Annotated in this window: 56 protein-coding genes and 1 pseudogene; 21 read left to right on the plus strand and 36 right to left on the minus strand. The window is 64.6% G+C overall.

Annotated features, from left to right (window positions below; genetic code table 11):
- Window positions 1–107 precede the first annotated feature (107 nt).
- From HD842_RS00425 to flgB, 12 genes are all read right to left on the minus strand, one after another.
- Window positions 108–1,130, minus strand: coding sequence for a hypothetical protein (locus tag HD842_RS00425; RefSeq protein WP_229424531.1), 1,023 nt, complete (start codon window positions 1,128–1,130; stop codon window positions 108–110).
- A 5-nt stretch (window positions 1,131–1,135) separates the two neighbouring features.
- On the minus strand, window positions 1,136–2,047 hold the full coding sequence (flgL, locus tag HD842_RS00430) for a flagellar hook-associated protein FlgL (RefSeq protein WP_183549487.1): 912 nt from the start codon (window positions 2,045–2,047) through the stop codon (window positions 1,136–1,138).
- A gap of 10 nt (window positions 2,048–2,057) precedes the next feature.
- Window positions 2,058–3,443 (minus strand): flagellar hook-associated protein FlgK, encoded by a 1,386-nt coding sequence (flgK, locus tag HD842_RS00435; RefSeq protein ID WP_183549491.1) that lies wholly within the window; start codon window positions 3,441–3,443, stop codon window positions 2,058–2,060.
- A 98-nt stretch (window positions 3,444–3,541) separates the two neighbouring features.
- Entirely contained in the window at window positions 3,542–3,880 is a 339-nt protein-coding gene (locus HD842_RS00440; protein ID WP_183549494.1) for a rod-binding protein, read from the minus strand.
- Complete coding sequence (locus HD842_RS00445) at window positions 3,880–4,998, minus strand: flagellar basal body P-ring protein FlgI (RefSeq protein WP_229424532.1); 1,119 nt, start codon at window positions 4,996–4,998, stop codon at window positions 3,880–3,882. The genes HD842_RS00440 and HD842_RS00445 overlap by 1 nt, the downstream gene beginning before the upstream one ends.
- A gap of 8 nt (window positions 4,999–5,006) precedes the next feature.
- Entirely contained in the window at window positions 5,007–5,666 is a 660-nt protein-coding gene (gene flgH / locus HD842_RS00450) for a flagellar basal body L-ring protein FlgH (protein WP_183549497.1), read from the minus strand.
- Window positions 5,666–6,451, minus strand: a complete 786-nt coding sequence (gene flgG, locus HD842_RS00455) for a flagellar basal-body rod protein FlgG (protein ID WP_183549500.1) — start codon at window positions 6,449–6,451, stop codon at window positions 5,666–5,668. The genes flgH and flgG overlap by 1 nt, the downstream gene beginning before the upstream one ends.
- A gap of 28 nt (window positions 6,452–6,479) precedes the next feature.
- On the minus strand, window positions 6,480–7,205 hold the full coding sequence (locus HD842_RS00460; RefSeq protein ID WP_183549503.1) for a flagellar basal body rod protein FlgF: 726 nt from the start codon (window positions 7,203–7,205) through the stop codon (window positions 6,480–6,482).
- Between the two features lie 10 nt (window positions 7,206–7,215).
- Entirely contained in the window at window positions 7,216–8,397 is a 1,182-nt protein-coding gene (locus HD842_RS00465; RefSeq protein WP_183549506.1) for a flagellar hook protein FlgE, read from the minus strand.
- A gap of 10 nt (window positions 8,398–8,407) precedes the next feature.
- On the minus strand, window positions 8,408–9,109 hold the full coding sequence (locus tag HD842_RS00470) for a flagellar hook capping FlgD N-terminal domain-containing protein (protein WP_183549510.1): 702 nt from the start codon (window positions 9,107–9,109) through the stop codon (window positions 8,408–8,410).
- Between the two features lie 2 nt (window positions 9,110–9,111).
- Entirely contained in the window at window positions 9,112–9,516 is a 405-nt protein-coding gene (gene flgC / locus HD842_RS00475; protein WP_183549513.1) for a flagellar basal body rod protein FlgC, read from the minus strand.
- A gap of 19 nt (window positions 9,517–9,535) precedes the next feature.
- Window positions 9,536–9,895: a flagellar basal body rod protein FlgB gene (flgB, locus tag HD842_RS00480; RefSeq protein ID WP_183549515.1), complete on the minus strand. Its 360-nt coding sequence runs from the start codon at window positions 9,893–9,895 to the stop codon at window positions 9,536–9,538.
- 206 nt (window positions 9,896–10,101) lie between these two features.
- Between flgB and flgA the strand changes: the two genes are divergently transcribed.
- On the plus strand, window positions 10,102–10,671 hold the full coding sequence (gene flgA / locus HD842_RS00485; RefSeq protein WP_229424533.1) for a flagellar basal body P-ring formation chaperone FlgA: 570 nt from the start codon (window positions 10,102–10,104) through the stop codon (window positions 10,669–10,671).
- A gap of 16 nt (window positions 10,672–10,687) precedes the next feature.
- Here the strand turns inward: flgA and HD842_RS00490 are convergent, their stop codons facing one another.
- From HD842_RS00490 to HD842_RS00570, 17 genes are read right to left on the minus strand one after another with little or no spacing between them, the layout of a single operon-like run.
- Window positions 10,688–11,443, minus strand: a complete 756-nt coding sequence (locus tag HD842_RS00490) for a glycoside hydrolase family 73 protein (protein ID WP_183549521.1) — start codon at window positions 11,441–11,443, stop codon at window positions 10,688–10,690.
- Window positions 11,430–11,858, minus strand: coding sequence for a flagellar export chaperone FlgN (flgN, locus tag HD842_RS00495; protein WP_183549525.1), 429 nt, complete (start codon window positions 11,856–11,858; stop codon window positions 11,430–11,432). The genes HD842_RS00490 and flgN overlap by 14 nt, the downstream gene beginning before the upstream one ends.
- A gap of 2 nt (window positions 11,859–11,860) precedes the next feature.
- Complete coding sequence (flgM, locus tag HD842_RS00500; RefSeq protein WP_183549528.1) at window positions 11,861–12,130, minus strand: flagellar biosynthesis anti-sigma factor FlgM; 270 nt, start codon at window positions 12,128–12,130, stop codon at window positions 11,861–11,863.
- Window positions 12,131–12,159: 29 nt separating this feature from the next.
- A complete protein-coding gene (locus HD842_RS24330; protein WP_183549531.1) occupies window positions 12,160–13,137 on the minus strand; it encodes a flagellar motor protein MotB in 978 nt (325 codons plus the stop codon).
- 3 nt (window positions 13,138–13,140) lie between these two features.
- A complete protein-coding gene (gene motA / locus HD842_RS00510; RefSeq protein ID WP_183549534.1) occupies window positions 13,141–14,052 on the minus strand; it encodes a flagellar motor stator protein MotA in 912 nt (303 codons plus the stop codon).
- Between the two features lie 35 nt (window positions 14,053–14,087).
- Window positions 14,088–14,816, minus strand: a complete 729-nt coding sequence (locus HD842_RS00515) for a FliA/WhiG family RNA polymerase sigma factor (protein ID WP_183553433.1) — start codon at window positions 14,814–14,816, stop codon at window positions 14,088–14,090.
- 34 nt (window positions 14,817–14,850) lie between these two features.
- Entirely contained in the window at window positions 14,851–15,300 is a 450-nt protein-coding gene (locus tag HD842_RS00520) for a flagellar basal body-associated FliL family protein (protein ID WP_183549538.1), read from the minus strand.
- A gap of 10 nt (window positions 15,301–15,310) precedes the next feature.
- Entirely contained in the window at window positions 15,311–16,555 is a 1,245-nt protein-coding gene (locus HD842_RS00525; protein WP_183549542.1) for a flagellar hook-length control protein FliK, read from the minus strand.
- A complete protein-coding gene (locus HD842_RS00530) occupies window positions 16,552–16,869 on the minus strand; it encodes a hypothetical protein (protein WP_183549545.1) in 318 nt (105 codons plus the stop codon). Before HD842_RS00530 ends, HD842_RS00525 begins: the two co-directional genes overlap by 4 nt.
- Window positions 16,862–17,251 (minus strand): flagellar export chaperone FliS, encoded by a 390-nt coding sequence (gene fliS, locus HD842_RS00535; RefSeq protein WP_183549548.1) that lies wholly within the window; start codon window positions 17,249–17,251, stop codon window positions 16,862–16,864. Before fliS ends, HD842_RS00530 begins: the two co-directional genes overlap by 8 nt.
- 31 nt (window positions 17,252–17,282) lie before the next feature.
- Complete coding sequence (gene fliD, locus HD842_RS00540) at window positions 17,283–18,671, minus strand: flagellar filament capping protein FliD (RefSeq protein ID WP_183549551.1); 1,389 nt, start codon at window positions 18,669–18,671, stop codon at window positions 17,283–17,285.
- 28 nt (window positions 18,672–18,699) lie between these two features.
- A complete protein-coding gene (locus HD842_RS00545; RefSeq protein WP_183549554.1) occupies window positions 18,700–19,143 on the minus strand; it encodes a flagellar export protein FliJ in 444 nt (147 codons plus the stop codon).
- Window positions 19,140–20,471: a flagellar protein export ATPase FliI gene (gene fliI / locus HD842_RS00550; protein ID WP_183549557.1), complete on the minus strand. Its 1,332-nt coding sequence runs from the start codon at window positions 20,469–20,471 to the stop codon at window positions 19,140–19,142. Before fliI ends, HD842_RS00545 begins: the two co-directional genes overlap by 4 nt.
- A 5-nt stretch (window positions 20,472–20,476) precedes the next feature.
- Entirely contained in the window at window positions 20,477–21,163 is a 687-nt protein-coding gene (gene fliH / locus HD842_RS00555) for a flagellar assembly protein FliH (RefSeq protein WP_183549560.1), read from the minus strand.
- Entirely contained in the window at window positions 21,160–22,188 is a 1,029-nt protein-coding gene (locus tag HD842_RS00560; protein WP_183549563.1) for a FliG C-terminal domain-containing protein, read from the minus strand. The genes fliH and HD842_RS00560 overlap by 4 nt, the downstream gene beginning before the upstream one ends.
- Complete coding sequence (gene fliF, locus HD842_RS00565; protein WP_370660765.1) at window positions 22,172–23,854, minus strand: flagellar basal-body MS-ring/collar protein FliF; 1,683 nt, start codon at window positions 23,852–23,854, stop codon at window positions 22,172–22,174. The genes HD842_RS00560 and fliF overlap by 17 nt, the downstream gene beginning before the upstream one ends.
- Window positions 23,855–23,877: 23 nt before the next feature.
- On the minus strand, window positions 23,878–24,228 hold the full coding sequence (locus tag HD842_RS00570) for a flagellar hook-basal body complex protein FliE (protein WP_183549566.1): 351 nt from the start codon (window positions 24,226–24,228) through the stop codon (window positions 23,878–23,880).
- Between the two features lie 315 nt (window positions 24,229–24,543).
- Here HD842_RS00570 and HD842_RS00575 point away from each other — a divergent pair, with 315 nt between their 5' ends.
- From HD842_RS00575 to HD842_RS00605, 7 genes are read left to right on the plus strand one after another with little or no spacing between them, the layout of a single operon-like run.
- Entirely contained in the window at window positions 24,544–25,464 is a 921-nt protein-coding gene (locus HD842_RS00575; RefSeq protein WP_183549568.1) for a FliM/FliN family flagellar motor switch protein, read from the plus strand.
- Window positions 25,464–25,820, plus strand: coding sequence for a FliM/FliN family flagellar motor switch protein (locus tag HD842_RS00580; RefSeq protein ID WP_183549571.1), 357 nt, complete (start codon window positions 25,464–25,466; stop codon window positions 25,818–25,820). The genes HD842_RS00575 and HD842_RS00580 overlap by 1 nt, the downstream gene beginning before the upstream one ends.
- Window positions 25,820–26,596, plus strand: coding sequence for a flagellar type III secretion system pore protein FliP (fliP, locus tag HD842_RS00585; RefSeq protein ID WP_183553437.1), 777 nt, complete (start codon window positions 25,820–25,822; stop codon window positions 26,594–26,596). Before HD842_RS00580 ends, fliP begins: the two co-directional genes overlap by 1 nt.
- A gap of 33 nt (window positions 26,597–26,629) precedes the next feature.
- A complete protein-coding gene (fliQ, locus tag HD842_RS00590; RefSeq protein WP_183549574.1) occupies window positions 26,630–26,899 on the plus strand; it encodes a flagellar biosynthesis protein FliQ in 270 nt (89 codons plus the stop codon).
- Window positions 26,900–26,915: 16 nt separating this feature from the next.
- A complete protein-coding gene (gene fliR, locus HD842_RS00595) occupies window positions 26,916–27,695 on the plus strand; it encodes a flagellar biosynthetic protein FliR (RefSeq protein ID WP_183549577.1) in 780 nt (259 codons plus the stop codon).
- A complete protein-coding gene (flhB, locus tag HD842_RS00600; RefSeq protein ID WP_183549580.1) occupies window positions 27,685–28,821 on the plus strand; it encodes a flagellar type III secretion system protein FlhB in 1,137 nt (378 codons plus the stop codon). Before fliR ends, flhB begins: the two co-directional genes overlap by 11 nt.
- Window positions 28,818–30,920, plus strand: coding sequence for a flagellar biosynthesis protein FlhA (locus HD842_RS00605; RefSeq protein ID WP_221290037.1), 2,103 nt, complete (start codon window positions 28,818–28,820; stop codon window positions 30,918–30,920). The genes flhB and HD842_RS00605 overlap by 4 nt, the downstream gene beginning before the upstream one ends.
- Here the strand turns inward: HD842_RS00605 and HD842_RS00610 are convergent, their stop codons facing one another.
- From HD842_RS00610 to HD842_RS24420, 4 genes and pseudogenes are all read right to left on the minus strand, one after another.
- A complete protein-coding gene (locus HD842_RS00610) occupies window positions 30,921–32,546 on the minus strand; it encodes an MFS transporter (RefSeq protein ID WP_183549583.1) in 1,626 nt (541 codons plus the stop codon).
- 135 nt (window positions 32,547–32,681) lie between these two features.
- A complete protein-coding gene (locus HD842_RS00615) occupies window positions 32,682–33,530 on the minus strand; it encodes a hypothetical protein (protein WP_183549586.1) in 849 nt (282 codons plus the stop codon).
- 86 nt (window positions 33,531–33,616) lie between these two features.
- Window positions 33,617–34,252 (minus strand): flagellin, encoded by a 636-nt coding sequence (locus tag HD842_RS24415; protein ID WP_370660810.1) that lies wholly within the window; start codon window positions 34,250–34,252, stop codon window positions 33,617–33,619.
- Between the two features lie 152 nt (window positions 34,253–34,404).
- Window positions 34,405–34,819: pseudogene (locus HD842_RS24420) on the minus strand (flagellin N-terminal helical domain-containing protein); the annotation flags it as partial.
- A 208-nt stretch (window positions 34,820–35,027) separates the two neighbouring features.
- On the opposite strand from HD842_RS24420, the gene HD842_RS00625 reads away from it, so the two are divergent.
- Together HD842_RS00625 and HD842_RS00630 are read left to right on the plus strand one after the other, a co-directional pair.
- Window positions 35,028–37,235, plus strand: coding sequence for a TonB-dependent receptor (locus tag HD842_RS00625; protein ID WP_183549590.1), 2,208 nt, complete (start codon window positions 35,028–35,030; stop codon window positions 37,233–37,235).
- 188 nt (window positions 37,236–37,423) lie between these two features.
- Window positions 37,424–37,651 (plus strand): hypothetical protein, encoded by a 228-nt coding sequence (locus tag HD842_RS00630; RefSeq protein ID WP_183549592.1) that lies wholly within the window; start codon window positions 37,424–37,426, stop codon window positions 37,649–37,651.
- A gap of 457 nt (window positions 37,652–38,108) precedes the next feature.
- Here HD842_RS00630 and HD842_RS00635 read toward each other — a convergent pair whose 3' ends face one another.
- The gene (locus tag HD842_RS00635) at window positions 38,109–38,831 is read right to left on the minus strand and encodes a hypothetical protein (RefSeq protein ID WP_183549594.1); all 723 of its coding nucleotides are present in this window, start codon (window positions 38,829–38,831) and stop codon (window positions 38,109–38,111) included.
- A gap of 230 nt (window positions 38,832–39,061) precedes the next feature.
- Here HD842_RS00635 and dusA point away from each other — a divergent pair, with 230 nt between their 5' ends.
- The 4 genes from dusA to HD842_RS00655 all read left to right on the plus strand — a co-directional run bounded on the left by dusA (window position 39,062) and on the right by HD842_RS00655 (window position 43,340).
- Window positions 39,062–40,087, plus strand: coding sequence for a tRNA dihydrouridine(20/20a) synthase DusA (gene dusA / locus HD842_RS00640; RefSeq protein WP_183549596.1), 1,026 nt, complete (start codon window positions 39,062–39,064; stop codon window positions 40,085–40,087).
- A gap of 356 nt (window positions 40,088–40,443) precedes the next feature.
- The gene (locus HD842_RS00645) at window positions 40,444–42,246 is read left to right on the plus strand and encodes a methyl-accepting chemotaxis protein (RefSeq protein ID WP_229424535.1); all 1,803 of its coding nucleotides are present in this window, start codon (window positions 40,444–40,446) and stop codon (window positions 42,244–42,246) included.
- Between the two features lie 89 nt (window positions 42,247–42,335).
- A complete protein-coding gene (locus HD842_RS00650; RefSeq protein WP_183549598.1) occupies window positions 42,336–42,680 on the plus strand; it encodes an energy transducer TonB in 345 nt (114 codons plus the stop codon).
- A 234-nt stretch (window positions 42,681–42,914) separates the two neighbouring features.
- Window positions 42,915–43,340, plus strand: a complete 426-nt coding sequence (locus HD842_RS00655) for a YXWGXW repeat-containing protein (protein ID WP_183549600.1) — start codon at window positions 42,915–42,917, stop codon at window positions 43,338–43,340.
- A 31-nt stretch (window positions 43,341–43,371) separates the two neighbouring features.
- On the opposite strand, the gene HD842_RS00660 is transcribed toward HD842_RS00655, so the two are convergent.
- Together HD842_RS00660 and HD842_RS00665 are read right to left on the minus strand one after the other, a co-directional pair.
- Complete coding sequence (locus HD842_RS00660; RefSeq protein WP_183549602.1) at window positions 43,372–44,952, minus strand: sensor domain-containing diguanylate cyclase; 1,581 nt, start codon at window positions 44,950–44,952, stop codon at window positions 43,372–43,374.
- Between the two features lie 139 nt (window positions 44,953–45,091).
- A complete protein-coding gene (locus tag HD842_RS00665; RefSeq protein ID WP_183549605.1) occupies window positions 45,092–45,760 on the minus strand; it encodes a pentapeptide repeat-containing protein in 669 nt (222 codons plus the stop codon).
- On the opposite strand from HD842_RS00665, the gene HD842_RS00670 reads away from it, so the two are divergent.
- From HD842_RS00670 to HD842_RS00700, 7 genes are all read left to right on the plus strand, one after another.
- Complete coding sequence (locus HD842_RS00670; RefSeq protein WP_183549608.1) at window positions 45,751–45,942, plus strand: hypothetical protein; 192 nt, start codon at window positions 45,751–45,753, stop codon at window positions 45,940–45,942. The genes HD842_RS00665 and HD842_RS00670 overlap by 10 nt on opposite strands.
- Window positions 45,943–46,091: 149 nt before the next feature.
- Entirely contained in the window at window positions 46,092–47,564 is a 1,473-nt protein-coding gene (locus tag HD842_RS00675) for a hypothetical protein (protein WP_183549610.1), read from the plus strand.
- Window positions 47,561–49,039, plus strand: a complete 1,479-nt coding sequence (locus tag HD842_RS00680) for a hypothetical protein (protein ID WP_229424536.1) — start codon at window positions 47,561–47,563, stop codon at window positions 49,037–49,039. The genes HD842_RS00675 and HD842_RS00680 overlap by 4 nt, the downstream gene beginning before the upstream one ends.
- Before the next feature lie 40 nt (window positions 49,040–49,079).
- The gene (locus HD842_RS00685) at window positions 49,080–49,517 is read left to right on the plus strand and encodes a hypothetical protein (protein ID WP_183549612.1); all 438 of its coding nucleotides are present in this window, start codon (window positions 49,080–49,082) and stop codon (window positions 49,515–49,517) included.
- A 24-nt stretch (window positions 49,518–49,541) separates the two neighbouring features.
- The gene (locus tag HD842_RS00690) at window positions 49,542–53,264 is read left to right on the plus strand and encodes a tubulin-like doman-containing protein (RefSeq protein WP_183549615.1); all 3,723 of its coding nucleotides are present in this window, start codon (window positions 49,542–49,544) and stop codon (window positions 53,262–53,264) included.
- Between the two features lie 169 nt (window positions 53,265–53,433).
- Window positions 53,434–54,495: a hypothetical protein gene (locus HD842_RS00695; protein WP_183549618.1), complete on the plus strand. Its 1,062-nt coding sequence runs from the start codon at window positions 53,434–53,436 to the stop codon at window positions 54,493–54,495.
- Window positions 54,496–54,529: 34 nt separating this feature from the next.
- Complete coding sequence (locus HD842_RS00700; protein WP_183549621.1) at window positions 54,530–55,234, plus strand: hypothetical protein; 705 nt, start codon at window positions 54,530–54,532, stop codon at window positions 55,232–55,234.
- The last annotated feature ends 312 nt before the right edge of the window (window positions 55,235–55,546 follow it).

A 55,546-nucleotide genomic window follows, 5' to 3' on the forward strand; every position in this document is an offset into this window, starting at 1 on the left:
GATTGCCGGTGAATAAAAAAACCCCGCTGCATGCAGCGGGGTTTTTTTATTCATCAACGCGATGCGCTGAATGAGCGCGATGTCAGGCGTCCAACTGGTGGCAAGTGTCAGCGCAACCCGAGTAGCGCCTGTACCCGCTCGCGGCTGACACCGACCAGCGCCGACGTGATGGCCAGCAGCGACTGGTAATCGTGGCTGGTGGCGGTGTCGGAAAAATCCGCGGCCAGCAGCGCCAGTTCGGCTTGTGGCAGCTCGGGTTGCGCCGTGCGCGCTGTCGCCTGACTCAAGGCGAGGGCAGCGGCATCCTGTGAGCGGCGCACGCGCGCCAGCGCTTGCACCACCTCGCGCAGACCCTGGCGCAGGGCGTCCGGATTACCCAGTTGCCATTCCCGTGGGGCCAGCGAGGCTGGCAGCGCGGTCGTGTCGACGCGGCCACGGCCCGTCACGGCGATGGCGTCCTTGACGCCGTCGAACGTGGCTTCCGGCGTCGTGAAGACGAGCGTGCGCTCTGTGTCGAGCCCGGCGCGGATGCCGACCGGCGCCAGCGTGCGATCCAGGCGCCGGGCGATCTCTTCCTCGGTCATGCCCGGTTCGAAGGTGGCCGCCAGTTGCGGGCCGCCGATGCTGCCGACCGAAAAGCCCAGGGTCTGGCGGCCGGCAGCCTGCAGGCTGGCGATGTCCAGCCCCTCGATACGAAAACGTTGTTGCGCGACGCGGTCGCCGTCAAAGCCCAGCTCGGCATCGAGCCCGGCGCCGCCTTCGCTGCGGCGGGTGTCGAGCGTGTCGCCCAGTTGGCGCGCCCGCGCTTCGAGCTGGCGCGACGCGGCGCCGCGCCCGGCCAGGCGCGTGGAGAGGTCAGCCTTGAGCGCTTCGAGCTGGGCAGCGATGCGCGCCAGATAGTCGAGTGCCTGCTGGGCTTGCGCCACGCCGGTTTGAAGATCGGGGCCATGTGCAGCGCTGCGGCGCGGTGCGCGCGCAGTGGCCGCCGCAGTGGACGCCGCCGCCAGTTCGGCTGCAGATGGCTGTGGGGCGACGGCCCGGGCCGCCATGGCGCCAGCGCGCATGACGCCGCCTGGCGTGCTGCTACCCGGAACGGCCGGTGGGGTAATGGTGCGGGTCAGGGCGTCCATGGGCATCAGAGCGCATCGAACAGCGACAGGTTGCCGATCTTGGCGTAGGCCTTGTAAGTCGCCTGCAGGGCCGATGAATAGCCGCTGAGCTCAGTCGCCGCGAGGCCGACATCGAGCTGGCCAATGTCGGTGATGGCCATCTTGTTCGACAGGCTGATGTTGGCGTGGTTGTCGTCGAGCGTGCGGATGACGTTCTGGCGTCCGCCCAACGTGGCCACCTTGCTCGAGACCAGGCCCTGGGTCGTATCGAAGCCGTCCAGATTCGCCGTCAGCACCGCGCGCACGGCAGGATCGTTGGCGCTCGCGCCCGGTGCGGACAGCACGCGGATGCTTTCGTCGAGCTGGTTCAGCAGCGATTCCAGGCCCGCCAGGTCTTCGTTGGCAGGCTGGGTCAGGCCGTTGCCGACCGTGACGTTCTGGCTGTTGCTGTTGCCCGCATACGTGTAGCGCGCGCCTGCTGCGGCGGCCGGATCGAAGACCAGCGGCGCAGTCCGGGTCAGGGTGCCCGAGAACAAATGATTGCCCTCATTGTCGACCGTGTTGGCGGTAAAGAACAGGCTGTCGCGCACGGCCTGCAGTGGCGCGAGCATCGCTTTCAGGTCGGCCGGTGCATTGCTGCCGTCGGAGGCCCAGACCAGCAGGTCGCGCCCCTCGGTCATCTCGTTCACCATATTGCTCAGGTAGCCTTCCGACTTGGACAGGCGCAGTTGCAGGGCGCCGATATTGTCGCGGTATTGCTGGACCGACGATTCCTCGCGCTCCAGGCGCGACAGGCGCACGCTGTCGACCGGGTCGTCCGACGGCAGCAGGATGCGCTTGTTGCTCGCGATCTGCTGCATGATCTGGCTGACCTGCTCCTGGTTGACCTGGAGCGAGGCGTTCATCGTCGATTGGTACTGGGAAGTGGCGATACGCATGATTTTTCCTTTAGCCCATCATCGCGAGCGTGGCGTCGAACATCGAATTGGCAATCGAGATTACCCGCATGTTCGCTTCGTACATCCGCTGCAGTTCCACCAGCTTGACCGCTTCTTCGTCTTCGTTGACGCCGCTGGTCGACTGCCAGTCGTCGATCGATTGCGTGCGTACGGTGTCAGTAGTCTTCAGCGATGCTTTATTGAGTTTGCTGTCGATGGCCAGTTTGCCCAGCAGCTGGGTATCGGCGTCGCTCAGCAGGACGGTGCCGATGCCGGGCAGCGTGACCGGCTGGCCCTTCAACGCGGCAAGCTGTTGCAGATTGCCGGTGTCGCCGGGCGAGCCATCACTGGAAAAGGCGAGGTCTTCGGCCTTGAAGCCGGCGACGACCTTAAGGGCATTGGCGCCGGCGCCCGGGGTGTAGACGAACAACGGTGTACCGGGCACGGCGGGTCCGCTGGCGGGCGTGCTGTACCCGAGCGCCAGCTGGGCATTGACGCGCTCGGCAATGGTGCGGCCCAGCGTGTCGATATCGTCCTGCAGCGGCTTGAGGGTCGTGATTTCGTACTGGCTCAGGCCGCCGATCTGGCCGCCCATCCTGGTTGCGTCGAGCGCAAAGGTGGTATTCGCAAACGTGATCGAAAACGCCTGCGGCGCGTCGGCCGTCGCAGCGGCCTGGAGCGTGCCATGCATGCTGCCGATCACCAGTGCCTGGCCGCTCTTGAGCGAGACATCGCGGCTGCCGTCCGCGTTGGTCGATACTTCCAGCGCCATCCTGGATGCCAGCGCGTCGATAGCATTGTCGCGCGCATCGATGAGGCCAGACGCCGAGACCCCGCCCGCCTGGGTTTCCATGATCTGCCGGTTCAGGCTCGCGATCGTGCTGATGTCGCTGTTGGCCGAATCGACCAGCGCGCTGCGCTGCTGGCGCACCGATGTCAGCTGGGCGTTGAAAACATTATTCATGCCATTGATGCGCTCGCCCATCAGGCTGGCGGACGTGAGCACCTGCTGGCGCAGCGGGGTCGAGCCGGGGTCGCCAGCCACCGCGTTGATCGCCCTGAAGAAGGCATCGATGCCGGCCGACAGGCTGGCCGACGCGTCACCCATGACGCTTTCGAGCTGGGTCAGGTAGGGCTGCGACTGGGCGTAGGCGCCTTGCTCCGATGCGGCGCGCCACATCGCCTGGCTCTTGTAGTTGTCCGAAAAGCGCATCAGCGAACTGACCTCGACGCCATTGCCGGCCGAACGCCCGCTGGCATCCGGGCCCAACGACGTAAACAGCGCCGATTGCCGGGTGTATCCCTTGGTCTGCAGATTGGCGATGTTCTGGCTGCTGGCCGACAGCGCGATCTGGGCGGCGAGGGCGCCGGAAAGGGCGTTGTTGATGATCGTCATGGGGGAACTCGTTTCGGATACAGGGTTAACCTGATAAGGCGACCAATTCTTGCCGCTTGTTAAGCTTTACTGCAGATTGGCGCTGCGGGTGCGAACGGTCAGGTCTTGCCGCCGCCAGCGCCCGGCACCAGCTGGCGCAGGATCGCGTCGGCAATGCCGAACGCGCGCTGGCCGGCCATATTGCCTGCCAGCAGATCGTCGGCCATGTCCTGCATGTCCTGGTTCACACGGTTGTTGAACACACTGTCCTCGCTCGCCATCTCGCGGGTCGAGGCGCGCATCGTGCGTAGCATGTGGCCGATGAAGAAGCGCTCGAATTCGACAGCGGCCTTGGTGGCCTTGGCCACGTAGGCCGGATCGGCCGGCGGTTCAGCGGCAGGGGCGACATTGTCGGCATTGAGCGCCAGGCTCGTATTGCGAAGTTCGTCGATGCGCATCAGATCACCACCAGTTCGCCTTCGATCGCACCGGCCTGGTCGAGGGCCTGCAGGATCGCCATGATGTCGTCGGGCGAGGCGCCCAGGCTGTTGACGGTGTCGATGATCGTCTGCAGACGCGCGCCGGGTGGCCAGCGGAACATCTGGCCCGAGCCCTGGTCGACCGACAGCTTCGATTCGGGCGTCACGGCGGTCTGGCCGTTGCTGAGCGGGCCCGGCTGGCTGACGCGCGAACTTTCCGAAATAATCACCTTGAGCGAGCCGTGCGTGACGGCGGCGGCTTTCACGCGCAGGCCGTCGGCGATGACAACGGTGCCGGTGCGCGAATTGAACACGACGCGCGGCACCTCGACGCCCGATTCGACGGTCAGCGCCGTCAGGCGCGCCATGAACGCCACGCGCTCGGTCGGATTGCTTGGCGCGATGACGTCGACGCTGGTGCCGTCCTGCGTGGTGGCCACAGGGCCGTAGCGCTTGTTGATGGCATCGACGACATTGGTCGCCGTTTCGAAATGTGGCTGGCGCAGGCGCAGCGTGATTTGCGGGCGGGTGGCAAAATCGGTGGCGATCTCGCGCTCGATCTGCGCGCCGTTGGGCACGCGGCCCGCGGTCGGGGTATTCACGGTGACCGACGAGCCGCTGCGGCCGGTGGCGTTCAGGCCGCCGACCACGACATTGCCCTGGGCCAGTGCATAGACTTCGTTGTCGGCCGCGCGCAGTTGCGTCAGCAGCAGCGTGCCGCCGCGCAGGCTTTTCGAGTCGCCCAGCGACGAGACGGTGATGTCGATCGTCTGGCCACGGCGGTACCCGGGCGGGAAGGTGGCCGAGACCATCACGGCCGCGACGTTCTTGTTCTTGGCGTCTTCGCCCTCGGGCAGGCGCACGCCGAACTGTTTCAGCATATTGACGACCGACTGGCTCGAGTACTTCACCTGGGTCGAGTCGCCGCTGCCGTTCAGGCCCACAACCAGACCATAGCCGACCAGCGGATTGTCGCGCACGCCTTCGACACTGACGAGGTTGCGCAGGGCCTGGGCGGCGTGGGCGGGGTGGATGGGCAGCAGGGCGCTCGCGCAGAACGCGGCAAACAGCAATGGCGCAAAGCGGCGCGAAATCATGGTAGTCCTCAGAACGGCATCAGGGGGCTGTTAAAAAAGCGCGTCAGCCAGCCCGGCGTGTTGGCCTCGGCCAGTGCGCCGCGGGCGGAATAGGCGATGCGGGCATTGGCCACGCGCAGCGACGAGACGCGGTTGTCGGTATCGATGTCGGCGGCGCGCACAAAGCCCTTCAGGCGCACGAATTCTTCACCCTGGTTCAGCATCAGGTTCTTTTCGCCGGCCACGCGCAGCAAGCCATTGGGCAGCACTTCCTGCACGATCACGGTCAGGGCGCCGGACAGTGCATTTTGCTGGGTGCTGGTGGCGTCGCCCTCGAAATCGCGGTCGGCCGAGATGTCGATCCCGGTCTTGCCGTAGACCTTGCCGAGCGCGGCCAGTGGCGAGATGCCGATCGACGAGCCCTTCGAGATGCTGGTGCCGGCACGCTTGCTGGCCTGCGTCGTCTCTTGCAGGATCACGGTGACGGCGTCGCCCACGCGGTAGGCGCGGCTGTCGGACGTCAGCGAGACCGTGTCGGCCGTGAACACGCCACCCGACAGGCCGGCGCGCACCGGACGCTGCAGCGGCAGGGCGTCGTCGTCGGCCAGGGACACCGGCATCGGCGACGAGCAGCCGGCCAGCACCAACCCGCACAGGGCGGCGGCAAGCGCGTGGGCGAGCGGGCGCATCAGCGTGCCGCCGCCGCCAGGGTCTGCAGCATATTGTCAGCTGCCGACAGCACCTTGGTGTTCATTTCGTAGGTGCGCTGTGCTGCGATCATGTCGACCATCTCTTCGACGACCTGCACGTTCGAGCCTTCCAGCGAGCCTTGCTTGAGCTTGCCGAATGCGGCGTCGCCCGGGCGGCCTTCGTTGGCCGCGCCGCTGGCGGCGGTTTCCTGGAACAGGTTGTCGCCCAGTGCCAGGAGGCCCGTCGGGTTGATGAAGGCGGTCAGGTTCAGCTGGCCGATTTCCTGCGGCGCCGGCTGGCCCGCGATCGTCACCGACACAACGCCGTTCTCGCCGATGGTCACGCCAGCGGCGTTTTGCGGAATCGTGATCTGCGGCACGATCGGCAAGCCCTGGGCATTGGTCAGCGTGCCGTTGGCATCGACCTGCAACTGGCCGGCGCGGGTGTAGGCCGGTTCGCCGTTCGGGCGGCGCACCTGCAGGAAGCCGGCGCCCGAGATGGCGACGTCGAGTGGCTGGCTGGTCTGCTGCAGGCTGCCGTTGGTGAAGGCTTTCTGGGTGCCGACCACGCGCACGCCGTTACCGAGCTGCACGCCATTGCTGACGGTGTTGTCGGCATTCTGGGCGCCCGGCTGCGCATCGACCTGGTAGAACAGGTCTTCGAACACGACGCGGTCGCGCTTGAAGCCGACGGTGTTGACGTTGGCCAGGTTGTTGGCGATGGCCTGCAGCTTGGCGTCTTGCGCCTGTACGCCGGTCTTGCTGATCCACATTGCTGGATTCATGGTTGCTCCCTGTGAGGTTGTGCCGGCGTCAAGCGCCGAGCAGTCGGTTGCCCGATTCGTTCATGCTGTCGCTGGCCTTGAACATCTTCATCTGCATCTCGAAGCTGCGGTTCAGGGCCATCACGGCGACCATTTCTTCCACTGCCGAGACGTTGCTGCCTTCGAGCACGCGGCTGCGCACGCTGACGTTCTGGTCGGCTGCGAGCGGCTCGCCGCCACGGGACACGATCAAACCCGCTGCGTTCTTGGTGAGTTCGGCCCCTTCGGCGCTGACCAGCCGCAGCCGGTCGACAACCTGGGTCACGGTTCCACCTTCCGGCATGACCGAGATCGTGCCGTCGTTGGCGATGTCGACCGCCGTATGTGGCGGCAGCACGATCGCGCCGCCTTCGCCCAGCAGGGGACGGCCGGCGACCGACAGCGCGCCATTGGCATCGATGTCGATGGCGCCGCTGCGGGTGTAGGCTTCGCCGCCATCCGATTCGACCGCCAGGTAGCCGTTGCCGGCGACGGCCACGTCCAGTGGACGGCCGGTTTCGCGCACGGTACCGGTGCGGGTGGAAATCGTGTCGGCTTCCGAGCGCGACTGGTGCACGCTGTCGTAGCCGTAGCCACCCAGCGACTGCACCGACGCCAGCTCGATATTGGCGCGAAAGCCCGGCGTGTCGGCATTGGCCAGGTTGTTGGCCCGCACCTGCTGCGCGCGCAGCGTGCGTTCGGCGCCGCTGACGGCGGTAAAGATGAGCTTATCCATGGCGTGGCGCTTACAGAGCCTGCATCAGCGACTGCATCATCTGGTTCTCGGCGGTGATGACCTTCGAGTTCGCCTGATAATTGCGCTGCGACGTCATCAGGCCGACCAGTTCCGACGTGATGTCGACGTTCGAGCCTTCCAGCACGCCCTTGGACAGCTTGCCGCCCAGGCCCACGCCCGGCGTCGTGTACAGCGGCGCGCCCGAGTTGGCATTGGCAATCCAGGCGGTATCGCTGACCGACACCAGGCTGCCTTCGTCGGGGAAGGTGGCAATCGCAATCGTGCCGACGACCTGCTGCTGTTCGTTGCTGTACTTGGCCACGATCGAACCATTTTCAGCCAGCTCGACGCCGACGAAGGTGCCCGAGGCGTAACCGTCGGCGCGGTTGGTGGTGTTGGTTGCTTCGCCGGCGAACTTGGACGTGCCGGTGTAGTCGAAGTTGAAGTTCATGGCCGCCGCGCCGGCCGCGGTGATGGTCAGGGCCGGACCGGTCGTCGACGCCGGCAGGATCTGGCCATTGGTGCCGAAGTTCATGGCGAAGTTGGTGGCCGGTGCAGCGCCATCGAGGCTGTAGTGCACGGTCACGGTGTCGGCATCGGTCTTGACGAAGTACTGCGACACGGTGTGCTGGGTGCCGAGCGAGTCGTACACCACCGATTGCTTGACCATATTGTAGGTATTGGCGTCGGTCGCATTGAACGCGGCGGTCGGGGTTTTCCAGTCGCCCGACATATTGCCGGCGTAGCTGACCTTGGTGGTGGCCACGGCCGGGATCTGGCCGGTCGGGATGGCGATGTCGCCCATCGTGCCAAGCACGCCGCCCACGGTCGGGCCGTAGCCCTGGACTTTCTTGCCGGTCGAATCGACCAGCAAGCCGTCGGCGTTGGTCGAGAAGATGCCCACGCGCGAGTACGACACGACGCCCTGGGTATCGCGGCTGGTGAAGAAGCCGCGCCCCTGGATCGCAGCGTCCATGCCGCGCCCGGTGCTCGACAGGCTGCCGGTCTGGCTGATGTTCTGGGTCAGCGACTGCACCTGCACGCCGTTGGCCTGGTCGCCGGCATATACCGAAGCAAAGTTGGCGCGGCTGCTCTTGAAGCCGTAGGTGCCGGCGTTGGCGATATTGTTCGACAGCGTCGTGAGCTGTTCGTTGATGGCCTGGATGCCCGACAGGGCGATATTGAAGCTCATGGCATATCCTTTAATTGAACGTGACGGGCGCATCGGCGCCGGTGGTCTTGCCGTTGAAACCCGTGATCCAGCCCGGCTCGACATCGCCGATGCCAGCCACCTGCATGACGATGCCGCCGGTCGACGACAGGCGCACGCTGTTCAGGCGTCCGTCGATTTCGACTGCCGGCTTGGTGCCGTCGGCCGCTTCGGCAGCGATGCTGTATTTGCCGGCTGGCAGGCCGAGTTTGGCCGGGTCGATCGTGAAACCCTGCGCGCCCGCGGCATGCGGCGGCAACTCGATCCGTGTCTGTGTCCCGGTGGCGCCCGTGAGCACCAGGTGGGTCAGGCTGCTGGCGCCGCCCAGCTGGACGCTGCCCTGCAGCGGGGTGTCGCCCAGCTGCACGCGGCTCGTCTCGACCGAGACCTGGTTGCCGACTTGGCCGCCCATCGCCAGCACCTGCAGGCTTTGCAGCATGGTGGCGCTGGCGGCGGTGGTCTGGGTCATGTTTTCCAGCGCTTCGGTCTGCGACAGCTGCGAGAGCTGGTTCACGAACGTGGCCGGATCGGATGGCGCCAGAGGATCCTGGTTACGGATCTGCGCGACCAGCAGCTTGGTAAACATGTCCTTGTTGGCGCTGACCGGGCTCGCGGCCGGGGCGACGGCATTGCTGTTCGCGTTGCCGTTCGTGTTGCCATTCAGGCCGAAGGCATTCGACGTGGTGGTGACCATGATCAGCTCTCTCCCATGCGGATCAGCGACTGCTGCATCGACTTGATGCGGCCCATCACCTCGACATTGGTCTCGAAGGCGCGCGAGGCAGCCATCATGTCGGCCATTTCGGCCACTTCGTTGACGTTCGCGTAGAACACCATGCCGTCGGCATCGGCCAGCGGATTGTCCGGTTCATGCATGCGGCGCAGCGGCGCACTCGACTCGACCACGTCGAGCACCTGCACGCTGGCGGTGCCGCCGTCGCCCAGCAGTGCGGCAAACACGGGCTTGCGGGCGCGGTAGGCATCGGCTTCGGTGCCGGCGACCGCATTCGCGTTGGCCAGGTTGCTGGCGATCGTGTTCATGCGCACGGTCTGGGCCGCCATGGCCGAGCCTGCGATTTGTGAAATATCCTTGAATCCCATGGGATGCTCCTGATTGGTCTTATTGACCCGTGATGACTTTGTTCAGACCGCGCAGCTTCATGTTGATGAAGGTAAGGCTGGTCTGGAAGTCGGACGCGTTCTGTGAAAACGCCGCCTGCTCGACACCGATTTCGACGGTGTTGCCGTCAGCGCTGGCCTGGTACGGGACGCGGTACAGCGGGCCATCGGCCGACAGGGTCGGCATGCCATCGTCGGCATCGAGCTGGTCCTGCAATGCACTGGCGAAATCGATGTCGCGGGCGGTGTAGCCCGGCGTGCTTTCGTTGGCGATGTTGGCGGCCAGAACGCGGGTGCGTTCAGCGCGCAGCTGGAGCGCGTCGGCATGTACGCCCAACGCTTCCTTGAAATTAATCGACATGGCGATTCTCCGGTGAAGTGCAGTGGGATTGGTTAGAATGGTTGTTTCCGCCCGACCAATATTGTCCACCCATGGATTTCCGTAAGGCAATACTGATCATTGTAACCTGTGTGTTGTGCACCACAGCATGGTCAGCGCAAACTCTTTCCGCACAGATACAACAAATTGCACGCGACGAGCTGGAAAAAGTAGCGGCTGCCAGCGGTTTGAGCGAATCCGAGTTCGACCTGACCGTCGTCAGCAGCCGGCCGGCGCCAGCCTGCAGCGTGGCGCCCGCCATCGAGGCCGCCGACACGCGCCAGCCGGCGCGCATGCGTTTTGTCGCCCGTTGTCCGGACGGCAACGGCTGGCGCCAGGAATTCATCGTGCGCGCGCGGGTGTCGGCCATGGTGGCGGTAGCCAGTGCGCCGTTGTCTGCCAATACGGTGCTGGGCGCGTCCGATGTCGCCCTCGAGCGGCGCGACATCACCAATATCGCCGACCCGGTCGGCGTGCTGGCCAATGTCGTTGGCCAGACGAGCCGGCGCAGCCTGCGTGCGGGTGACGTGCTGCGCGCAAGCAGCCTGGCCGCGCCGGTCGTGGTCAAGCGCGGTGACGGCGTGGTGATGGTGGCGCGCCAGGATGGCATCGAAGTGAGCATGGCCGGCGAGGCGCTCGACGCCGGCGCGCGCGGCGCCGTGGTGCGGGTCAAGAACAGCGCCAGCGGCCAGGTCGTGCGCATGCGCGTGGTCGGCGCCGGCGCGGTCCAGCCGCTCGACTTGCCGCTGGGCGAATGACGCATCAAGCCGGGCATCAGTCCGTTATTCCCTGCAGCTTGCCGGCGATGCGGGCCAGCTTCGACGCATAGTCGGGGTCGGTGGCATAACCGCCGCGCGTCAGTCCCTGCGCGAACGCCTGCGCGTCGTTGCCCGTATTGAGCGCGCTGCGGTAGCGCGGGTTGTCCAGTAACACGCGGGCGTAGTCCTGGAACGCGCTGGCCGCATCCGGATAGGCGCGAAAGCGCTCGCGGGTCGTCAGCGCTGCGCCGTTCACGTATTCGGTGGTGGTCGAGTCGCCCGTCGCGCCGTTCCAGCGCGGCCCGGCCTTGATGCCGAACAGATTGTGGCTGCTCGCGCCGCCTTCGACGCGCAGTGGCCGCTGGCCCCAGCCCGATTCAAGGGCAGCATGGGCCTGCACCAGTTCCGGCGCCACGCCGAGCTGCGCCGCCGCCTGGCGTGCCCAAGGTGCGATGCTGTCCAAAAATGCCTGCTGCTGGGGTGGCCTGGCGACGGCGTTCGGCGCAGTGACGCCATCAGCATTGTCAGCGCCATCCATGATCAGGCCGGTGGCGCGTGCGCGCAGCAGCGCGCCTTCGGCGCTCAGCGCGCTGGCAGCGCCGCCATCCGGGTCACCATGCTGGATGTAAGCAACCACTTCACTGGCGACATCGTTCAACAGGCTGCCAAAACCCGTGCCGCCGCCGGCTGCGGCGGTCGGGCGCGTTGCGTTCGTTGCGCTCGTGGCCGCGGTTGGCGCGGTGGCCCGGGTCGTCATGTCAACGTGGCGCATACAACTGCTCCTCGCCGTGCAGCACACGCTGCATGATGCCGTGCTGTTCGGCCAGCAACTGGCCATTGCGCAGCGTCGCGTCCTTGCAGGCGCGTACCGTCTGCTCGAGTGCCTGCCAGGCCGCTTCGAAGGCGGCGCGCGGGGCCGGCGCCAGTGTCGCGCTGTACTGGGCCATCGTTCCCTGCGGCCCCAGCAGTGCGCGTACGAGATTGACGCGCTGCTGGCGGCGCGCTTCCATGGCCTCGAGCAGCGGGGTGAGTTCATCGGCCAGCGTGCTCAGCTCGGCACTGCGATGGCGCACGGCGGCGTCGAACTGGCGTTCGAGCAGCATCAGGATGTTGGCCGCTTCCTTGACGTCCTGCGTGACGCCGTCGGCAAGCAGCGTGTTGGCCTGGGCGCGGGTGAGGGTGGCCATGCTTAGCGTCCCGAATGGAATTTTTGAATCAGGCCGGCCAGGCGCCCGGCATCGAACGGCAGCTCGCCGCGTGCGAGCGCTTCGCGCAGCTCGGCCACGCGCACGGCGTCGAAGTCCGGCATCGCGCTGAGCGCATCGGCGGCCGGCTGCAGCACCGCCGACTGCAGGGCGGCTGGCGCCGCCGATGCTTCGGTCTGGACCGGTACCGACACCGCACCGGCGCCAGGCGTCACGGTGGTGATGGCGGACGACGATGTGCCGGAGATTTTCATGCGGTTACCTCGTGATTTGGTATTGATGGTCATGGCGATGTCGGCAGCTGGCCGCGCAGAGTTTCCAGTGCCGCCGCGTCGGGCAGGCTGACGGTCGCGCCTGCACTGGCGGTCCCGACCAGTGCCTTGCCAACTGGTGCGCCGGCGGCCGGTGCGCCGAACATGCCGGCCACCGCGCGCGACTGCGCACTGGTCAGGATCAAGAGTTCGATGCGGCGGTTCTTGCCGTCGAGCGGCTGCTCGGGATGCAGCGGGCCGCGGTCGGCCATGCCCACCACCTGCAGCACGGTGTCGGTGCGCATGCCGCCGGTGAGCAGCTGGGCCCGCGCCGACAGCGCGCGGTCGGTCGACAGCGCCCAGTTCGAATAGGCGCCGCGGTCGATGCCGGCATAGCGGCTGGCATCGGTATGGCCGACGATCAGCATCTGGTTGCGCATCTGCGCGAACAGCGGCCCCATTTTTTGCAAGAGACGCGCGAAGCGGCCGGTCGGCAGCGCGCTGCCGCGCATGAACATGCCCTGCTTGTCGGTGTCGTGCAGCATCACGCGCAGGCCGTAGGGCGTGACCACGGTGGCCAGGTTGGGCGCCAGGCCCGCTTCGACCGACAGTTCGGTGAGCGCTTTGGACAGCGCAGACAGGTCGGCCTGCGTTTCGTAGCCGACCTTCGGTGCGTTCGCATCGCCCCCGCTGCCCGGATTGCCGGGGCCGCCATTGCCCGTGTGCGGCACCGGGAAGCGTTCGATCAGGCTGCCGCTCGGTTCGCTGGCGATGGCGGGTTTCTGGCCCTGGCCTTCGAGCATGCCGCTTTCGGTTGCTTCGCTGATGATGGCTTTCAGATTCTGCTGTTCGCGCGAGGCGATCAGCCACAGCACCAGGAACAGCGCCATCAGCGCCAGGCAGAAGTCGGCGAACGCGACTTTCCAGGCGCCGCCATGCTCGTCATGCTGGTGCTTGCCGCCACCGCGCTTGACGATGGTTGATTCGTGCTTGTCGTTCGTTTTCGACACGTGTTACCCCGTCATGCGGTCGGCGGCGCGACGGCGCTTGTTCTGCGATTCGTCTTCGCCGCCCATCGCGTTGATCCACTGTTCGAGCTGGGCGAAGCTGGGCTTGGTATTCAGCTGGATCAGGCGGCGCCCGGCGTCGATCGCCAGCAGGGCGGGCTTGCCGGCCACGTGGGTGCACAGCACGACCTTGACGGTTTCCATCGTCGAGGCGTCCGAGTTGACCGTCTGCTTCATCAGGTTGGCCAGCGGCTCGAGCACGCCGTAGCAGGCGAAGATGCCGATGAAGGTGCCGACCATGGCTGCGCCGATCTTTTCGGCGATCTCGCCCGAATCGGCGCCGCCCGAGACCGAGTACATGGCCATCACGATGCCCAGCACTGCCGCCAGGATGCCGAAGCCCGGCATCGCCTCGGCGATCTTCTGCAGCGATTTGGCCGGTTGCGTCAGCTCTTCGTGGATGGCTTCGAGTTCCTGCTCGAGCACGCCTTCGAGCTCGTGCGCGTTGATCTTGCCCATCGCCATCAGGCGGAAGTTATCGACGATGAAGGCCAGCAGCTTGGTTTCTTCCAGAATCGCCGGATAGCGCTGGAACAGCGGGCTTTCGGCAGGCGCCTCGACGTGCGCATCGAGCGCCTTCAGGCCGCCGGCAGCGGTCTGCAGCAGTTCGTACATCAGGAGCAGCAGCTGGCGCTGGAATTCCGAGTCGTGCTTCTTGCGCGCCGCCACCTTCTTGAGCTGGTGGCCCAGTTCGGCCAGGACGTGCTTCGGGTTGCCGAGCACCAGCGCGCCCAGCGCGGCGCCGCCGATGATCAACAGCTCGATCGGGTGGAAGATCGAGGTAAAGGTGCCGCCCATCAGGGTAAAGCCCCCGAAGACGGCGCCAAGCACGATGGCGATACCGAGTAATTGCTGCATGACGTGTGCCTTTCTGGCGGTTCTGTAGTGTCGGTTCAGTCGCGCCGGAGCGCGGTCTTCATTTTTGCCAGCGCGCTCTTGTTGAGCTGGCAGACGCGCGCATCGGACAGGTCGAGCACGGCGGCGATTTCCTTGTAGCTCAGTTCGAACTCGTAGATCATCTGGATCACGCGCTGCTCTTTTTCGTTCAGCTTGGCCAGCGCCTGTTCCAGGCTGCGCCGCACCATGTAGGCGTCTTCAGGCCCCGGCGTGTGCTGCTCGGCGCCGACCGCTTCCTGCAGGATCTCGTCGAAGCTGAGCATCTCTTCGGCGCTCTCGGCCAGCAGGTACTGCTGGTACTCGTCCAGGCTCAGGCCCAGCGCAGCCGCCGCTTCCTGTTCATTCGGCTCGCGCCCCAGGCTGCGGGTAAGCGCGCGCAGGGCGTCGCGCTGGCGGTGGCTGTCCTGGCGCACCGTGCGCGGGCGCCAGTCCTGCCGGCGCAATTCGTCCAGGATCGCGCCGCGCACGCGCAGCGCGGCGTAGCTCGAAAACCCGGTATCGGGCGCCCCGTAGCGGCGCAGCGCCTCGAGCAAGCCCATCAGGCCGATCTGTTCCATGTCCTCGCGGCCCATCGCGCCCGAGACCTGGCTGCCCAGCTGGCGCGCGATGCGCTTGACCAGCGGCGCATACGCCAGCAGGTGACGCGACTCGTCCTGCGGCGACAAGCCCGCGCTGGCCACCACCTCGCCATATTCGCTGGCGGCGGCATCGACGTAATCGGTCATGTAGGCCACGGCGTCTCCGGGATCGGGCTGCGTATCACTCGATGATCAGCTTGCCGACCATGACTTCGGAAAACGGCTTGAGGTGGTTTTCCTTCGCATAGTTGGCGTTGAAGACCTTGTTCAGCTCGGCCGCGTACTGGTCCACCGTCATGGCGGACGCTTCGGCCATCGTGCGCGCCGACAGGGCAGACACCGCGATGCTGCGCAGCAGCGGCAACTGTTCCTTGGTCGTCTTTTCTTCCGCCGCCGTGGTGGCCAGCACCAGGTCGACCGACAGGTAATGGGTGGCCTGCTCGGCCGGCGCGCGGCGCAGCATGACGATGACCTTGTCCAGCGTGACGTACTTGGTCGGCTTGGCCTCGGGCGCCGGCTTGGCGGCCACGCCGTGGCTTGCGGACGTGTTCATGTACCACATCGCGCCGCCAGCGGCGCCCGCCACGACGACGACGGCGGCGACAATTGCAATGATCAGTTTGGATTTCATGGGGGGCGTGTCAGTTCATCGAGAAAAGGGTGGCGCCGGCGGCGGCCTCGTCCTGCAGCGCGCGGCCAGGGGTGCGCGCCTGTTCCTGATCCTGGCGCGAACGACCCTGGGCATCGGCCTGGCCCTGGCCCGGCGTCTGGCCGCCGGTCTGGGCGCTGGCTTGCATGCGCGGCACGTCGCTGACGTTGACCGAGACGCTGCTGTACTGGCGCCCGGCGAGGTCGCTGCGCAGGCTGTCGCTGACGGCGTTCAGCTGGCGCAGGACGTCGCTGTTGGAGGCGGCGATATGGATCTCGAGGTTGCCCCCGCTGTGGCGAATTGCGATGTCGATGCGGCCGAGCATCGGCGGCTCGAGGCGGATCGTCGCCTGGTCGATGTTGCGGCCAAGCTGGAGCTGCAGGCGCTCGCCCAGCGCTTCGTGCAGGTTCTGGCGCCATGCGGTCGGCGGGCCGGCCAGCACGATGCTGTCGGCGCCGCGCGCGTTCGCCGTCTGGCTGGCCGTGGCGTTCACGGCAGCGCCCGGCGTGATCGGGGTGGCGTCCACGGATTCTGGTGCAGTCTGCTCGAAGGTGCGTGCGGCGACCGGTGCTGCCGCCGCAGCCTGCTCGGGCCGGGCCATTGCCGGCGCGGCGGCGACAGGCGGCAGCTCGGCGGGTGCCGGCGTTGCCCGTACACCGGCTGCGCCTGGCGGCAATGCCGGTGCTGCGCCACTGACCTGGATGGCCGGTGAAGCGTCTGCGGAGCCGGCAGCCGGCACGGCGGATTCCCCGTTGCCGCGGTGCGCGTCACGCATGGCCAGCATCATGGCCGGCAGCGTCACTGGCATCATCATTGGCACCATCGTCGGCGCCATGGCGGCCAACATGGTTTCGGGCGCCACGGTCTGTTCAATGGCCTCGGCGTGGTCGGGCGCGGCGGCATCGAGCGCAGGTGCAGCGTCGTCATGCGGGACGGCGTCTGCGTCAGCGGTAACGATCTCCGGGGTCGCTACATCGGCTTCCCGCGCGCTGTCGAGCGCCACCCAGTGGCCGAACGGCAGCGCAGCAGGATGCGTGGCCGGCGCCTGACCCGGTGCCCCGGTTGGGGCAGCGCCCGCGCCAGCGGGCAGGGCGTCCGGCTTGACTGCGGCGTCTCCGCTCAGGGCCTGGGGTGCGCCGGTTCCGGCGGCCGACGGCGCGTCGTTGCCGGCCACGGTGGTCAGCTTGCCAAGCGCATTGCCGGCAGTATTCATGGCGGTGTTCATCGCAAGGTTCATCGGGCAGTCTCACATGGTTCGAGTTCGCCCACGAGGGCGTAGGCCATCCAGCCTTCTTTATTGCTTCCCATCTCTTCCAGACGCACCTGCAGCGTGTCGGCAGCGCCAGCGCATGCGCGCGCGGCGCCGTCGTGGGCCGCGCGCAGCCGTGCCAGAGCGGCGCGCTCGGGCGCACTCCAGGCGCCGCTCGCGACCAGCAGCGTCAATTGCGGCGCCAGCTCGCGCACGGCCAGTTCCAGCAGATCCCAGTTCGCCGCCGTGCTGGCGCCCTGCAGGCGCTTCGCAAGACGGTCGATGGCGCTTGTCCTATCCATTGCGGTCCTGGATGCCTTTCCAGCCTTGCCGGATGGTGCTCAGCACGCGGGTTACCTCGTCCACCATGGCCGGATCGAGCTTGATGCCGGCGCGGTGCAGGTGGTTGGCACAGAATTCATACACACGCGCCAGGTTGGTCACGGTGTCGCCGCCGCCTTCGAAATCGAGCGAGCCGGAAAGACCGTTGATGATCTCGAGGCACTTGTCGATGCTGATGGCTTTCTGTTCGTAGCGGCGGGCCACGATATGGGCGCGCGCGCGCGCCAGCTCGTCGAGCAGGCCGTCGGTGAGCAGCAGCACCAGCTCGACCGGCGAAGCACGGGAGGTCTGGGTGTCGAGGTTGACGGCGTGGTAGCCGTCGTAGGCGTTTTGATAGGACATGGCGATCTTGGTTTGTCTGTGTGCGAATGGATCAGTCGTCTTTGCCGAACAGGGCATCGAACAGGGACACGTTCTGGTTCATCACGCCCTGCATCTTCTGCAGTTGCGTAAATTGCGCCAGATAGCGCTGGTAGGCGGCGTTGAACTGCTGATCGATCAGCGCTTCGCGCTCGGTCAGTGTCGATTGCACGTCCTGGGTCGCGGACTTACGCTGGGCGATCTGGCCGAACGCCGCGTCGTTCCAGCTCTTGAGATATTTATCGAGTTCACTCGCAATCCCGCTTGGCGCAGCGGCGGCCGTGCTGCCGATGAGTTTATCGAGGCCATTGGGCGTGAGCGCCAGCTGGGTCGCGAGGCGATCGGGGCGCAGCTCGAGCGTGCCTTCCTTGGTCGCGATGATGCCGAACGACGCCAGGCTCGCGCCGCCCGCCGGACGTACCAGGCTCACCAGGCGATCGTGCAGCGCGCGCACGCCGCCATCCGTGGCAAAGGTGCCTGCCGCGCTGCCGGTGCTGGGGTCGCCCGGGGTGATCAGTTTCGCCAGGCCGTTCTTCAGGGCGTTGTAGGCTGTGATGAATGACTGGACATTGGCCGTGGCCGTGGCAAGGTTGGCGCTGACCGTCATCGTGACCGGCGCGGCGCCACTGGCATGGGCCTTCACGAACGTCATGGTCACGCCTTCGACGTTGGTGAAGGTGTTGCTGGCCTGTTCGACTGGCGTACCGGTTTCGGTCCCGACGTTGATGATGGCGTTCTTGGCCTGGCTCAAGGTGCGCATGGCGCCAGGCGCATTGGCAGCGACCAGATTATCCGCGTCGGTCAGGTTGCTGGTGTCGAGCGTGATGGCGCTGTCGGCGCCAGTTGCCTTGCTGCTCAGGATCAGCTCCGACGTCGTGCCGGTGGTGACCACCGAGGCGGTCATCTTGCCGGCATTGCCCGGTGCGGCATTGATGGCCATCGCCAGTTCGCGCGTGCTCAAGGTGCCATCGCCATTGCTGTCGGCAGTTTTCAGGTCGATCTTGAAGGCTTCTGTCCCGCCCATCATCACGCCCAGCTGACCGGTCGCCCCGGCGTCGCCCGTCAGACCCGAAAACGCGACCTGGCTCGGGGTGGCGAGCTGTTTCACGAAGAACGCATAGGTGCCGGACGGCGCATCTGCGCGCGCGGTGCCGGTCCCGATGCTCGTGTCGCTGAAGGCCACGGACTGCGCATACAGCGTCTTGCCGGTGCCCGTCAGCGAGGCCAGACTGGACTGGAATGCCGAGATCACCGAGCCGAGATCGGTCAGGCCGCGCTCGGTGGCGGTGGCCTGGCGGGTTTGCGACGCGATCATCTCGCGGCGCGCCGACACGTATTTTTCGGCCAGCGCGGTCGCGGTCGTGACCGGGTCGTAGGTAGGTGCGGTAATCACTGATGCCATGCTGTTCTCCTGGTGTGCGTTTTGCAGCTCATGCCGTCCGTCCCGCCATCCAGGATTGGGTGGCGATATCGTCTTCGCGCTTGCGGGTAGCGCGCTCATTCTCGGCCGCATGCGCGTCCTGGGTACGGGCCAGTACCTTGCCCAGCAGTTCGCGTCCGACCCAGGCATCCTTCAGGCGGCCCTGCGAGACTGCCATGTTCGCCTGGTGCAGCGACAGGTCGATCCGGTGGCTGTCGGCCAGCGCCATCACGTCCTGCTTGTAGGCGCCGCAGTTCAGCGCCAGGGCAGGGTTCATCACCAGCGCACCGGACGCGCCGCTGCCGTGCGTCAGCGCCGTCAGGCGATCCAGGTTGTTCTGGTAGCGCACCCGGGTCGCTTCCTGGCTGGCCAGGTCGGCCTCCAGCCGTTCGACCTGGGTCGAACGCAGTTGCACCAGGGTGCCCAGGCTGCGGATGGTCGTCGAACGGGTCATGCCATGATCGCTTTCAGGGCGTCGATGCAATTGTCGATGGGCGCGCCTTCGCGCGTGCCCTGGCACAGGAACGTCTCGATATGCGGTTGCAGCGCCACGGCGCGGTCGGTCTCCGGGTCGGCGCCAGGCACGTACGCGCCCAGCGGGATCAGGTCGCGCACGCGCGCATGGCGCGCCAGGGCTGCCTTGAGCTTGCGGGCGGCCAGCGTGTGCTCCGGCGTGACCACCTGCGCCATGCAGCGCGAGATCGACTGCGCAATGTCGATCGCCGGGTAGTGGCCGCGCTCGGCCAGTTCGCGCGTGAGCACGATGTGGCCATCGAGGATCGCGCGCGCCGAGTCGACTACCGGATCCTGCTGGTCGTCGCCTTCGGCCAGCACCGTGTAGATCGCGCTCATGCTGCCTTGCGGGTTCTCGCCATTGCCGGCCGATTCCACCAGTTGCGGCATGTTCGAAAACACCGACGGCGGATAGCCGCGCGTGGCCGGCGGCTCGCCCAGCGACAGCGCCACTTCGCGCAGTGCCATCGCGTAGCGGGTCAGTGAATCGCACAGCAGCAGCACGTTCTGGCCGCGATCGCGGAAATGCGCCGCCACCGCATGACACAGCTCGGTTGCCATGACGCGCATCAACGGGCTGTCGTCGGCCGGTGCAACCACCAGAACGGCGCGCTTCAGGCCTTCGGGCCCGAGCGAGCGCTCGACGAATTCGCGCACCTCGCGATTGCGCTCGCCGATCAGGCCAACCACGACCACATCGGCCACGGTCTGGCGCGTGATCAGGCCCAGCAGCACCGATTTGCCGACGCCGGAACCGGCCATCAGGCCGACGCGCTGGCCCTTGCCAATCGTGAGCATCGCATTGATGGCGCGTACGCCCACGTCAAGCGGTTCGTCCACCGGGGTTTTTTTCAGCGGATTGACGCGCGGCGGGGCAGGGGCGAGCGGCTGGTCGCCACCCAGGCGGCCCAGGCCGTCGATCGGCTCGCCCAGGCCGTTGACCATGCGGCCCATCCAGCTCGGGCCGATCATCAGCTCGGCCTTGTCGGTCGCCGGCAGCACGCGCGCGCCGGTGGCCAGGCCAGTCGCCTTCTTGAACGGCATCAGGTACGAGACCTTGTCGCGAAAACCGACCACCTGCGCGTCGAGCCACTCGCCATCGACCGTTTCGATGCGGCAGCGCTGGCCCGTGTGCAGGCGGCAGCCGCTCGCTTCCAGCAGCAGCCCCTGGGCGCCGACCAGGCGTCCGGTGGGCGTGGCGACCGGCACCGCGCCGAGTTCGACGGCGCGCAGCGAGTCGGCCAGCGAATGCGAAAGCGAAGCGGCCATGCCAGTCATGCCCGTTCCCCTTCGCCCAGCAGCTGGTTCTGGACCTGTTCCATCACGGCCGCCAGGCGCCCCTGGCAACCGGCATCGACTTCATGGTCGCCTGAACGTACGCGGCATTCGCCGGCGTCGAGCGCCGGGTCGGGCAGGATCGTCCACTTCTTGGCGCGCTTCGGATCGAGCTCCAGTACCCGGCGCAGTTCTTCCGGATTCATGAACACTTCGACCTGGTCGCGCGACGGCGGCATCACGGCCAGCGCTTCCTCGACCAGCGAGAGCAGCTGCACCGGCTGCAGCGCCAGCTCGGCGCGGATCACCTGGCGCGCGATCTTGCCCACCAGGTCGACCACTTCGGTGCGCTGCGCGGCGCGCAGGTCGGTCTTGAGTTTCTTGAGACTCTTGAGCATCGCGTCGACCGGCTTGGCCAGTTGTTCGAAGCTCTCGAGCGCCATCGTCCGGCCTTCGTCGATGCCCCGTTCGAGGCCTTCGATCTTGCCCTGGGCAATGCCGTCGGCGCGGCCCTGGTCCAGGCCGACCTCATACCCTTCACGCTGGCCCTGGCGATAGCCGTCGGCCAGCGCGCTTTGCCACTCGTCGGCGGCATTGCCACCGGCCGCGCCGGCGGACGCGCCGGCAGGGCGCGCCGCGCTGAACTGGTGCAGCGGCGGGAAGTGGTAAGTGCGAAACGGTTTCATTCGGCGGTCGCTTCGGCAAACAGCTGGATGTCGATCTCTCCAGCGTCGGCCAGCTCCTTGACCGTGGTCATGATTTCGCGGCGGGTCTGCTCGATGCGCGACATCGGCACCGGGCCCGAGCGGCGCATCAGGTCTTCGAAGCTTTGCGCCTGGCGGCGCGGCATCGCGGCCAGGATGGCGTCGCGTAGCGGCGCTTCGGCGCCCTTCAGGGCAATCGCCCATTGCTCCAGCGGCACATCGTCGAGCAGGCGTGAAATCACCTGTTCGGTCTGGCGCGACAGGATGAAGAAATCGTACATCGACATCTCGATCTGCGAGACGACCTCGGGATCGTGGGCGCGCAGCAGTTCGACCATGCCGGCGCGGTTGTCCTGCAGGCGGTTGAGGATGTCGGCAACCTGGCGCACGCCTTCGACGCTGGCGCTTTGCGTGTCGAATGCGGCCAGGCAGCGGCCCACCAGCTCTTCGAGCTCGTGCAGCACGTCGCGGTTGATCTCGTCCAGGCGCGCCATATTCAGCAACACCAGTTCACGGCCTTCCAGCGGCAGCGCTTCGAGGATCTGCGACGCCAGCGCAGGCGGCAGGAAGGCCAGGAACACGGCCTGCATCTGGACGTGCTCGCTCGAGACGAATTCGGCCAGCCACTTTGGCGAGGCGTACTGCAGGCGCGCCATCTTCGGGCGGATCGCATCACCATAGATCGAGTTGAGCACGCTGTTGGCGATGTCGCTGCCCAGCGCCAGATCCAGCGAACGCTTCAGATAGCTGCGCGAGGCGCCGTGCAGGCCGCTTTGCTGGCGGTAGTCGTCGAAGAACGTCTGCAGCGCCGATTTGACGGTGTCGACCTTGATGCCGCTCATGCGCGACATGACTTGGGTCAGCTCCATCAATTCGTCGCGCTCGAGGCAACGCAGCACGGCCGCAGCCTGCTCTTCGCCGATCGACAGCAGCACGATGGCCGCCTGTTCGACCGGGCTCAGGCCGGCCTCGAGGTCGCTGTCTTCGATGTTATTCAGTTCGGCCATGTTTTTTCTGTACCCATTGTTTGACGACTTCAGCAACGCGCTCCGGCTCCTTGGCCGCCAGCACTCTCAGGTGATCGACCATGACGTCGACCGGCGAGCCGGACGGCGGCAAGTCGTAGTTCTCGAGCAGGGGAATGACGGCGCCCGGGCTGCCCTGCGCGGGCGCTTCGAGCGCCGTGACACCGGCGGGCAGTGCGGTGAGCGCGGCCGCGGTGGCGCCCGGCAAGGCCGGGGTGGCCGGGATGGCTGGCGTGGCCGGCGACGGCGCCATTCGCGCGGTGGCCGCGCGCAGCAGCGGCCGGGCCAGCAGGAAGTACGCCAGCAGCGCACCGACGGCCCACAAGACCCAGCTCGCCATGTCGACGATATTGTCGCGTTGCTGCCACCAGGCCTGTTCCACCGGCGCAGCCGGGAACTTCATGGCCGACACGGCCAGCACATCGCCCCGTGCGGCGTCGATGCCCAGGCCACCGGCCAGGATCTTCTCGATATTCGTCAGTTCGGCCGGTGTCCAGGCCTTGCCATCGGCAGCGCTGGTCGCGTTGAGTACCACGGCCACCGACAGTTTTTTCAGGCGGCCCCGCTCGCGCTTGATCTGCGTGATCGCGCGGTCATACGCGTACTGGCGGGTGGTGGCATTCTTGCGCGCGCTGCCATCGTCGGCTTTTTCGGCCGGCGGGGCGCCCGCTCCTTCGGCGGCGGCCGGCGCCGGCGGCCGGTTCGACAGCGTGCCAGGCACGCCCATCGCCATGCGGCTTTTTTCCATCTCTTCGCGCATGGCTTCGCTGGTGACCTTTGGCGCTTCGCCGTATTTTTCCTGGGTTTCTTCGATGCGGTCGTTGTCCACGGCGGCAGTCACGCTGACCTTGTAGTTGGCCACGCCAAGGATCGGCGCGAGCAGGTCGTTGACGTTGGAGCGCACCTCGTCGGCGTGGCGTTTTGCGGCCGTGTCGCCCTGCGCAGCGCCATCGAAGCCGTCGGCCAGGTCGATGCGCGAGGACAGGTAGTTACCGGCCTGGTCGACCAGCGAGACGCGCTGGGGCGACAGGCCTGCCACGCTGCCCGAGACCATGTTGACGATGGCGGCGATCTGTTCGTTGCCCAGGCTGCGGCCCGGCTTGACGGCGACGACGACCGACGCCGAGTTGCCGTCGGCATTGCCCGTCACGAACGAGCTGGTCTTCGCGATGGCCAGGTGCACGCGGGCACTGGCGATCGAATCCATCGTCAGGATGCTTTGCGCCAGCTCGCCTTCGAGGCCGCGCCGGAAACGCACGTCCTGCACGAACTGCGACACGCCAAGCGGGTCGTTGCGGTCCATCAGTTCGAGGCCGGCCGGCAGCTGGGCGGTCACGCCCTTGGCCGCGAGCAGCATGCGCACCTTGCCCAGTTGCGACGACGGCACCAGCACCTGGCCACTGTCCGGATGGACGCGGTAGGGAATCTGTTCGGCTTCGAGCACCGTCATCATGTCGGCGGCGACGACTTTCTCGCGCGCGCCAAAGACCGGCTTGTAGCTCGATTGATCCTGCCACATGAACATCATGACGGCAGCGGTGACCGCCACGGCCAGGCCCAGCATCAGCGGCAGGTTGTTGCGCAGCAGCGGTGGCAGCGCGGGCAGCGCGAACTTGCCGCTGAAGGGAGACTTGAGGGAGGAGAGCACGTGAGCGTCGCTTGTCAGATGAATCAGATCGGGAGCTTGAGCAGTTCGTCGACTGCGCCCATGACCTTGTTGCGTACTTGCATCAGCATCGAGAATGAGAGGCTGGCTTCCTGGCTGGCCAGCATGGCGCCGACCAGATCATCGCTCTTGCCGGTTTCAACCGCCGTAACGCGGGCACTGGCGGCCTGGTCCTGGGCGTCGACGCCGGCGATGGCGCTCTGCATCGCCTGGGTAAATGAAAACGCACCGGCGCCGCCCGTTGGCGCGCCGAGTTCGGCAAACGACGCGGCAGCCGGTGCGATGGCCAGGCGATTCGCATCGTTGTTCAGTTGCGACAGATCAGCCCGGATCAGGCCAGCGAGTTCGGTTGCCATCGTGGTTTCCTTGAAAGATTAACGTTGTTCATCGGCCACAAAATTCAGCAAATTTACGGTAATTTCCGGTTTGTAATTGTTAAATACCGTTCTAAAAACCGGGCTTGATGTAAGCACAACTTCATGCGTCACCTATGGCAATCAAGCTTGAAGCCCCTATGAAAGGGCTGGGATGCTGCGATGCAATGACCCAATATTACCGTAGGGCAAATGATAAATCAAAGCGATATGTCAAAGTTGCGGCGGTAAAACTCGCTGTATAATTATTGCTGCCGGGAATCAAATCAATGTGACATTAACTTTCGATAAAGACAGATGCCAATCAATCAACTCGACCGACGGCGCGACCACCAGGTGCTCGATCCGTGCCTGCTGGGCCGACCGGTGCATTTGCTGCCGGCCTTTGCTGCGGGGCTGGCCGAGGCGATTGGTGCCGAAATGGCATCGCCTGGCGGGCGCCGCCACTGGGGTGCTTACCGTCTCGAACACCTCGCGTTCGAACGGGCTCCGGAGCAGCCAGGACTGCGCTGGCTTGGGGTCAGCGGACCGTATGGCGTAGCAGCGATTGCCTTTGAACGAAACCTGCTTCTTGGGTTGCTGGAAGGGCGTTATGCAAGCCGGCAACCGACGACTTCTGCTGCGGTGCAGCAAAGCCCGGCGCTGGAGCGCGTCACGGCAACCGAAGAGCGTCTGGGCGTCACATTGGCCCAGCAACTGGCCAGCCAGCTCGATGCCCGGGTCGCCGATGGCCTGGCCCGGCTCGACGGCGCTCCCGCACCCGTCAAGGCTGGCGCCGGCGCCGCGATCGTGCCGGCGGGCGCACCGGGCAAGACCGGATGGGTACTGCGCGCCGTGCTGCGCGCCCAATACGGCCGGCGCGATACCGATGAGCCGACTCAGGCTGCGCCGGAAGGGCAGATCTGGATTGGCCTCGACCACGCCCTGATGGCCTGCGTACTGCAGGGCATCAAGGCCGACCGCGGCGCCGTGCGTACGGCGGGCGGGGCGCGCATGCCGGGCGAGCCGTTGGCCACGCGCCTTGAAGTCAAGCTCGACGGCTGCCTGGTGAGCAAGGAGATCACGCTCGCCACGCTGTTCGGTCTGCAGGTCGGCGATGTGATCCCCGTGGCGCTCGGTCGCGCCGATGTCGTGCTGGACAACTCCCGCCTGTTCACCGCCGCGGTGGCCGAGCACAAGGGCAAGCTGTGTTTAACCTCATTTGAAGATGCCGAATAATGGACATGAATCTCAACGAGCAACTGGGTGGTGACGTCATCATTGACGACCTGGACAGCGAAGATGCGTTGCAAGCCGCCGCCGGGCGCACTGGTGCGCGCCAGCTGCCGCAGATGATGCGCCGCATCCCCGTCACGCTGACCCTTGAAGTCGGTTCCGTGCGCATCTCGCTGCAAGAGCTGATGGACATCGGGCCATCGTCGGTACTGCCCCTCGATTCGCTGGCCGGCGAGCCGCTGGTTATCAAGGTCAACGGTACCCCGATCGGCCGCGCCGAAGTCGTGGTCGCGGGCGAGCAGTACGGTCTGAAGGTGATCGATCTCGAAGGCCTGAACCTGGACATTCTCGCGCCATGATGTGCTTTACCGGGGGCGTCAGGGCCCGTGCCCCTGCGCTTCTGTCCGCGCTGCTGGTGGGACTCTTGATCGCGGTCCCGGCCGCGGCCCAGAACCAGGATTTGCTGGCCGGCGTGCTGCCCGGCGCCACGTCCACCAGTGCCGGCATGAGCGTCAAGTCGCAGATCCTGGTGCTCATGACGCTGCTCGGGCTGCTGCCCGTGATGGTCATGATGATGACCTGCTTCACGCGCTTCGTGATCGTGCTGTCGCTGCTGCGCCAGGCCCTCGGCCTGCAGCAGGGCCTGCCCACCCGGATCATTACCGGCATCGCCCTGATCCTGACCATCCTCGTGATGCGCCCCGTCGGCGAGCAGGTCTGGACCCAGGCTTTTCTACCGTACGACCAGGACAAGATCGGCCTCGAAACCGCGCTGCGTATCGCCGAACAGCCTGTCTCGCGCTTCATGCTGGCCCAGACCAGCAAGGCGTCGCTGGCGCAGGTCGCCCGCCTGGCCGGCGAATCGACGGCCCAGCCACCGCAGCAGCACAGTTTCCCGGTCAAGCTGGCCGCGTTCGTGCTGTCCGAACTGAAGACCGCGTTCCAGATCGGCGCCATGCTGTTCATCCCGTTTCTGATCATCGACCTGGTGGTCTCGTCGGTGCTGATGGCGATGGGCATGATGATGCTCTCGCCCCTCGTCATTTCCCTGCCGTTCAAGCTGCTGCTGTTCGTGCTGGTCGATGGCTGGACGCTCACGGTGAGCACACTCGTTGGCAGCATCCATGCGTACTAGTATCAAACCCGGCCTGGCCACGGGAGAATCGCGATGAGTCCCGATATCGCCGTCGACCTCGTGGTCGAGGCCCTGCAGATCGTCATGCTGATGGTGATGGTGCTGGTGATCCCGGGCCTGCTGGTCGGCCTGCTGGTGGCGCTGGTGCAGGCGGCCACCCAGATCAACGAACAGACGCTGAGTTTTTTGCCACGCCTGCTGGTCACGCTGCTGGCCGTGATCCTGGCCGGCCACTGGATGACAACGACGCTGATGGATTACTGCGTCTCGGTGTTCCAGCGCGCGGCAACGCTCGTTGGCTAGGGCAGGGCGCGCGCCGATGGAACTGTACGGCTTCCTGATGCCGCTGATCGGCGCCCTGTGGTGGCCGTTCTGCCGCATCATGGCGATGATGATCACCGCGCCCGTGCTGGGCGATGGCACGATCCCCATCCCCGTGCGCGCGCTGCTGGCGGTGGTGCTGTCGTTTCTGATGCTGCCGCTGACGAGCAAGGGCGCGATGCCCGATGCGTTTTCGCTGGCCGGCGTGCTGGCGATGTTCGAGCAGGCCGTGATCGGCGCCGTCATCGGCCTGGCGCTGCAGTTCGCGATGGCAGCGATCAGCATGCTGGGCTTTCTGGCTTCGAGCCAGATCGGCTTTTCGATGGCGACGATGAACGACCCGGTCAATGGCCAGGCGTCGGATGTGATTTCCAGCCTGATGGCGCTGGTGGCGATGCTGGTGTTCTTCGCCATCGATGCGCATCTGGTGCTGGTGGCCGTGCTGGGCCAGAGTTTCCTGGCCTGGCCGGTGGGCGGCGGCTTGCAGCCGATGCTGCTCGAAGCCGTGGCGCTGAACCTGAGCTGGGTATTTGCCGCCGCGATCCTGCTGGCGCTGCCGCTCGTGTTTTCCACGGTGGTGGTGCAGATCGGCTTTGGTTTTCTGAACCGTGTCGCGCCCAGTCTGAACCTGTTTTCACTGGGTTTTTCGCTGGTGACGATTTTTGGCTTGCTGATGCTGATCCAGCTGGTGCGCTTCATCCCGGAGCACTACATCGCGATGACCAACCAGGTGCTGGAAATGCTGACCGAACAAATGAGGCTGGCCCATGGCCGATAGCAGCAGCGGCGACAAGACCGAAAAACCCTCGGCGCAAAAGCTCAAGAAAGCGCGCGACGAGGGGCAGGTAGCGCGTTCGCGCGACCTGGCGACGGCGGTCGGCATCCTGATCAGTCTGAAGGTCTTCATGCTGATGCTGCCCGGTTACCTGGACGACATGCGCCACCTGTTTCGCCTCGTGTTCGTGCCGCTGGGCGAAGCGGGCGACCTGGAAAACGCGATGTCGACCGTGTTTTCGTCAGCGTTGCTGCTGCTCGTGCACATGGTGTTGCCATTGCTGGCTGTGCCGCTGGCGATCGTCATTGCCGGCGCGATCCCGGGCGGCATCGTTGCCAGCGGCAAGAACCTGGCGCCGAAGTTCAGCCGCCTCAATCCGCTGACCAATCTGGGCAACCTGTTCAAGCAGAAGCACTGGGTGGGCTTTTTGACGTCGGCGGCCAAGGCGATCGTGCTGGGCATCGTGCTGTGGCATGTCTCGAACGGCAGCATCAAGGGCTATATCGAGTTGCAGCGCATGCCGCTGGACGTTGCCATCGGCGCCGGCGGCACGCTGGTGTTCGACGCGCTGATGGCGCTGGTGGCGGTGTTCATCCTGTTCGCGCTGATCGACGTGCCGGTGCAGAGTTTTCTCTTCATGCGCAACCAGCGCATGAGCAAGCAGGACATCAAGGAAGAGCACAAGAGCAGCGAAGGCCGCCCGGAAATCAAGCAGCGCATCCGCCAGCTGCAACACCAGCTGGCCCAGCGCAGCGTGCGCAAATCGGTGCCGACGGCTGACGTCGTGATCGTCAATCCCGAGCATTATGCGGTGGCGCTCAAGTACGACGTCGACCGCGCCGAGGCGCCGTTCGTGGTGGCGAAGGGCGTCGACGAAATGGCGTTGTTCATCCGCCGGATCGCCATCGAAAACCGGCTCGAGGTGGTGGAGCTGCCGCCGCTGGCGCGCGCCATCTATCACACGAGCCAGGTGCAGCAGCAGATTCCCGCGCCGCTGTACCAGGCCGTGTCGCAAGTGCTGAATTATGTTTTACAACTGAATGCGTTCCGTGCAGGCAGGCGCCAGGCGCCGCCGCGGTTCCCCAACGAGGTGGTCGTACCACCGCACCTGAGTGAGGCTCAAGCATGACCGTGACGAATACCTTCAACGCCTTCGTGGGAGAGCTGCGCCGCCACAAGTTCGCCGCGCCCGTGTTCCTGATCGCGCTCTTGGGCATGATCATCCTGCCGCTGCCGCCGATCCTGCTCGACGTGCTGTTCACGTTCAACATCGTGCTGTCGCTGATCGTGATCCTGGTGGCCGTGACGGCCAAGCGCCCGCTCGACTTCTCGGTGTTCCCGACCGTGATCCTGGGCACGACCCTGATGCGCCTGGCACTGAACGTGGCCTCGACCCGCGTCGTCCTGCTGCACGGCCACGAAGGCACGCATGCAGCCGGCCAGGTCATCGAATCGTTCGGCAACGTCGTCATCGGCGGCAATTTCGTCGTCGGCCTGGTGGTGTTCGTGATCCTGATGATCATCAACTTCATCGTCGTGACCAAGGGCGCCGAGCGCATCTCGGAAGTCTCGGCCCGCTTCACGCTCGATGCGCTGCCGGGCAAGCAGATGGCGATCGACGCCGACCTGAATGCCGGCCTGGTCAACCAGGAGCAGGCGACCACGCGGCGCAAGGACGTCGCGGCCGAAGCCGACTTTTACGGCGCGATGGACGGCGCCTCCAAATTCGTGCGCGGCGACGCCATTGCCTCGATCCTGATCCTGATCATCAACCTGATCGGCGGCGTCGCCATCGGCGCGCTGATGCACGACCTGCCGCTGGGCGACGCGTTCCGCGTGTATGCGCTGCTCACGATCGGCGATGGCCTGGTGGGCCAGATCCCGGCGCTGCTGCTGTCGGCCGCCGCCGCGATCCTGGTCACGCGCATCGGCGAGTCGGGCGACCTCGAAGACCAGGTCAGCCAGCAATTGCTGGCCCGGCCGGGTGTGCTGTACTCGGCCGCCGGCGTGATGATGATCCTTGCGATCGTGCCGGGCATGCCGTGGTGGTTCTTCACGGTGGCCGCCGGCGTGCTGGCCTGGGTCGGTTGGACGATGGCCAAACGCATCGGCGCGCCGGACGTGGCGGGCGTGGCAAAGATCGAAGCGGCGCTGCGCGACGACCGCGTGCCCGAACTCGATTGGCAGGCGCTGCCGGTCGTGCAGGCAGTGACGGTGGCAGTGGGCTACAAGCTGGTGGGCATGATCGACCGCGCCCAGGCCGAGCCGCTGGCCAAGCGCATCAAGGGCGTGCGCCAGAGCCTGTCGGAGCAGATGGGGATGCTGCTGCCGGCGATCTCGGTGCGCGACGACCTGGCGCTGCGTCCGACGCAATACGCGATCAGCCTGTCGGGCACTGTCGTGGCCGAGGCCGAAGTCATGCCCGACCATCTGCTGGCGATCCCGTCGCCGAACGTGTACGGCGAACTCGATGGCATCCCCGGCATCGAGCCCGCGTACGGGATGGCGATCACGTGGATCCTGCCCGAGCAGAAAGCCCACGCGCTGGGCCTGGGCTACCAGGTGGTCGAAGTGCCGAGCGCGATTGCCACGCACGTGTCGAAAGTGGTGCGCGAATACCTGCACGAACTGTTCCGCCACGAAGACGTGCCAGCGATCCTGGAACGCCTGACGGCGCTGTCGCCCAAGCTGGCCGCAGCGCTCGACAAGGCGCTCACTCACACCCAGCTGCTGCGCGTGTTCCGCGTGCTGCTCACCGAAGGCGTCTCACTGAAGGACATCGTGGTGATCGCCACCACGCTGCTCGACAGCTCGGAGACAACCAAGGATCCGATCCTGCTGGCGGCCGAAGTGCGCTGCGCGCTGCGGCGCCAGATCGTCTCGACGCTGTTTGGCAAGAAGAAGGACATGCCGGCCTTTAACCTGTCGGCCGAACTGGAAAACATGCTGCTTGGCTCGCTGAACCAGGCGCGCCAGAACGGCGGCGGCAAGGTCGCGCTCGACAACTACCCGATCGATCCGCAACTGCTGGCGCAACTACAGATCAATATGCCGGTTGCGCGCGAGCAGATGAAGGGCCAGCACACGCCGCCGCTGCTGCTCGTGCTGCCACAGGTGCGGCCATTGCTGGCCCGTTATGCGCGGCTGTTCGCACCGGGCCTGCACGTGCTGTCGTACAACGAGATCCCCGAAAACCGCGACGTGTCGATCGTCGGCACGGTGGGCTGATCAACCCTTGGCGACGAGGCGTCGCGTGATCACCGGGCCGTCCGGCCCCAGGTGAAACGCCAGCTTGCGTTCGCGCAGCGCGGCGTCGCCCGCGGTGGCGCGGTCGAAGCGGCGCAGGTGCTCGGTCCAGGACGGATCGATGATCTGTTCGGTGAATAATCCCGGATCGCTGACGTCGCGCAGCAAGGTCCAGCTCAGCGCGCCCTGGCGCAGGCGCGCGCGCCGGCTCAGCTCCATCAGCGCCATGAAGGCTTCGGTGCGCTCCGGGTCGATCCGGTATTCCACTGTCAGCACGAGGCGCCCGCCATCCTGCAGCGGCGAGAGCGACGGCGCCAGCGCCTTGAGCGCCGACGATGGCGTCATGTCTTCGAGCAGTTCGCGGTCCTGAATCAGGCGCAGTACGAGCGCCATCACGACCACGCTGCTGCCGGCCGCATACAACAGGCTGTGCTGCACGCTGTCGAGCGTCGCCACCTGGCCCCAGGCCGCGGCGCCCGTTGCGCTCGCGCCCATCAGGGCCATCTGGTAGATCGACATCCCGCGCGCCCGCACCCAGTCGGGCAGGGCCATCTGCATCGACACGCTCAGCGAATTGGCCGACACGATGAAGGCCATCCCCGACAGCCACATCGCGCTAGAGGTCAGCACCACGTTCGTGCTGACGGCCGCCACCGCGATCATCGCCGCCGACAGCACGGTGCTGCCCATGACGAGCGTGTCGCGGCTGAACGCCTGGCGCATGCGCGGCAGGAAGAACACGGCGCTGATCGCGCCACCGCCCATGCAGGCCAGCAGCAGCGTGAACACGCCAGCGCCGCCGCCACCCTGGGCGCGCGCGACCAGCGGCAGCAGCGCCATCAGCGCGGTGGAGTGGAAGAACGACGCCGCCACCCGCGCCAGCACCGCCTTCACGCGGTTGGAGTGGCGCGCAAACTGCAGGCCGACGCGCATCGCGCCGCCGATTCGTTCACGGCCCAGCGGACTTGGTACGTGCGTGCGACGCCAGCGCATGATCACGAAGCCCGAGATCACCGACAGCACCGCATTGAGCACGAATACATATGCGCTGCCCAGGCTGGCGATGATGGCGCCGGCCGCCAGCGGCCCGGCGATGCGCGACGCGTTCATCGCCACGCCATTCAAGGCCAGCGCCGCCGGCAGCTGCGCGCGCGGCACGAGCTCGGGAACGATCGCCGAGAACACGGGCCAGCGCATGGCCAAGCCAATGCCGTTGGCAAACGTTAGCGCGAGCAGCACCGGCGGCGTGATGGCGTCGGCCAGGATCACCGCGCACAGGATCGTGGCCACGACGGCGACCCAGAACTGCGTGATGATGAAGTAGCGCCGCCGGTCGAGGATGTCGGCCAGCGCGCCGCTCGGCAGCCCGAGCAAAAACACGGGCAGCATCGATGCGGTCTGCACCAGCGCGACCCAGATCGGCGCGGTCGTCAGCGACGTCATCATCCAGGCGGCCGCCACGTCGTTCATCCACATGCAGGTGTTGGCGATCAGCCAGGTCAGCCACAGCATGCGAAACACGGGGGCGCGCATCGGCCCGAATGCCGACGGCGGCGGCGCGGCATCGTTGGCCGAGGACGCCGGAAGGGGAGGCAGGGGCAACTTCATGCAGATGGGCTCATCGGAAACAGGGGCGATGGCCGCGAGCGTATGCAACGTGTCATTGGAAAGGCAGATGCGTGAAGACAACTGCCATTGTAGTCGGCGCAGCGCCGATGGCGGCGCGCAGGTCAGTCCGGTCTGTCAGCCGCGTGCGCGCTGCGCAGGCAGCAGCAGCGCCAGTTCGGCCACGGCGCGAAACACGGCCGGCGTCAGCGCTTGCGCCGCTTCTTCGGCATTGGCGATCATCGCGTGACTGCGTCCGGGGGGCAGGGCATCGCGAAAGCCCCAGCGCAGCACCGTCAGGCCCGCCCGCGACAGCGCCGTTTCGAGTTCGGGCTGCAACCAGCGCAGGCGCGTGAGCGCGCTGGCGTCTGGCGCGCAGACCTCAATCACCAGCCCCTGCGGCGTCGGTTCGACCTGGATCACGACGGCGCTGCCGTCGGCCAGTTCGAGTTCGAGACACAGCGCAGCGCGCGCACGGCGCCGGCGGCCTGGTGGCTTGTCGGCCTCGTCGGCCAGCACGGCCAGGTGCTGCGGCGTCTCGCCACCGCCATGGACCGTGAAGCGCCAGGCATCCTGGTGCGTCGCGAGCAGCTGGGGCTGGTGCACGACGTGGCCCTGTTGCCCCGCAGCGAGCATCGCCGGCGACAAATGCCCGCCCATGTCGGCCAGCGCGCGGCTGGTCAACTGGCTCCCATGATTGCGTACCTGGCTGCGCCAGGCGCGCGCCAGGCCGGCGGCGTCCTGCTGCTGATAGGCGAGCTGGCGTGCCATCAGCACCTGATCGGGCCGCATCGCCGCGCCGTCCGCACCCGACTCGGCCGATGGCTGGCCGGCTGCCTGTGGTTCCGGCGCGCGGGGCGCGGAAAACGGCAGCGGCAGCGCATCGGCGCCGCCGGCCAGCACGGCAGCCGGGGCCACCACGGCGCCGACCTGCAGTGGCGCGAGGACGGGCGGGGGCAGCGCGGCAACGGGGAACATGTGGGCCATCAGAGTGCCTGTCAAGAATAAAAAAAGGCCAACCGTGTGGCTGGCCTTGGATTTCTAACCCGGGGTGAGGCCCGGGCTTGCGGCCATTATTGCAGCAGGGACATGACCATCGACGACAGGCTGTTCGACTGCTTGAGCATTGCGGTACCGGCTTGCAGCAGCATCTGGTTCGACGTCATGCTGGCGCTTTCGGTGGCGAAGTCGACGTCCATGATGCGACCGGCAGCAGCCTGGGTGTTGCTGCTGACGTTGGCCAGGTTGGTGTTGGCGTGTTCGAGACGGTTGGCGGTTGCACCCAGCGACGAACGGACTGCGCCCAGCGAATCGATCGCGGCCTGCAGATTGTCCACAGCCAGATTCGCGCTACCGTCGGCGGTCAACTCGGTACCCGTTACGGTGCTCGCCACGCCAAACGAGTTGTAACGTGAGCTGATAGTGACCAACGAGGTTTGCATCGAGTTCATCTGGCTCGACAGATCCAGTTCCATGGTCTCGCTGCTCGATGCGCCGATCTGGAAATTCAGCTTGTCGCTAAATTTGCCGGCACCGCCGATGGCTGCCTCGGATGCAGTGACGCCCGCCAGATAATCGGTTGCAGAGGTTGCTGCGGTATCGGCTTTCCCGGCCGCTTCCGTCGCTTTGTCAAAAGCGATCTTTGCCGTTGCCATGGTCTGCAGCAGAGCTGCGTCTGGCGCCGCGTTGTAGTTGTGCACTGCAAGCATGTAATCCTGTGCAGCGCCAGTGCCGGTTGGCGCGTCAGCAGCAGTCGCACCCGGGGTCGAGGTACCAAGGATCGCGTCCGCATTGGCCTTTGCCAGGTTTGCTGCGGTTGATTTTGCCGTGGCAGCGGTGACATCGGCGGTAACTGCTTTGCTGTTGAGCAGCTTGGCGCCACCGAACGAGGTGTTGCCCACGATGTTGGTCAGTTCGCTGGCCAGTGCGTCGTATTCCGACTGCATGGCGGTCTTGTCGGCTGCGTTCGACGATGCATCGGCTGCCTGGGTGGCCAGATCCTTCATGCGCACCAGGATGTTGCTTGCTTCGCCCAGCGCGCCTTCGGCGGTCTGCATCATCGACGTGGCGTTCTGCGTGTTACGCATGGCGACGGCCATGCCGCTGCTCTGTGCTTTCAGGCGGGTTGCGATCTGCAGGCCGGCAGCATCGTCCATGGCCGAGTTGATGCGGTAGCCGGTCGACAGGCGGGTCATCGAGGTCGACAACGAACCCTGGTTACGGGAAATCGCGTTTTGTGCGGACAGGGCGGCGTTGTTGGTATGAAGGCTCAGCATGTTGAACTCCTGAATTAGGTAGGGGGAGAATTCGGTAATTTCGAGCGCTTCGTTCGCTCTCATGAGTACAGGGCGACAAATTGCCGCACGGCATTAAATTTATTTTGAAATTTCTTTTTGGCGATGGTTCTGAGTCAGATGAGAATGATGATGATAACGATTCTCATTACTGATAGAATGCGGTTTTTCCAAGTCTTTCCCTGCCAACATGAATCCACAGCACCACTCGTCGTCGTTCGCCACAGCCCCCCATAAACACTCGCTGCTTGCGCGCCTTGTCAGGAGCGCATTGGGCGGCGCCGTTGCGTCGGCACCGATCCTGTTGCTGCCGCTGGCAGCCAGTGCCCAGGACATGGGGCCAGCCGCGGTCGAGCAGGTCGTCATCACCGGCGCCAAGGTGCAAGCCGATCCTGCCTATGCGGGCGGCCAGATCGGGCGCAGCGGCGGCCTGGGCGTCCTGGGCGAGGCGGACATCATGAAGACGCCGTTCTCTACAACCAACTATACGTCGCAGATCCTCGAAGACCAGCAGGTGCGCACGCTGGCCGATGTCGTCGTCAATGAAGCGTCGGTGCGTGTGATGACGTCGACCGGCGGTTTCAGCGAAGACTTCCAGATCCGCGGCTTCAATGTCACCAGCGGCGACGTCGGCCTGAACGGCCTGTACGGCCTGTCGTCGTCGAACCGCATGCCGGCCGCCATCATGGAGCGCGTCGAAGTGCTCAAGGGTCCGGGCACGCTGATGTATGGCATCAGCCCGAACGGCAGCGTCGGCGGCAACATCAACATCGTCACCAAGCGCGCCGGCGACCAGCCACTGACGCGCGTGACGGCCACCTATGAAAGCCAGGCGCTGTTTGGCACCCACGTCGACGTCGGCCGCCGCTTTGGCGACAACGGCGCCTGGGGCGTGCGCGTCAATGGCGTGATCCGCGGCGGCGACACCAATATCGACGACGGCGAGCAGGAGGTCGGCCTGGCCGCGATCGCGCTCGATTACCGCTCGCCGAAACTGCGCTGGACCCTGGACAGCTACGGCCAGCAAGAAAAGACCGACAACTTCCGCGCGCAGAACAGCTTCCGGCCCGACATCGCGTCGATCCCGGCGCCACCGTCGGGCCACCGCGCCGTGTACCGCGGCGCCGACCTCGAGTTCCGCGATGCGACGATCGCCTCGCGCCTCGAATACGACGTGTCGAAAGAATTGATGGTCTATGCGACGGCCGGCTACCATTACGGCGCCAGCGAGCAGGACTTCCCGACGGCGCGCGCACTGAACGCGGTCGACGCCGCCGGCAACTTCCGCCTGACCAACGCCTGGTACGACGCCTATGGGCGCAGCAAGACCGGCGAAGTCGGCGCCCGCCTGAGCCTGGATACGGCCGGCATCAAGCATTTCATCACCGCCTCGGTCTCGCGCCTGGATAGCGAAGCGGGCAGCTTCTACCTGTCGGCCGCGCCAAGCTCGTCGCAGCTGTCGAACATCTACAACCCGGTCGCGATCATGCCGATGATGGGCGAGCGCCTGGCGCCGACCAAGACGTCGGAAACCGAGCTGTCGAGCTTCTCGCTGACCGACACACTGACATTCCTGGACGGTCGCGTCCTGTTCACCGGCGGCTTGCGCAAGCAAAAGGTATCGCTCGACAACCTGGCGCCAAGCGGCGCGGTGACAACGTCGTACAGCGAAAGCGCCGTCTCGCCGCTGGCTGGGCTGGTCGTCATGCCGATGGAAAACGTGTCGCTGTATGCCAACTTCACGTCGGGCTTGAGCCGCGGCAGCACCGCCCCGGCCACGGCCGCGAACGCCGGTGAAGTGTTCGCCCCGTTCAAGTCCAAGCAATACGAAGTGGGCACGAAAGTCGATACCGGCCGCGTACTGCTCGGCGCCGCCGTGTTCCAGATCGACCGTCCAAACGCCATCACCGACCCGCTGACGACGGTCTACAGCCTGGACGGCACGCAGCGCAACCGGGGCCTGGAACTGTCGGCAGTCGGCGAAGCCGCACCGGGCCTGCGCCTGATGACGAGCGCCACGTTCTACAACGCCAAGCAGCAGCGCACCGCCGGCGGCATCAATGAAGGCAAGAAAGCCACGGGCGTGCCGAAGAACGCATTCAACGCCGGCGTCGACTGGGACTTGCCATGGATTAGCGGCTTGAGCCTCAACGCCCGCGCGATCCACACGGCCGAGCTTGCGCAGAATGTCACCAATACCGTGTATATCTCGTCGTGGACGCGTTTCGACCTCGGCGCGCGTTATCGTACCGAGCTGATGGGCAAGCCGGTCGTACTGCGTGCCAGCGTCGAGAATGCCGGCAACAAGCGCTACTGGCTGTCGAGCAGCACGCTGGCGACCGTCGGCACGGCAGCGGCGCCGCGCACGGTACTTCTGTCGGCGCAGGTCGACTTCTAAGTCATACTGCGATGTCGTCCGGGACCTGCCTGCATGGGAATGCGAGCAGGTCCCGTGCTTTTTGACGGCGCTGGTGCGAGTCAAAAGATTCGGAACAAAATTTGTTTCAAGCGTTGTTTTGCGGTAACTGAATCGCGTGTATTCTGTTGCTCTAGGGTATAGTTCCTCTCATATTCTGCGAACATGTGATGAAACTTATAACCTTTGAAATCAGTGATCGTTCCCTTGCGATCACTACAGTGAAAAAAGCTGAAGAGCAATGGGACTGTGTGATATCGGCGTCCAGCCACGCCGGTGATGGCGCGATGTCAGCCATCGTCCAGCAACAGATCAAGTTCGACGGCGCTTATTGCGCCGATCTGGTGCTGGAGAAGGCGGTGGATTTTAGTGGGGCGTTCCTGCAGTTGATGATGTAGGGGGGGTGGGCTGGCGCGCGACATAGTCGGTGCCTGCAACGCCCTGCTCATGTGGAACAACATCGGCGGCCAGGAAGTGCCCGCCTCACGCGCTTTCTCCAGGCCGAGCGTGTTTGCTCGGTGAAGGCGCGTTACTGTGGGTTGCGCATTCAAGGGACATGAGCGCTCTTGTCGCCAGGTTGTGTCATCTCTCAATAGAAGCCATGCCGCTCGTCGCCATCGAGGTAATGCTTCCTATATCCGCAGATGCTGTAATAACCGAGTTCGAGGTCATCGGATGAGACCCACTCATGGCGCGGGTTCAACCAATTTAACAGTACTCGAAAATTTTTTTTCTTAAATACTAGATCGAGCTAGGTCGTGAAATTGGCCACACGGAGAGTACGCTTTGTGGGGCGTAACTTTCAGCATAGTTTCTTCAAAATCGTGCTTTTCCCCATAGACTCACCCTCATGCATCATGGGGGTATGCCGATTCCACCTATGCCTTGCTCACCTAGCGTCGGGTCAGTATCTGGCTTGTAACCGACTGCACCTGCGGGGTGCTGCAGAAGATCGGCGAAGCGGGCCATTGTGCGAACCAGCTTAGCAATCTCTAAGTAAGAAACATTCGAGGTTAGCGATACTAGTCCATCGTTTGTAAGCCACATCGGAATGCAATGTTCTTCTTTGGCAGCCCGGCCAAGATGCTTTACGTCATTCGACAGTAAGCAAAATCTTTCCTCTTCGCTCCCATCGCCAGTTGTATATGCCTTCTCTGGTTTGGCGAAGAGATTGAAGGCATCAATAAATAGGTGAATGTTATGCACGCAAGTCTCCCATTCTCCAACAAGGGCGAAGTATTTCCTGACGCGGGGGTTCAATGGGTTGTTGCCAAGTAAATATTCGCACGAAGCCTGTCTGGCTTCGTGGTATGCCGCGAACCCAAGCTGAGCCCTCAGGATCGCCGTAACTAAATGAATTCGTCCTCGTCCTGAATAGCGTACCCCAGTAGCGCTGCTCAAGAAATGGTTGGACATCCAGTACGTTGACTGATCGAATTCTGAGGAGAGATCTGGAATATTCGCTTCGGTGAACCTGGAAATTCCAGGTGCCAACACATCGTCAAGTAAATCTGGGTTCCATCTGGTCAACAAAGCATCTTCTCCTTGGAGAGCGCTGGAGATCTCCGGCGCTCTCATTGTAATGCAGATGCAGCTCCTGTAAGCCGAAGTGACAGATCGCCTAACTTGGGCCGAGGAGGGCCAGCCCCTTGGCGAGCAGCATGACCTCGGCGAAGTGTGTCACGCTAGTAGCAACTCGTTTGCCACAACCGATCAGCAGCATGCATGCACCGCAAACAGCTTTGGCTTATGATGGCGCGTTTTCGACAGTATTCATCGCCTGCTCTCAGGCGACCACACCCTCCAGCATGAGCACTTCTTCGACCATTCCGGCTGCCACGGCCATCGTCCCGCCATCTCGCCGCCTGTCCGTTGCACCCATGATGGATTGGACCGACCGCCACTGCCGCGTCTTCCATCGGCAGATCACCCGCCACACCTGGCTCTACACCGAGATGGTCAACACCGGCGCGCTGGTCTATGGCGACGCCGAGCGTCATTTGCGCTTCGACGACATCGAGCATCCCATCGCGCTGCAACTGGGCGGCAGCGACCCGGGCGATCTGGCCAAGAGCGCGAAGCTTGGCGAGCAGTGGAGCTACGACGAGATCAACCTGAACTGCGGCTGTCCCTCCGAGCGCGTGCAGAAGGGCTCGTTTGGCGCCTGCCTGATGAACGAGCCGCAACTGGTGGCCGACTGCGTCAAGGCGATGCGAGACGCCGTCTCGATCGACGTCACCGTCAAGCACCGCATCGGCATCGATCACAATGAAGAATACGGCTTCGTGCGCGACTTCATCGGCACGGTCGCCGATGCCGGTTGCAAAACGTTCATCGTCCACGCCCGCAATGCGATCCTGAAAGGCCTGTCGCCGAAGGAAAATCGCGAGATCCCGCCACTGCGCTACGCCGTGGCCTATGAACTCAAGCGCGAGTTTCCGGATCTGGAAATTATCATCAACGGCGGCATCAAGAGCGACGACGAGATCGCGCTGCACCTGCAGCACGTCGACGGCGTCATGCTCGGGCGCGAGGCTTACCACAACCCGTGGACGATGGCGGACTGGGACGCCCGTTTCTACAATGCCCCCGGCGCACCGCGCACAAGGATCGACGTGCTCGAGGCGATGATCCCATACATCGAAGCGCAGCTGCGCCATTACGGTCCGCTGGGCTTGAAACTGAACAGCATCACGCGCCACATGCTGGGCCTGATGCAGGGTTTGCCGGGCGCACGCGCCTTCCGCCAGACGCTGTCGGACTCGAAGCAGCTGGCGCTGGGCGATGCACGCCTGTTGCTGGCCGCAGCTGCCCGGATGCCAGCAACCGCATAAGCACACACCGCTGACAAAAAGCGTGCCTCGGCACGCTTTTTTTTCGTCTGTCGACAAAGCGAGACATTTCCGTACCGAAACTATCTTGAGACTTCAAATTTGCTTGCCGAAGGGCAACCTCAGTTACATAATGTTTCCCTGTTCCATTTCTTGAACACCATCAACTCTGTTGTTGCGGTGAAACAATTCATTCGAGAAAGAGATTTTCTCTCAGGTTGGAGAAATCTTGATTTATCCTTTAGGAAATAGCTGAAAACTATAAGAAACATAGATTTCACTTGCGCATCGTACGGCGTATCGCGGGACGCGATCTCTACCGGACGAGTTTCGATCAATAAGTTACAGGGAAAACACGAATGAATTTGAACAACATGAAGGTCGGCACCCGTCTGGCCCTCGGTTTCGCACTGGTTCTGGTACTGCTGGTCGCAGTCGCGGTGGTCGGCATCCTGCGCATGGCGCAGATCCAGGATCGCCTTGATCACGTGGTGAGCGTCAGCAATGTATCGACCGGGCTCGTGGTCGAGATGCGCAACAACGTCAGCGATCGCCTCGCTTCGCTGCGCGTGCTGACCCTGATGACCGACCCGGCCGACATGGAACCGGAAATCGTCAAATTCAAGGAACAAACCGCCAAGTACGGTGCGGCCCAGGCCAAGCTGGCTGCGTTGTTTGCAACCTATGCCAACGGCCAGGAAAAGACGCTGCTGAACCAGATCAAGGAGCACGAAGCGACCGCGATGCCGGCCATCGCCCGTGCAACCGAACTGTATCTGGCCGCAAATGCAATGGACGCCACCCGCGTGATGATCCGTGAAGTGCGTCCGGTGCAGCGCAAGTGGACCGACGCCCTGAACGCGCTGTCGGCCCTGGAAGACAAACAGAATGCCCAGAGCAAGGCCGATGCCGAAACGGCATTCGCCAATGCCCGTAACTTCATGCTGATCCTGCTGGTCCTGGCGGTTGTCATGGGGATCGTCGCTGCCGTGGCAATCACCCGCAGCCTGCTCAAGCAGCTCGGCGGCGAGCCAGCCTACACGGCGAAGATCGCCGGCAGCATCGCCCATGGCGACCTGTCGATCGCCATCGACACGAAGGCGTCGGACCGCGGCAGCCTGCTGGTCGAGATGAAAGAAATGCGCAACAGCCTGGTCGGTATCGTCGAGCAAGTGCGTCGCGGTACGGAAACCATCGGCACCGCCTCGCGTGAAATCGCCGCCGGCAATATCGATCTGTCTTCGCGTACCGAACTGCAGGCAAGCTCGCTGGAAAAGACCGCCTCGGCGATGGAAGAGCTGACCGCGACCGTGAAACAGAATGCCGACAGTGCCCGCGAAGCCAATGCGCTGGCGGCAACTGCGTCGGACGTGGCCCGCAAGGGCGGCGATGTGGTCTCGCAAGTGGTCGGCACGATGGGCGAGATCAATACGTCGGCCAACAAGATTTCGGACATCATCGGCGTCATCGACGGTATCGCGTTCCAGACCAACATCCTGGCGCTGAACGCGGCAGTCGAAGCGGCACGTGCCGGTGAACAGGGCCGTGGCTTTGCGGTCGTGGCATCCGAAGTGCGCAATCTGGCGCAGCGTTCGGCTGCGGCAGCAAAAGAAATCAAGACGCTGATCGGCGACTCGGTCGAGAAGGTCGAGCGCGGCAGCAAGCTGGTCGGCCAGGCCGGCGTGACGATGGACGAAGTGGTCTCGAGCGTCAAGCGCGTGACCGACATCATGAGTGAAATCGCCAACGCCAGCGCCGAGCAGAGCGCGGGCATCGCCCAGGTCAACACGTCGATCATCGAGATGGACAGCATGACGCAACAAAACGCTGCGCTGGTGGAACAAGCCGCCGCAGCCGCACAGAGTCTGCAGGACCAGGCAGGCGAGCTGGCCCGCGTGGTCAGCATCTTCAAGCTGGAAGAGGGCGAAGAGCACCACGTTCCAGTCCAGGCTCAGGCCAAGGCCCCGGCAGCAGCGCCGGCCGTGACCACCACTGCGGTGGTGGCGCGTCCGGTCGTCAAGCGCCCGGCGCCACCGGCACTGAAAAAGCCGGCTGCAGCATCGGGTGCACCGAAAAAAGCGGACGAGGCAGTTGCAGCGCCGAAGCCGAATAAAGCCGCCGTCAGCGCCACCGCCAGCGCCGACGAGTGGGAAGAGTTCTGATTTTTTAAGTAGTCGACCAGCGCCGGCCCGCCGTGCGGCGCACACCAAGACCATTGCCGTTCAATTCAAAAACCTTAAGTGGGGAAACCATGAAAAACCTGTCCGCCAAACTGTTCGTTGCACTGACCCTGACCGCCGCTGCCGGCGCGAGCTTCGCCGCTGAGACCTCGGCCCAGTTCGATCCAAAGAAATGCAGCATCGAGTACCCGAAGGCGTCGCTGATGAATGAAGAGCAGGGCACGACCACTGCGTCGTTCCTGGTCACCGCGGACGGCACCGTGACCGAATCGAAGATCGACAAGTCGAGCGGCTTCAAGAACCTGGACCGCGCGCTGGTCAAGGGCCTGACCTCGTGCAAGTTCAAGCCGGGCACCAAGGACGGCGCACCAGCACAGACCTGGACCAAGATCGACTACGCCTTCAAGCTGGACTGATCCACGTTCCCTGTACGCTCTCTTTCACGCAGCCGGCGCCATGTGCCGGCTGCGTCGTTGTATCCCTCCGCAGCACCGCCTCCCGCGTCATTTCCGCTCCGCACTAAACAATCTTGGTTGTTACAAGATTGTTGCCATATGTTACTGCTGTAATCACTTGGTTCAATTCCGCTTTTTAACGGATGCGCCCGGTATATTGAAGTCATACAAACAGCAACCGAAACGGAGCACACCATGAAAACTTTCCTCTCTACCGCCACCGCTGCTGCTGCCGCGCTCCTGATCGGCACCTCGGCTTTCGCACCGGTACAAGCCCAGCCGCATCATCAGCGCGCCGACGTCATCATCATCAAGAAAGCGCCGCCAGCGCTGCGCCGCGAAGCCGTGCCGAACGCGCGCCGTGGTTTCGACTGGGTGCCGGGTTACTGGAACTGGAACGGTCGTCGCCACGATTGGGTGGGCGGCCATTGGGAAAAGGTCCGCCCGGGTTACGCCTATCAGCGCGCAGAATGGCGTCAGGACCGCAATGGCTGGCACCTCGACCGTGGCGGCTGGCGTCAGGAAGTGCGCGGCCGTGACAACGGTCCACGCGGCGACCGCGATCGCGACGGCGTCCCGAACCGCCACGACAACCGCCCGAACAATCCGAACCGCTACTAATGAAGCAGGCAGCGGCAGCACACCGCAAGATTCAAGCGGCTGTGCCGTCGCCGCCGCAGACCTGGTTACGGCCTGACAGCTTGGCCTGGTAGAGCAGGGCGTCGGCACGTTCCACCAGGCTACTGGCGGCAATGGCCACGCCTTCTCCGGTCGTGCTGGCCACCGTCGATGTGTACACGCCGGCACTGATCGTCACGATGCCGGCGTCATTGCCAGCATGCGCGATCTGCAGTGCCATCACCGCGCAGCGGATGCGTTCTGCAACCATTCTGGCACCGGCCGGATCGGTATCCGGCAGCAATGCCACGAATTCCTCACCACCATAGCGCGCCGCCAGATCGGCCGGGCGCACCAGGCTGTCCCGCAGCGCCGCTGCAACCTGGCGCAGGCAGGCGTCGCCCGCCACGTGGCCGTAGGTATCATTGAAGCGCTTGAAGTAGTCGACGTCGATCAGCACAATCGACAGCGGCAGTCCGCTACGCGCCGCACGTGCATTTTCCAGGGTCATCGCCGCTTCGAAACGGCGCCGGTTGGCGATGCCGGTCAGGCCATCGTGATCGGCCAGCACGGTCAATGCCCGGTTATGTTCCTGCAGTTGCTCGCGCGCGCCCACCAGTTCGTTCTGCAGGTGGTCGCGAATCATGATCTGGCGCACCAGCCGCCAGCCAAAGCCCAGCAGCAGCAAGATCGCGACAAACGTGATCGTGGCCTGTGTCAGCATCGACTGCAGCCATTTCGCGAGGATTTCCTCCTTTGATTGCGCGGTCGCGACAATCAACGGATAGGTGTCGAGGTGGCGGTAACTGTAGAGCCGCTCGATGCCGTCGATCTTCGAGCGCCGCATGCCGGAGCCGACCGGCCCCTGGCTCAGGTACATCTGCTGGATCGGGCCGTTGCTGACATCCGTGCCGATCAGCGACTCGCTGTGCGGCAGGCGGTAGACCATCGTGCCATCGTCGAGCGTGAGCATGACCACGCCGGCGCGGCCGACGTCGAAGCTTTCGTACAGCGTCGAAAAATACGCGATGCGGATGGTGCCGAGCGCCACACCGGCAAAGCTGCCATCGGGATGATCCAGCCGGCGCGACACGGGCAGCACCCAGTCGCCGGTCGACCGGCTGCGCACCGGTTTGCCGACGTGCACGCCGCGATCCCGGTGTTTCAGGTGATATTGAAAGTATTCGCGGTCGGTATTGTTGTAGGCCAGCGTACGGTCTTGCGACGTCATCAGCCAGCGGCCGTCGGCGCCGAACACGAACAGCGCATGCAACTCCTCGACCTGCGCGGCCATATTCTTCAGATGCAGCTGCAACCGGGCACGTTCAGCGCCGCGGTCGGCCCCATCGGTTTCCACGCGTTCAACCACGCCGGCGAGCACCGTATCGACGACGCGCACAGCGCTCTCGCCCTGCGCCGCGAGCGCATGCGACATATTGGCCGTGGCCACGGCCACTTCGGCCAGACGCTCCTGGCGCGCGCGCCAGCTATCTGAGATCTGGATCGCCAGTAACAACAGGCACAAAGCCACAACGAACAGCACGGCATTGCGCACGGCGGGGCGCTTTTCAGCGGTCAGGCGGGAGATTTCGGGAACGGCACTGGTGTCTGGCATCGTGGGATGGCGAGCCGCTACGAACGCCCAGGGTCGTCAGCTGCAGGGACGCTGATTACTTGTAGAAAACCGACGAATTGTCGCACAGCGCCGCCGCTGCGCCCGAATTGTCGCCGCCCTGTTACAACTGCCGGGCAGCTCAGGCGACGCGCAGTCCCAGCTCGCTGATCAGTTCGGCTGCCTGACGCGGCGTGATCCAGGCGCCCTGGAACAGCTTGACGTCGGCCAGCGTCAAGCCCGACAGATCCGCTTCGCGCAGGTCGGCATTGTCGAAGCGCGCCTGTTTCAGGCTGGCGTTGCGCAGGCTCCCGCCTTCGAACACGGTGTCGCGAAAGTCGCAGGCGGCCAGGTCGGCATCCGAAAAATCGAGCACCTTCAACGTCGATTTGCGAAACGACATGCGGCGCAGGTCGGCGCCGATCAGCAGGCATTCTTCGAAGGTCAAACCCAGGTGCGCCGCTTCCTCGAAATTTGCACCGGTCAGCTTGCAGCCCTTGAAGGTGAGGGAAGCCAGGCGCGCGCGGCGCCAGCTGCTGTTGTTCAGGTCGCAGCTCTGGAACTGCGCATCGGTCAGGTCGGCCGCCTCGAAATCGGCTTGGCGGCCGCGGCAGCGCTGCCACGTGGTCTGCGCCAGTTTGGCGGCGTAGAACGAGGTTTCGGCAATGCTGCAATTGATGAAACTGCTGCCACGCAGATCGAGCCGCGACAGATCGGCATCGTCCAGCATGCAATCGATAAACGTAATGCTGCCGCTGGCAAGTGCCGCAGCGATATCGTCACGGCTTGGAGAATCGGTAAATGTATGCATTAATTTGTGTTGAAAATAGCGCGCACCAAAGCGGCGACCGGGTTTCAAGTTCTCGGGTTACGCTCATGGCGGCCAACAGCGGGATGGCCGCAGTTTACCTGAATTTTCCGGTGCTCAATTTGTGCCTGATTTCATCGGAAATTGCACGCAATTCACAGGAGTCGCAGGGTGTTGTGCGCTGAGCGGGAAAGGTACACGCTGAGTTTCCACTTGGACAAAAAAAAGGTAAGATACTGTTGCTCCCTTTATGTTTTTGATAAGTGCTTATTTCCGGTTAAGCTTATTGAAAACAGTCGAAGGGTAATCGTGTTTGAGAAATTCGGAATACAAGATGGATCATAAGAAAACGGCTGATTGGGAACTCGCTTCCGGCAGCTGGACGGTGGCAGCCAACGATGGCGAGATTCGCCTCAATCGCACGGTGATGGGTAATGCCATCGCCCCCTCATTGGGTTCCGCAGATATTGCCGCCATCATGAACATGCGCCGTGCGCACGGTGCGTCAACGCTGTATCCCCCCGATTTCAATTTCTCGCCCATCGACGGCGCGCAACTGGCGCCCAATCCCCCGAGCGGCGCCAGCTGGATCGCGCCAAGCGGCGCATCGGCCATCACGGACGCCGGGATGCCCGAAGCTGTCGGCCTGAAGCGCACGCGCCACAGCGTGCCGGTCGATCGCCTGCGCCGGCATGACGCCGACAGCATGGCCGACATGGAATTGCCGCTGCCTCCGCCCGGCGAGTACGAATTCTTCTCGGGCACGTTCGGCACCGTCGGCGCCGTCCTGCTCGCGCTCGATACGGGCAAGGGCACATTGTTCGGCTGGCTGCCGGCGTCGCAAAAGTGGCAGCCGCTGCTCGGCATTGGTGCACGCCTGCTGTCCGAATCGAATTTGCCTGTTCACGCCTGGCGCGCCGAGATGGCCGCTGCATTCAACAGCCGCCTGTATATTCCCACCGAACATGGCCTGGCGATGCTGGTGCCCGATTTCGCGGCGCTGCAGTTCCGTATCGATTACGTCGGCAACGCCCCGGTCGTGGGCGCGCCGGTGGCCTTCGATCACCAGGTCTGGGCGCCGATTCGTCATGAAAACGGCGTGGTCCAGTTCGTGTTTGCCGACGCCCATGGCGTGGCCGGTCCGCCACTGCGCGTCGATGGCAGCTGGACTTTGGGCGAGATGGGGGCGCCGTGCGCCTATGGCCGGCTCGCGGTGTGGCCCTGCGCGGAAGGGCAGTTGCGCTTGCAGAAAATGACTGACGGCAGTGTGGCGGCCACGTTCCTGGCCTGGCCGGAAGGCATCACGCCGCATTTCGAATTCGGCAGCGCGCACATAACGCGCTCGGGTTCTCTGTGGCAGTTGTGCTTTGACAGCCGCCTCGACAGCTATGTGTACGTGCGCCTTGGCGTCAACGAGCACGAACAGGTCGCCGCGCTCAATCCACGCATCGGCTCGGGCACCATCAATTACCGCTTCGCCACCAAGCTGAAAACCGATCCATGGGTCGAGCCAGAACACGGCGACGATGGGGCGGCCAACACGGTCGTCGTGCCGCTGCTGGAGCTGGGCGAGCGCAGTGCCGTGCTGGCCCTGCGCATCGACAGCACGGCGGGCCTGGGCACCTTGCTCAATTCGGCTGAACGCATGCGCGCCCAACTGGTCTACGATGATGAGAACAACGACATCGTATTCCACACCATCGCGGTCAGCAAACCATGGGAACTGCGCCTCTTCCTGCACAACGGTTACTTGTGGGCCTACCACCCCGGCATGCAGCGCATCCTCGGCTGGGACGTCCAGCAATGATGCCGCGCGCGTGGTGTGCGGCGCTCGCGAGCGTCGTCCTGGGGCTGTGTGCGGTGCCGGCGCAGGCCATTCAGCAAGCATTTCTGGTGCAGAACTCCGGCTGGATGGAGCCGTTCTACGCCGATCCGCAATCGCAGTTCAAACCGCTGATCGCCGCCGTCGCCAATGCCGCCGCGCGCCCGGGCGACAAGGTCATGGTGCTCGCGTTCAGCCAGTCCAGCGGCAGCAATGTCTCACCGCAATTGCTGGGGCAGGGCGATGGCGCCGCCCAGGTGGCTGGCTGGCTGGCGCCGCTCGCGCCTGCGCGCAAGAGCGCCAGCGCACTGGCCGACACGGATTTTCGCGAAGCGGTGACCAAGACGATCGGTGAGACGTTCAAGTCGCGCCCCGGCATCATCTGGATTTTTACTAACAACAAGAACAGCCCCGGCAACGATCCCGCCACGGCGGCGCGCAACCTGGAGTTCTACCGGCTGCTGCACCTGGAGCCATCCATTACGCGCACCGTCGTGTTCCCGCTGCGCATGCCGGTGCAGGGCAAGTTCTTTGCTGCAAAAGGTCTGATGGTCTACGGGCTGGCTTACGGCAAGGAAGCCGGCGACGAGCTGGGTCGCATGGTGGCCGAAGGCCGGCTCGCCAAAATCCTGACGAAACCGCCCGCGCGCTTGAAACCGGTGGACCAGGACGGCGTGCGCATCGTGCCGCAGGCGGTATTGAATACCCCGAACATGACGGCCTCGATGGGCACTGACAAGCGCACCGTCGTGCTCGATGTGGACGCCGACAAGCTGGTCCCGCACATCCGCTTGAAAGCATCCCTGCAGAACCTGTTCTATCCCTACCTGATTGCCCAGGCGACGGTCGATGGCCAGCTGCGCACGCGCGCCGGCACGACGCCGTTGACGGTGGCACCGGCAGCCGTGAGCAATCTCGCGCCGGGCGCCAGCCAGTCGATCGAGGTGAGCTTCAAGCTGCCGCTCGAAGAAGTGCCGTCGGCCTGGTCGAGCCAGGCCATTGCGGCCATGGGCAAGCAAGTGATCATGCCGATGTCGGTGAGCCTGGGCCTGAGCAATCAGCGGCTCGCCTTGCCGGCATCGTTCAAGACCGAGATGCAGGAATTGTTCCCGGGCGATCCGCTGTCGGACATGTTCGTGCCGCCCGACAGCGTGAAATCGTCCACGGCGCAGGTGCCGCTGATCGTGCGCGTGCAATATCCATTGACGCCCGTGCTCGTGATCGTCGGCGGCGTGCTGGCGTTGCTGCTGGCGCTGGCGGCGCTCGCGTTTCTGGCCATGAAAACCACGCGCTATCCAGTCATGGTCAACGGCGTGCGCCGCAACGTGCTGCTCAAGCCGTTCAAGTCGCTGGCGATCAAGGCCGACGATGGCGCTGCGGTCGGCGAAATCCGGCGCGGGCTCGGCCGCCCGACCGTCGTGCAGGTCGAGCCGGGCCAGACGTTGACGATCGCGTCGTAATCCATTCAAGTAGTCTTTATCCCATTCAGGAGAACGTGGCATGACGCAGCAAGCAAAAGATAACGCAGGCTTTACCCTGCCGGCACCGGTCGAAGGCCAGCAGGCGCCAGCCGCGGCGGCGACCCCGGCGACCCCGGCAACGGGAACGCCCGAGACGGTCGAGTCGCTTCCGGTGACCACCGACGTCGACACGTCGTCGCGCGATGCGCTGATCGGCGGCGGCGTCCTGCTGGTGCTGTTCATTGCGTTCTTCTTTGCCAAAAATGCCTACGCCAACACGCTGGTGGCAAAACGTATTCAACCGGGCAACGCGAATGCGGCCGGCTGGTGGCTGTTCATCTTTTTGGCCAGCCTGTCGACCGGCGTCGTGCTGGCGGCAATCAATGCACCGAAGTTCATGGCGCCGCTGATCATCGGACCGCTGACGCTGATCGGCCTGATTGCGCTGGTGCTGATGCTGCTGTCTTCCCGCAAATAAGTACCCAGACCAGGAACACGCGACATGGCAGATAATCTGAACCAAACGATCGGCGCCGGTACCGGCGAACGCAAGCAGGAGCAGAGCATCGACCTGCGGCCGACGCTGTTCATCGGCATTGGTGGCACCGGTATGGAAGTGCTGATGCGCGTACGCCGCCGCATCCTCAACACCCTGTGGGGCGGCAACGGCGCGCGCACCCGCGTCGACAGCCTGGCCGAATTTCCGGTCGCGCAGTTCATCCAGTTCGACCTCGACACGGGCGCTGTCATCGACAGCGGCCGCGCCCAGGCCGAAGACCTGCAATTTGACCAGGTCAAGTTCACCGACGAAGAGAAAATCGTCGAAGCGTTCGACATGGACAAGTACAGCCGTGACGACGACGCGCTCGAGAAATACCCGCACATCAAGGAATGGCTGTCGCTGACGCCGAAGAAAATCCGCGAACTGGGCATCGATCCATCGAAGGGCGCCGGCCAGATCCGCGCCGTCTCGCGCCTGTACCTGTTCGACAAGTACACCAAGATCCGCGACAAGATCCGCCTGAAGCTCAAGACGCTCAAGGCCGGCCTGTCGCACGAGCAGCAACTGGCGCGCCTTGGCTTGCGCATGGAAACCGAAAAGTTCCGCATCGTTATCGTGGGCTCGGTGGCCGGCGGTACCGGTTCCGGCGCCTTCCTCGACATGGGTCTGCTGGCGCGCTGGCTGGCCAAGTCCGAAGTGGGCAATGCCGACGTCGAACTGATGCTGTTCTTGCCGACCGGTTATGCGGGCGCCAACAAGGAGCGCACCGAAGCGAACGGCTACGCCGCGCTGATGGAACTCGAATCGGCCATGCTCGGCAACAAGGGCTACGTGGGCCGCTGGGATGCCTACGACCAGCCGGAATTGCCGCGCGAACCGTACAGCGAAGTCTATCTGATCGACTCGGGCAACCTGGCCCAGCAGCACACGAACGACGTCAAGGATGTCTACCACATGGTGGCCGACACGCTGTTCGAAGATTTTGCGTCAGGCGACTTCGCGCGCCGCAAGCGCTCGGTGGCCGTGAATCAGGCGCAGCACAAGAACTTCCTGCACGATGCGCTGGTGCCGAAGAACCGTTTTGCCGACATGCGCCTGTCGTACTCGAAGCGCTTCTCGTCGTTCGGCCAGGCCGTGCTCGACACGCGCCAGGAAGCGCGGCGCGAAGAGCGCGCGCACCGCTGGGCTGGCGCCATGCTCAAGGCCTTCTTTGGCGTGGGCGGCGTCGACACCGGCGTGAACCGCGCCACCGACAAGCAGCGCGACGAATTCATGGCGGCCCAGATGGCGCTGCGCGCCGCGCCGTTCAGCGACTTCCCGACCTTCTCCGACCGCAACGTCGAGCTGAAACGCTCGAGCGGCGAATTCCTCGATTACGCCCTCGTCGATGACCTGCTGCAGGACAAGCACGGCCTGCTGCTGGCCGGCGTCGAGCAGCGCGTCAATGCACGCATCGACAGCATCCGTACCGGGTTCGATCGCGCCGAGTGGCCGACGCAGGTGCGAGAGACCGTGCAGCAGCTCGAGCGCGACTCGGTGCGCGATCAGGATTCCACCGCCGATACGACCGAAGACCGCGTGGTCAAACGCCGGCGCGAAGTGCTCGAGCGCATCAAGCACGCGATCCGTGACCAGCTCTACGCCTACCTCGACAACAAGGATTTCGGCGGCCTCGAATACGTGCTGTCGCTGGTCGAGCAGATCAAGGACCGGCTCGAAGCACCGGGTACTGGCCTGATCAGCGCACTGAAGCTCAACAGCGAGCGTTACCGCGAAATCAAGGAAGCGGTGCGCACCCGCGAATACGAACGCCTGCTGGCCAACCTCGAACAAACCAAGGGCGGCTTCTTCAGCAGCAATAACGAAAAGCAGGCAGTCACGGTGCTGGACCACTTGCGCACCGAAATCGCCAACGCGCTCAAGTTCCACCTGCGCGCCAAGGCGGCCGACGAAGCGGCGATCCTGATGGCCGACCTGTCCGCCTGGCTGGGCAAGAAGAACGGCGTCGACGCGCAGGGCCGCGCCATCTGGAATGGCCTGGTCGGCGAATTGCAAGCCGGCCGCGAAGCCGTGCTGACCATGCTGGGCCAACTGCAGCACGCCAACGCCATCATCCAGCAAGACCTGAACAAGGACCACGCCACCCTGATCACGGTGCCGGTGGCCGAGCGCAACGTGCCGATGCCGAACGCGCTGCAACTGCGCGAATGGGCCGATGAAGCGTTCAAGGATCTGGGCGGCTCGAAGGTGCTGTTCCCGATGCTGGGCGACGCCGCCCAGCGCAGCGAGATCATCAACAAAGTCAAACGCATGGCTGAGCGGCAGTTGACGCTGGCCGGTACGGGCGATGCTGAAACCGCCGACCACGACCCGTTGATCGAGGCGCTGGAACAGATGAATCCGGCTGAACGGATGGACCGCTTCCGCAAACTGCTGGCCTGCGCCATGCCGTGGATCGACGCCAACCTGTCGGGCGACTTCACGGTCAAGGCCGACCAGTTCAAGTGCTTCGTGGGCGTGGCCAATGCCGACCGTTTCAAACGCCTGTTCGGCGCCGAACTCAATACCTGCGTGCCGACCCAGGCCAATATCACGGCGGCGCAATTGTCCATCGTCGAGACCGGTGTGCCAGGCCGCGCCGTCTGCTACTGCGAACTGTCCGGCATCCCGATGACGGTGCTGCGCGGCATGGAAGGGTGGCGCACCAGCTACCGCAAGGAAGCCGAAAAGAACCCGACCCACACACACATCGACTCGACCCAGTTCAGTCACCCGATGGCGCCGACGACCGACGAGATCAACCGCCTGGCCGAAGACTTCAAGCAGTACCTGCAGGCGATCATGCTGGGCATCCTGACGCGCTCGACCCAGCGCGTGATCCCGCGCGGCCAGTACCAGTTTGCCGTCGCGCGCGGCGACGTGCGCCGCATTGGCAACGAACGGGCGATTCGCCAGAACGGCTTGCCAGCCACCTACCGCGACGCCATTGTCGAGCGCGTGCAGGAGCGCTTGGCCGAACTTGACGCGAGCCAGACTGTCGCGCTGGCGGCACTGGCGAGCTACTACGAGACGGCCGTCTACACACCGAAACTGGTGGAAGACGCGACCGGCGCCCAGGATGACCGCAAGGGCTTTGCCAGCGCGATTGCCGGCGAAGCCAAGCGCGAGCTGGCCGAGAAGGCCCGCCGCAAGGGGATGAGCCAGCGCGACATCGACCGCGCCGACGAGCAATTGCTCGAAGTGCTGACAGAGTGGGCGAGCGTCGTGCCGGATTCGGATGAAGACGCGTATGACTGGGAAGTGCGCGAGCCGGGCGAGGATGGGCATCTGCGCCTGAAATACGTGATCAAGCCGGATGCGTTCAATGCCGGTAAGTTAGACGCGTTGCTGGCGCCGCAGGCTACTGCGCCTGTTGCCACGTTCCCGGCGGGTGCGCAGGGCATGCCTGGCATGCCGCCGCCATTGGGCGCGACGCCGCCTCCACTGGGGATGCCGCCACCGCTCGTCGAGCATCAATATCATCTGGGCATTGGCGGGCAGCAGTTCGGGCCTTATACAGCGCAGCAGATCGTGCAGATGGTGCAGGCGGGACAGGTCGTGGTTGCCGGCACGAAGGTGTGGCGTGCTGGTCTTGCGGCCTGGGGTGAGCTGGGGCAGTTGCCGGAATTGACCATGCTGTTCGGGGCGCCGGCATCGCCGCCGCCGTTGCCACCGATGCTGTGAGGATGAGACTTTGAAACAGTGTTCTGGCTGCAGTGCGACGCTGCAGGGTGAGGTGGCGTTCTGTCCATTCTGTGGTGAAGGGGTGGATGGGGCGGTGCGCAAGGTGGGGCAGGTTGCTGCTCCTGTCGCTGCTCCGGTTGCTGCAGTACCCGCGCCGCCGAGTGTGCCTGTGCCTCCCGCTCCAGCCGCGCCTGTCGTAACGCCGCAATCTGCTGCCGCGCCGACGGCAAGCGTGCCGCCGGCTGCTGCTGTGCCGCCATCTGCGCCCGCAACGCACTCCCGGCCTGCAGCCGATCGCGCACCGATACCGCCTGCAACGCGCAAAGGCGGGAAGGGCAAGTGGATCGCTGGCGGGATCGCGCTGCTGCTGGTCGTGCTCTACAACGTGGGTTCCAATGACAAGCCGGTGATCGAGGAAAACGCCTGTGAATCGGCCTTCGACCTGGGCACCCAGGCGGTTACGTCGGGTGACCTTGCCGCCGCGCGCACCCAGGCGCTGCGAGCCAGCGCCGAATGCGGCGACAAGGAGCGCGCCAAGGTCAATACCTTGCAACGTGCGATTGCAGCAGCGGAAAAGACCGACAACGCCTGCCAGCGCAACTTCCGTTCAATCGACGGCTTGCTGCAGGACAGCCGGCCCGGTCGCGCGCGCGCAGGACTGAACGAATTGACGGCAGCGTGTTCAAACAAGCCGGAGGCCGAAGCCTTGCGCACCCGGCTGGAGGCGACCCAGGAAGCCATCAAGGGAGCGCTGGCTGACGTGCGCAGTGCGCTCGATGCCCGTGATCAGGCGCAAGCCAGGGCCGCACTGGCCAAACTGACGGGCCTGAACCGCGATGAGCCCAGCCTGAACCAGCTGAAATGGGAGGTCGACGCGCTGGATGCCGCCGCTGCGGCTGCGGCCCAACCGGCGCCGCCTGCCGAGGTCTTCATGCCGGGCGCTGCACCGGTTCAGCGAGCGCCAAGCCAGGAGCCGACTGCGCAGCGTGCACCGAGTGCGCCGACTGCGTCTGTTACCCAAGACGCGGGCGCCGCGCAGCGCACGTCGATGGCGACGATGTTCCTGCGCGATGCCGAGCAGGCGCTGTTGCAGCGAAAATTTGATGCCGCCAAAACCTATGTAGAAAGCGCACGTCGGGCCGACCCGAACAATCCGCAGCTCGACAGCATGATGCAGCAGATCCGCGATCGCGAACGCCAGATGCTGCAAGAAGAAACCACCATCAGATAATGCAGTCTCATCAGGGAAAACCATGAAAACGCCAATGAAAAAGATCGTTGTGCTCACGTTGCTGACGAGCCTGGTATCCGGCTGCGCCACGACGGGCCAGAGCGGCATGTCGCAAACGCAGTACCCGCAAGGCGGCGTGGCGGCCGAGCAGGACCCGTGCGCCGTAGGCTCATCGGCACTGATGGGCGCCGCAGCCGGCGCACTGCTGGGCGCACTCATAGACGGCAAACGCGGCGCAGCACGCGGCGCCGCTGCCGGTGGCATCGTGGCCGCACTCGGCTGCGTTGCGATCAACTCGCAATCACGCCAGACCCGCACCGCCGCCCAGGTCGACAACGACTTCATCCGCACCCGCGGCCGCCTCCCTGCCGAGCCGCAAGTGGTGTCGTACCAGCCGCGCCTGAACGCCAGCACGGTTCAGCGTGGCAAGCCGGTAGTGGTCAACTCGACCGTTGAACTGGTGAACGGGGCAACGACACCGGTCATGCAAGTGCGTGAAGAGCTGGTGGTGTTCGATCAGGATGGCAAGCAGTTCAAATCCGGCTCGAAGGCGCTGACCAACAACTCGGGCGGGCGTTTTGAAAACTCGTTTGAAATCACGCTGCCGAAGGATGCATCGCAGGGACGCTATGCGCTGCGGACTAATTTGTATGTTAATGGCAAGCTGTCGGCGTCGCGCGATTTGAATACGCAGCTCGTGTGGAATGGGGTGGAGCAGGTGATGATTGCTAGTCGCTGACTCAAAACTAAAGCCGGGGTCGGGTCTGACATTCGGACACGAGCTCAGGCTTAAAGAGCATCGAAGACTAGGGAGTTTAGCTGAGCGAAGAGATTCGATACGTGCAGCAGGGATTGCGAGGTGAATGCAGAGCACGTGTCTGAATGTCAGACCCGACCCACCTTTCTTGGGCCTAGCCGAAGTAGGGGCGCAAAATCATTTGCACTGGACGGATGCTGTCACTCGGCGCGACTCCAGTGTTCGCTGCTTGAGTATGCAATGTTTCGCGGAAGGACTCACGCGATACCAGCGAGCGGCGGTGGGCTCGTACCA

Origin of the sequence: Massilia aurea, from assembly GCF_014200505.1 — a bacterium.
Classification (GTDB): domain Bacteria; phylum Pseudomonadota; class Gammaproteobacteria; order Burkholderiales; family Burkholderiaceae_D; genus Telluria; species Telluria aurea_B.

Bases quoted from the DNA above. Each gene is read 5' to 3' on its own strand.
- HD842_RS00425 (WP_229424531.1), bottom strand. From the start codon at position 1,130: ATGGACGCCCTGACCCGCACCATTACCCCACCGGCCGTTCCGGGTAGC.
- flgL (WP_183549487.1), bottom strand. From the start codon at position 2,047: ATGCGTATCGCCACTTCCCAGTACCAATCGACGATGAACGCCTCGCTC.
- flgK (WP_183549491.1), bottom strand. From the start codon at position 3,443: ATGACGATCATCAACAACGCCCTTTCCGGCGCCCTCGCCGCCCAGATC.
- HD842_RS00440 (WP_183549494.1), bottom strand. From the start codon at position 3,880: ATGCGCATCGACGAACTTCGCAATACGAGCCTGGCGCTCAATGCCGAC.
- HD842_RS00445 (WP_229424532.1), bottom strand. From the start codon at position 4,998: ATGATTTCGCGCCGCTTTGCGCCATTGCTGTTTGCCGCGTTCTGCGCG.
- flgH (WP_183549497.1), bottom strand. From the start codon at position 5,666: ATGCGCCCGCTCGCCCACGCGCTTGCCGCCGCCCTGTGCGGGTTGGTG.
- flgG (WP_183549500.1), bottom strand. From the start codon at position 6,451: ATGAATCCAGCAATGTGGATCAGCAAGACCGGCGTACAGGCGCAAGAC.
- HD842_RS00460 (WP_183549503.1), bottom strand. From the start codon at position 7,205: ATGGATAAGCTCATCTTTACCGCCGTCAGCGGCGCCGAACGCACGCTG.
- HD842_RS00465 (WP_183549506.1), bottom strand. From the start codon at position 8,397: ATGAGCTTCAATATCGCCCTGTCGGGCATCCAGGCCATCAACGAACAG.
- HD842_RS00470 (WP_183549510.1), bottom strand. From the start codon at position 9,109: ATGGTCACCACCACGTCGAATGCCTTCGGCCTGAATGGCAACACGAAC.
- flgC (WP_183549513.1), bottom strand. From the start codon at position 9,516: ATGGGATTCAAGGATATTTCACAAATCGCAGGCTCGGCCATGGCGGCC.
- flgB (WP_183549515.1), bottom strand. From the start codon at position 9,895: ATGTCGATTAATTTCAAGGAAGCGTTGGGCGTACATGCCGACGCGCTC.
- HD842_RS00490 (WP_183549521.1), bottom strand. From the start codon at position 11,443: ATGCGCCACGTTGACATGACGACCCGGGCCACCGCGCCAACCGCGGCC.
- flgN (WP_183549525.1), bottom strand. From the start codon at position 11,858: ATGGCCACCCTCACCCGCGCCCAGGCCAACACGCTGCTTGCCGACGGC.
- flgM (WP_183549528.1), bottom strand. From the start codon at position 12,130: ATGAAAATCTCCGGCACATCGTCGTCCGCCATCACCACCGTGACGCCT.
- motA (WP_183549534.1), bottom strand. From the start codon at position 14,052: ATGCAGCAATTACTCGGTATCGCCATCGTGCTTGGCGCCGTCTTCGGG.
- HD842_RS00515 (WP_183553433.1), bottom strand. From the start codon at position 14,816: ATGACCGATTACGTCGATGCCGCCGCCAGCGAATATGGCGAGGTGGTG.
- HD842_RS00520 (WP_183549538.1), bottom strand. From the start codon at position 15,300: ATGAAATCCAAACTGATCATTGCAATTGTCGCCGCCGTCGTCGTCGTG.
- HD842_RS00525 (WP_183549542.1), bottom strand. From the start codon at position 16,555: ATGAACCTTGCGATGAACACCGCCATGAATACTGCCGGCAATGCGCTT.
- HD842_RS00530 (WP_183549545.1), bottom strand. From the start codon at position 16,869: ATGGATAGGACAAGCGCCATCGACCGTCTTGCGAAGCGCCTGCAGGGC.
- fliS (WP_183549548.1), bottom strand. From the start codon at position 17,251: ATGTCCTATCAAAACGCCTACGACGGCTACCACGCCGTCAACCTCGAC.
- fliD (WP_183549551.1), bottom strand. From the start codon at position 18,671: ATGGCATCAGTGATTACCGCACCTACCTACGACCCGGTCACGACCGCG.
- HD842_RS00545 (WP_183549554.1), bottom strand. From the start codon at position 19,143: ATGACCCGTTCGACGACCATCCGCAGCCTGGGCACCCTGGTGCAACTG.
- fliI (WP_183549557.1), bottom strand. From the start codon at position 20,471: ATGGCCGCTTCGCTTTCGCATTCGCTGGCCGACTCGCTGCGCGCCGTC.
- fliH (WP_183549560.1), bottom strand. From the start codon at position 21,163: ATGAAACCGTTTCGCACTTACCACTTCCCGCCGCTGCACCAGTTCAGC.
- HD842_RS00560 (WP_183549563.1), bottom strand. From the start codon at position 22,188: ATGGCCGAACTGAATAACATCGAAGACAGCGACCTCGAGGCCGGCCTG.
- HD842_RS00570 (WP_183549566.1), bottom strand. From the start codon at position 24,228: ATGGCAACCGAACTCGCTGGCCTGATCCGGGCTGATCTGTCGCAACTG.
- HD842_RS00575 (WP_183549568.1), top strand. From the start codon at position 24,544: ATGCCAATCAATCAACTCGACCGACGGCGCGACCACCAGGTGCTCGAT.
- HD842_RS00580 (WP_183549571.1), top strand. From the start codon at position 25,464: ATGGACATGAATCTCAACGAGCAACTGGGTGGTGACGTCATCATTGAC.
- fliP (WP_183553437.1), top strand. From the start codon at position 25,820: ATGTGCTTTACCGGGGGCGTCAGGGCCCGTGCCCCTGCGCTTCTGTCC.
- fliQ (WP_183549574.1), top strand. From the start codon at position 26,630: ATGAGTCCCGATATCGCCGTCGACCTCGTGGTCGAGGCCCTGCAGATC.
- fliR (WP_183549577.1), top strand. From the start codon at position 26,916: ATGGAACTGTACGGCTTCCTGATGCCGCTGATCGGCGCCCTGTGGTGG.
- flhB (WP_183549580.1), top strand. From the start codon at position 27,685: ATGGCCGATAGCAGCAGCGGCGACAAGACCGAAAAACCCTCGGCGCAA.
- HD842_RS00605 (WP_221290037.1), top strand. From the start codon at position 28,818: ATGACCGTGACGAATACCTTCAACGCCTTCGTGGGAGAGCTGCGCCGC.
- HD842_RS00610 (WP_183549583.1), bottom strand. From the start codon at position 32,546: ATGAAGTTGCCCCTGCCTCCCCTTCCGGCGTCCTCGGCCAACGATGCC.
- HD842_RS00615 (WP_183549586.1), bottom strand. From the start codon at position 33,530: ATGGCCCACATGTTCCCCGTTGCCGCGCTGCCCCCGCCCGTCCTCGCG.
- HD842_RS24415 (WP_370660810.1), bottom strand. From the start codon at position 34,252: ATGCTTGCAGTGCACAACTACAACGCGGCGCCAGACGCAGCTCTGCTG.
- HD842_RS00625 (WP_183549590.1), top strand. From the start codon at position 35,028: ATGAATCCACAGCACCACTCGTCGTCGTTCGCCACAGCCCCCCATAAA.
- HD842_RS00630 (WP_183549592.1), top strand. From the start codon at position 37,424: ATGAAACTTATAACCTTTGAAATCAGTGATCGTTCCCTTGCGATCACT.
- HD842_RS00635 (WP_183549594.1), bottom strand. From the start codon at position 38,831: ATGAGAGCGCCGGAGATCTCCAGCGCTCTCCAAGGAGAAGATGCTTTG.
- dusA (WP_183549596.1), top strand. From the start codon at position 39,062: ATGAGCACTTCTTCGACCATTCCGGCTGCCACGGCCATCGTCCCGCCA.
- HD842_RS00645 (WP_229424535.1), top strand. From the start codon at position 40,444: ATGAATTTGAACAACATGAAGGTCGGCACCCGTCTGGCCCTCGGTTTC.
- HD842_RS00650 (WP_183549598.1), top strand. From the start codon at position 42,336: ATGAAAAACCTGTCCGCCAAACTGTTCGTTGCACTGACCCTGACCGCC.
- HD842_RS00655 (WP_183549600.1), top strand. From the start codon at position 42,915: ATGAAAACTTTCCTCTCTACCGCCACCGCTGCTGCTGCCGCGCTCCTG.
- HD842_RS00660 (WP_183549602.1), bottom strand. From the start codon at position 44,952: ATGCCAGACACCAGTGCCGTTCCCGAAATCTCCCGCCTGACCGCTGAA.
- HD842_RS00670 (WP_183549608.1), top strand. From the start codon at position 45,751: ATGTATGCATTAATTTGTGTTGAAAATAGCGCGCACCAAAGCGGCGAC.
- HD842_RS00665 (WP_183549605.1), bottom strand. From the start codon at position 45,760: ATGCATACATTTACCGATTCTCCAAGCCGTGACGATATCGCTGCGGCA.
- HD842_RS00675 (WP_183549610.1), top strand. From the start codon at position 46,092: ATGGATCATAAGAAAACGGCTGATTGGGAACTCGCTTCCGGCAGCTGG.
- HD842_RS00680 (WP_229424536.1), top strand. From the start codon at position 47,561: ATGATGCCGCGCGCGTGGTGTGCGGCGCTCGCGAGCGTCGTCCTGGGG.
- HD842_RS00685 (WP_183549612.1), top strand. From the start codon at position 49,080: ATGACGCAGCAAGCAAAAGATAACGCAGGCTTTACCCTGCCGGCACCG.
- HD842_RS00690 (WP_183549615.1), top strand. From the start codon at position 49,542: ATGGCAGATAATCTGAACCAAACGATCGGCGCCGGTACCGGCGAACGC.
- HD842_RS00700 (WP_183549621.1), top strand. From the start codon at position 54,530: ATGAAAAAGATCGTTGTGCTCACGTTGCTGACGAGCCTGGTATCCGGC.